This is a genomic window from Streptomyces sp. NPDC027185 (assembly GCF_055567035.1).
In genome coordinates this window covers 1-57,671 of the sequence record NZ_JBVHRF010000011.1, presented here as the reverse complement: position 1 = coordinate 57,671, position 57,671 = coordinate 1, and the positions used below count along the sequence as shown (strand labels likewise).

Annotated in this window: 44 protein-coding genes (1 of these 44 running past the window's edge); 34 read left to right on the top strand and 10 right to left on the bottom strand. The window is 73.0% G+C overall.

Translation table 11 applies throughout. The features are described from left to right. Window positions 1-6, bottom strand: partial view of a septation protein SepH gene (sepH, locus tag ACZ4M8_RS28510; protein ID WP_467612451.1) — the start only. The gene continues 1,065 nt to the left of window position 1, outside the view; 6 of the gene's 1,071 nt are visible here — the first part of the coding sequence; its start codon is at window positions 4-6; the stop codon falls past the left edge of the window. Window positions 7-504: 498 nt separating this feature from the next. On the opposite strand from sepH, the gene ACZ4M8_RS28505 reads away from it, so the two are divergent. After that, window positions 505-1,659 carry a hypothetical protein gene (locus ACZ4M8_RS28505; RefSeq protein ID WP_467612448.1) on the top strand — a complete coding sequence of 385 codons (1,155 nt, stop codon included), beginning with the start codon at window positions 505-507 and terminating at the stop codon, window positions 1,657-1,659. A 61-nt stretch (window positions 1,660-1,720) separates the two neighbouring features. On the opposite strand, the gene ACZ4M8_RS28500 is transcribed toward ACZ4M8_RS28505, so the two are convergent. Both ACZ4M8_RS28500 and ACZ4M8_RS28495 read right to left on the bottom strand, forming a co-directional pair. Continuing rightward, window positions 1,721-3,061, bottom strand: coding sequence for a D-arabinono-1,4-lactone oxidase (locus ACZ4M8_RS28500; RefSeq protein WP_467612445.1), 1,341 nt, complete (start codon window positions 3,059-3,061; stop codon window positions 1,721-1,723). A 625-nt stretch (window positions 3,062-3,686) separates the two neighbouring features. Continuing rightward, on the bottom strand, window positions 3,687-4,961 hold the full coding sequence (locus ACZ4M8_RS28495) for an MFS transporter (RefSeq protein WP_467612442.1): 1,275 nt from the start codon (window positions 4,959-4,961) through the stop codon (window positions 3,687-3,689). 303 nt (window positions 4,962-5,264) lie between these two features. Here ACZ4M8_RS28495 and ACZ4M8_RS28490 point away from each other — a divergent pair, with 303 nt between their 5' ends. Beyond that, on the top strand, window positions 5,265-6,404 hold the full coding sequence (locus ACZ4M8_RS28490) for a ferrochelatase (protein ID WP_467612439.1): 1,140 nt from the start codon (window positions 5,265-5,267) through the stop codon (window positions 6,402-6,404). Between the two features lie 117 nt (window positions 6,405-6,521). After that, the gene (locus ACZ4M8_RS28485) at window positions 6,522-7,322 is read left to right on the top strand and encodes an inositol monophosphatase family protein (protein ID WP_467612436.1); all 801 of its coding nucleotides are present in this window, start codon (window positions 6,522-6,524) and stop codon (window positions 7,320-7,322) included. A 64-nt stretch (window positions 7,323-7,386) separates the two neighbouring features. On the opposite strand, the gene ACZ4M8_RS28480 is transcribed toward ACZ4M8_RS28485, so the two are convergent. Continuing rightward, complete coding sequence (locus tag ACZ4M8_RS28480; protein WP_169750012.1) at window positions 7,387-7,560, bottom strand: hypothetical protein; 174 nt, start codon at window positions 7,558-7,560, stop codon at window positions 7,387-7,389. Window positions 7,561-7,859: 299 nt separating this feature from the next. On the opposite strand from ACZ4M8_RS28480, the gene ACZ4M8_RS28475 reads away from it, so the two are divergent. The 4 genes from ACZ4M8_RS28475 to ACZ4M8_RS28460 all read left to right on the top strand — a co-directional run bounded on the left by ACZ4M8_RS28475 (window position 7,860) and on the right by ACZ4M8_RS28460 (window position 11,478). Further along, a complete protein-coding gene (locus ACZ4M8_RS28475; protein WP_030285276.1) occupies window positions 7,860-8,513 on the top strand; it encodes a response regulator transcription factor in 654 nt (217 codons plus the stop codon). Window positions 8,514-8,515: 2 nt separating this feature from the next. Next, window positions 8,516-9,775 (top strand): sensor histidine kinase, encoded by a 1,260-nt coding sequence (locus ACZ4M8_RS28470; RefSeq protein WP_467612433.1) that lies wholly within the window; start codon window positions 8,516-8,518, stop codon window positions 9,773-9,775. 556 nt (window positions 9,776-10,331) lie between these two features. Then, window positions 10,332-10,634: a DUF4193 domain-containing protein gene (locus ACZ4M8_RS28465; RefSeq protein WP_016575747.1), complete on the top strand. Its 303-nt coding sequence runs from the start codon at window positions 10,332-10,334 to the stop codon at window positions 10,632-10,634. A 13-nt stretch (window positions 10,635-10,647) separates the two neighbouring features. Then, window positions 10,648-11,478: a hypothetical protein gene (locus ACZ4M8_RS28460; RefSeq protein ID WP_467612430.1), complete on the top strand. Its 831-nt coding sequence runs from the start codon at window positions 10,648-10,650 to the stop codon at window positions 11,476-11,478. A 27-nt stretch (window positions 11,479-11,505) separates the two neighbouring features. Here the strand turns inward: ACZ4M8_RS28460 and ACZ4M8_RS28455 are convergent, their stop codons facing one another. Further along, a complete protein-coding gene (locus ACZ4M8_RS28455; protein ID WP_467612428.1) occupies window positions 11,506-11,949 on the bottom strand; it encodes a DUF3093 domain-containing protein in 444 nt (147 codons plus the stop codon). Window positions 11,950-12,007: 58 nt separating this feature from the next. Between ACZ4M8_RS28455 and ACZ4M8_RS28450 the strand changes: the two genes are divergently transcribed. From ACZ4M8_RS28450 to ACZ4M8_RS28415, 8 genes are all read left to right on the top strand, one after another. Beyond that, window positions 12,008-12,601, top strand: coding sequence for a PaaI family thioesterase (locus tag ACZ4M8_RS28450; protein ID WP_467612425.1), 594 nt, complete (start codon window positions 12,008-12,010; stop codon window positions 12,599-12,601). Beyond that, window positions 12,598-13,119, top strand: coding sequence for a dUTP diphosphatase (dut, locus tag ACZ4M8_RS28445; protein ID WP_467612422.1), 522 nt, complete (start codon window positions 12,598-12,600; stop codon window positions 13,117-13,119). The genes ACZ4M8_RS28450 and dut overlap by 4 nt, the downstream gene beginning before the upstream one ends. A 1-nt stretch (window position 13,120) precedes the next feature. Continuing rightward, the gene (locus ACZ4M8_RS28440; protein ID WP_467612419.1) at window positions 13,121-13,882 is read left to right on the top strand and encodes a DUF3710 domain-containing protein; all 762 of its coding nucleotides are present in this window, start codon (window positions 13,121-13,123) and stop codon (window positions 13,880-13,882) included. Between the two features lie 701 nt (window positions 13,883-14,583). After that, a complete protein-coding gene (locus ACZ4M8_RS28435) occupies window positions 14,584-15,252 on the top strand; it encodes an ABC transporter ATP-binding protein (RefSeq protein ID WP_467612678.1) in 669 nt (222 codons plus the stop codon). A 434-nt stretch (window positions 15,253-15,686) separates the two neighbouring features. Next, window positions 15,687-18,248: a DUF4118 domain-containing protein gene (locus ACZ4M8_RS28430; RefSeq protein WP_467612416.1), complete on the top strand. Its 2,562-nt coding sequence runs from the start codon at window positions 15,687-15,689 to the stop codon at window positions 18,246-18,248. A gap of 154 nt (window positions 18,249-18,402) precedes the next feature. After that, window positions 18,403-19,086, top strand: coding sequence for a response regulator (locus ACZ4M8_RS28425; RefSeq protein WP_030285294.1), 684 nt, complete (start codon window positions 18,403-18,405; stop codon window positions 19,084-19,086). Window positions 19,087-19,179: 93 nt separating this feature from the next. Next, window positions 19,180-19,578 (top strand): OB-fold nucleic acid binding domain-containing protein, encoded by a 399-nt coding sequence (locus ACZ4M8_RS28420; protein WP_467612413.1) that lies wholly within the window; start codon window positions 19,180-19,182, stop codon window positions 19,576-19,578. Window positions 19,579-19,581: 3 nt separating this feature from the next. Further along, entirely contained in the window at window positions 19,582-20,403 is an 822-nt protein-coding gene (locus ACZ4M8_RS28415; protein ID WP_467612410.1) for a DUF3159 domain-containing protein, read from the top strand. Between the two features lie 82 nt (window positions 20,404-20,485). On the opposite strand, the gene ACZ4M8_RS28410 is transcribed toward ACZ4M8_RS28415, so the two are convergent. Together ACZ4M8_RS28410 and ACZ4M8_RS28405 are read right to left on the bottom strand one after the other, a co-directional pair. Next, a complete protein-coding gene (locus ACZ4M8_RS28410; protein WP_467612407.1) occupies window positions 20,486-21,157 on the bottom strand; it encodes a potassium channel family protein in 672 nt (223 codons plus the stop codon). After that, the gene (locus tag ACZ4M8_RS28405) at window positions 21,154-21,822 is read right to left on the bottom strand and encodes a potassium channel family protein (RefSeq protein WP_399096714.1); all 669 of its coding nucleotides are present in this window, start codon (window positions 21,820-21,822) and stop codon (window positions 21,154-21,156) included. Before ACZ4M8_RS28405 ends, ACZ4M8_RS28410 begins: the two co-directional genes overlap by 4 nt. Before the next feature lie 663 nt (window positions 21,823-22,485). On the opposite strand from ACZ4M8_RS28405, the gene ACZ4M8_RS28400 reads away from it, so the two are divergent. From ACZ4M8_RS28400 to ACZ4M8_RS28370, 7 genes are all read left to right on the top strand, one after another. Then, complete coding sequence (locus ACZ4M8_RS28400; RefSeq protein ID WP_467612674.1) at window positions 22,486-24,462, top strand: NAD-binding protein; 1,977 nt, start codon at window positions 22,486-22,488, stop codon at window positions 24,460-24,462. A gap of 146 nt (window positions 24,463-24,608) precedes the next feature. Beyond that, window positions 24,609-25,712, top strand: a complete 1,104-nt coding sequence (locus ACZ4M8_RS28395; protein ID WP_467612404.1) for a PucR family transcriptional regulator — start codon at window positions 24,609-24,611, stop codon at window positions 25,710-25,712. Window positions 25,713-25,917: 205 nt separating this feature from the next. Beyond that, window positions 25,918-26,517, top strand: coding sequence for a hypothetical protein (locus tag ACZ4M8_RS28390; protein WP_467612401.1), 600 nt, complete (start codon window positions 25,918-25,920; stop codon window positions 26,515-26,517). A gap of 110 nt (window positions 26,518-26,627) precedes the next feature. Continuing rightward, window positions 26,628-28,751, top strand: coding sequence for a flotillin family protein (locus ACZ4M8_RS28385; protein ID WP_467612398.1), 2,124 nt, complete (start codon window positions 26,628-26,630; stop codon window positions 28,749-28,751). Between the two features lie 122 nt (window positions 28,752-28,873). Next, window positions 28,874-33,784, top strand: coding sequence for a DNA repair ATPase (locus ACZ4M8_RS28380; protein WP_467612395.1), 4,911 nt, complete (start codon window positions 28,874-28,876; stop codon window positions 33,782-33,784). A 139-nt stretch (window positions 33,785-33,923) separates the two neighbouring features. Next, window positions 33,924-35,975 (top strand): APC family permease, encoded by a 2,052-nt coding sequence (locus ACZ4M8_RS28375; protein WP_450959233.1) that lies wholly within the window; start codon window positions 33,924-33,926, stop codon window positions 35,973-35,975. Window positions 35,976-36,111: 136 nt separating this feature from the next. Further along, window positions 36,112-37,449 carry a class I SAM-dependent RNA methyltransferase gene (locus tag ACZ4M8_RS28370; RefSeq protein WP_467612391.1) on the top strand — a complete coding sequence of 446 codons (1,338 nt, stop codon included), beginning with the start codon at window positions 36,112-36,114 and terminating at the stop codon, window positions 37,447-37,449. A 221-nt stretch (window positions 37,450-37,670) separates the two neighbouring features. Here the strand turns inward: ACZ4M8_RS28370 and ACZ4M8_RS28365 are convergent, their stop codons facing one another. Then, on the bottom strand, window positions 37,671-38,924 hold the full coding sequence (locus ACZ4M8_RS28365; protein WP_467612388.1) for a helix-turn-helix domain-containing protein: 1,254 nt from the start codon (window positions 38,922-38,924) through the stop codon (window positions 37,671-37,673). 470 nt (window positions 38,925-39,394) lie between these two features. Between ACZ4M8_RS28365 and ACZ4M8_RS28360 the strand changes: the two genes are divergently transcribed. Continuing rightward, the gene (locus tag ACZ4M8_RS28360) at window positions 39,395-40,315 is read left to right on the top strand and encodes a ParB/RepB/Spo0J family partition protein (protein ID WP_467612386.1); all 921 of its coding nucleotides are present in this window, start codon (window positions 39,395-39,397) and stop codon (window positions 40,313-40,315) included. 11 nt (window positions 40,316-40,326) lie between these two features. On the opposite strand, the gene ACZ4M8_RS28355 is transcribed toward ACZ4M8_RS28360, so the two are convergent. Then, the gene (locus ACZ4M8_RS28355; protein WP_467612383.1) at window positions 40,327-40,830 is read right to left on the bottom strand and encodes a MarR family winged helix-turn-helix transcriptional regulator; all 504 of its coding nucleotides are present in this window, start codon (window positions 40,828-40,830) and stop codon (window positions 40,327-40,329) included. A 69-nt stretch (window positions 40,831-40,899) separates the two neighbouring features. On the opposite strand from ACZ4M8_RS28355, the gene ACZ4M8_RS28350 reads away from it, so the two are divergent. The 10 genes from ACZ4M8_RS28350 to ACZ4M8_RS28305 all read left to right on the top strand — a co-directional run bounded on the left by ACZ4M8_RS28350 (window position 40,900) and on the right by ACZ4M8_RS28305 (window position 54,313). Beyond that, complete coding sequence (locus ACZ4M8_RS28350) at window positions 40,900-42,204, top strand: MFS transporter (RefSeq protein WP_467612380.1); 1,305 nt, start codon at window positions 40,900-40,902, stop codon at window positions 42,202-42,204. A gap of 550 nt (window positions 42,205-42,754) precedes the next feature. After that, window positions 42,755-43,030, top strand: a complete 276-nt coding sequence (locus ACZ4M8_RS28345; protein ID WP_467612377.1) for an acyl carrier protein — start codon at window positions 42,755-42,757, stop codon at window positions 43,028-43,030. A gap of 13 nt (window positions 43,031-43,043) precedes the next feature. After that, entirely contained in the window at window positions 43,044-44,939 is a 1,896-nt protein-coding gene (locus tag ACZ4M8_RS28340) for a beta-ketoacyl [acyl carrier protein] synthase domain-containing protein (protein ID WP_467612374.1), read from the top strand. Window positions 44,940-44,993: 54 nt separating this feature from the next. Next, window positions 44,994-46,559, top strand: a complete 1,566-nt coding sequence (locus ACZ4M8_RS28335) for an amino acid adenylation domain-containing protein (RefSeq protein WP_467612371.1) — start codon at window positions 44,994-44,996, stop codon at window positions 46,557-46,559. A gap of 2 nt (window positions 46,560-46,561) precedes the next feature. Next, window positions 46,562-47,623: a MupA/Atu3671 family FMN-dependent luciferase-like monooxygenase gene (locus ACZ4M8_RS28330; protein WP_467612368.1), complete on the top strand. Its 1,062-nt coding sequence runs from the start codon at window positions 46,562-46,564 to the stop codon at window positions 47,621-47,623. Beyond that, window positions 47,620-50,688 (top strand): amino acid adenylation domain-containing protein, encoded by a 3,069-nt coding sequence (locus tag ACZ4M8_RS28325; RefSeq protein ID WP_467612365.1) that lies wholly within the window; start codon window positions 47,620-47,622, stop codon window positions 50,686-50,688. The genes ACZ4M8_RS28330 and ACZ4M8_RS28325 overlap by 4 nt, the downstream gene beginning before the upstream one ends. Then, a complete protein-coding gene (locus ACZ4M8_RS28320; RefSeq protein WP_467612362.1) occupies window positions 50,685-51,488 on the top strand; it encodes a thioesterase II family protein in 804 nt (267 codons plus the stop codon). The genes ACZ4M8_RS28325 and ACZ4M8_RS28320 overlap by 4 nt, the downstream gene beginning before the upstream one ends. Continuing rightward, window positions 51,485-52,480, top strand: coding sequence for a 3-oxoacyl-ACP synthase III family protein (locus ACZ4M8_RS28315; protein ID WP_467612359.1), 996 nt, complete (start codon window positions 51,485-51,487; stop codon window positions 52,478-52,480). Before ACZ4M8_RS28320 ends, ACZ4M8_RS28315 begins: the two co-directional genes overlap by 4 nt. Beyond that, a complete protein-coding gene (locus ACZ4M8_RS28310; protein WP_467612356.1) occupies window positions 52,477-53,754 on the top strand; it encodes an ATP-grasp domain-containing protein in 1,278 nt (425 codons plus the stop codon). Before ACZ4M8_RS28315 ends, ACZ4M8_RS28310 begins: the two co-directional genes overlap by 4 nt. Before the next feature lie 43 nt (window positions 53,755-53,797). Next, on the top strand, window positions 53,798-54,313 hold the full coding sequence (locus ACZ4M8_RS28305) for a flavin reductase family protein (protein WP_467612353.1): 516 nt from the start codon (window positions 53,798-53,800) through the stop codon (window positions 54,311-54,313). Between the two features lie 15 nt (window positions 54,314-54,328). Here ACZ4M8_RS28305 and ACZ4M8_RS28300 read toward each other — a convergent pair whose 3' ends face one another. Beyond that, window positions 54,329-56,059 carry a CocE/NonD family hydrolase gene (locus tag ACZ4M8_RS28300; RefSeq protein WP_467612350.1) on the bottom strand — a complete coding sequence of 577 codons (1,731 nt, stop codon included), beginning with the start codon at window positions 56,057-56,059 and terminating at the stop codon, window positions 54,329-54,331. Window positions 56,060-56,321: 262 nt separating this feature from the next. Here ACZ4M8_RS28300 and ACZ4M8_RS28295 point away from each other — a divergent pair, with 262 nt between their 5' ends. Beyond that, window positions 56,322-57,341 carry a metallophosphoesterase family protein gene (locus ACZ4M8_RS28295; RefSeq protein ID WP_467612347.1) on the top strand — a complete coding sequence of 340 codons (1,020 nt, stop codon included), beginning with the start codon at window positions 56,322-56,324 and terminating at the stop codon, window positions 57,339-57,341. The last annotated feature ends 330 nt before the right edge of the window (window positions 57,342-57,671 follow it).

Genomic DNA, 57,671 nt, shown 5'->3' with positions numbered 1-57,671 from the left:
GGGCATGGGGACCTCCCGGGTGGTGCCTGCCGACGTCACGTGCGTCGCTGCTTCCGCTGGTCGAGTGTGGCCTGCCCGGGGTGCAGCCTGCCACAACATTGTCGAGTTGCCCGGCGGATCGGGCCGGAGCCCGTAAACGCCGAAGCGAGACGGTTACCTGTTCGCAACGCCGGTGTCCGAATCGCCTGCCCTGGGACCGATCACCCGTGTCGAGCGGCGGCGCTCCAGGGCGGGTGCCACCTGTAGGGCCCCTCCCCGTGAGTCCGGGCAGCCGGACGGGATCCCGGGGCCAGGGCTCGCCACAGTACTCCATTCGGGCCACTGAAGTGCACCGCCGCGCCGCCGAAGTTGGGGTGCGGCAACGGGGTTGAGTCGCCTTGTCGACCTCTCTACCACACCCGCAGGTGGCGAGGTTCACAGAATCGCCAGATCCGGAACCATTCACTTCGCACAAAAGTATCTTTGGTGTGCAAGACGGATCGAAATGCCGATCAAGGGCTGGAGATGGACGAAGAAAGCAAAACCGACCGGAAGGGTAAGGAGAAGCGGCTCGACCTGAGCGTGCCCCAGGTCGCCGGCAGCGCCCTCGCGGCGGCCTGCGCCGCTTTTCTCGCGGGCCAGCTCGGCGTCTACGGAACGATCATCGGCGCCGGTGTGGTCAGCATCGTGGCCACCACTGGGGGCTCGGTCTTCCAGCATCTGTTCCGGCGGACCGGTGAGCAGATCAAGGAAGCGACAGCCGCCACCCGCCCGCGACCCCGCGGCGCCACCCGCACGAGTGGCCCGCACGCCGCGGCCACCATGGTGCTGCCGTCGCTCGACCGCGACGAGGCCCCGCACGAGGCCACCGCGTTCGCCGCGGAGCCCACCGCCCCGGTGGACGCCACCCGCACCCAGCTGCTGCCCCGGGCGAACACCGTGTCCAGCGGAGACGACGCGGCGACCCGTCTGCTGCGCCACCCCGGAGCGGGCGCGCCGCCCGACGACGCCACCCGAGCCCTGCGCCCCGGGCGCCCGCCTCGCGCCACGGACCGTACACAGCTGGTGCCGCGCCTCGACGCGCACACCGTCGCCCTGGGAGCGGCCGCCGCGCCGGACAAGTCCGACCGGGGTGCGGAGACGGCGCCGTTCCCCGGTGACGAGACCGTCACCGCCACGTACGGAACCCGGCTGCGCGGCTGGCGTCGACCGGCACTCGGGGCGGTCGGCATCTTCGTCCTCGCCATGGGGGCGGTCACCGGCGTCGAGGTGCTCATGGGGGAGACGGCGAGCGGCGGCGCCGGCACCACCCTCGGCCGCCTCGCCCACACCGGTGGCAGCCAGCGCGACACGGCTCCTGACAACGCCCCGGCATCGCCCACTCCGGACCACTCCCACGGCACGGGGCGGGACCACACCGCCCCCACCGGTGCCCCGGACACCACCACGGAGCCTGACGGCGGGAGCACCCCGGGTGCGGGCGGTGACACGAACGGAGGTTCGTCCGCGACCACCCCCGCACCCACGCCCTCCGACGGTGCCACCCCGTCGTCCGAACCGACCATGCCCGAGCCCACAGGGCCGTCGGGGGACAAGACCGGCACCGGCGACACCGGCGCCGGGGGTCAGGACGCCGGAGGAAAGACCGCTGCCCAGGAGCCCGACCCGAGCTCGTCCTGACAGCGCCACCCATCATGGCTGTGGCCGGCGCCCCTCCCGGGTGCCGGCCACAGCCGTGCTGTCACTCGCCCAGTACCCGCCGTAGATACGAGTTGCCGAACGTCCGCTCCGGGTCGAGACGGTCCCGCACCGCGGTGAACTCACCGAACCGCGGATAGGCGCCGGACAGATATGCCGCGTCCTGGGTGTGCAGCTTGCCCCAGTGCGGGCGACCGCCGTGCGCCGTCATGATCCGCTCGGCGGCCGAGAAGTACGCACCGTACGGAGTGCCCCGGTACATGTGCACCGCCAGATAGACGGTGTCGCGCCCCGATGCTGTCGACAAAGCGATGTCATCAGCCGGCGCGCACCTCACCTCCACCGGGAACGACACCTTGAAGTCCGACCGGTCCACGAGCGCCTTCAGCTCACGCAGGGCGGCAACGGCGGCCGCGCGGGGCAGTGCGTACTCCATCTCCACGAACCGCACCCGGCGCGGCGAGGTGAACACCTTGTACGGGATGTCGGTGTACGTCCGTGCCGACAGGGCGCGGCTGGCGAGTTTCGCGACGGCCGGGACGGCCGCCGGGACGGCCCGGCCCAGAGTGCAGGCGGCTTGGAAGGCGCCGTTGGACAGCAACTCGTCCTCGATCCAGCCGCGGACCTTCCCCGGGGGAGCGACCGGTCCTGGGGTGCGGTTGTTGCGCTTCGTGCTGCAGTTCCCGGTGTGCGGGAACCAGTAGAACTCGAAGTGTTCGTTCTCGGTGGCCAACTCCTCGAACCGGTCGGTCACCTCGTCGAACGGCATCGGCGCCTCGCGAGCGGTCAGCAGGAATTGCGGTTCCACCGCGAACGTCAACTCGGTGATGACGCCGAGCGCGCCGAGGCCGAGCCGGGCCACGGCGAAGACGTCCGGGTGTTTTCCGGCCGAGCACCGCAGTACCGATCCGTCGGCAGTGACCAGTTCCAGGGCGGTGACCTGCGCGGCGAGGGATGCGGAGTCCCGACCGGTGCCGTGCGTACCGGTCGAGGTCGCACCGGAGACGGTCTGCTCCATGATGTCGCCCATGTTGGTCAGCGACAGCCCGTGAGCGGCCAGCGTGCGGTTCAGATGGTGCAGCGGCGTGCCGGCCGCCACTGTCACGGTCCCGGCCACCCGGTCGATATTGCGCACCCCGCAGAGGCGTTCCGGGCGTATCAGCAGCCCGTCGGTGGCGGCGACCGAGGTGAAGGAGTGGCCGGTGCCGACCGCCTTGACGGTCAGCCCGTCCTCGGTGGCGGACCGAACCGCGGCCGCCAACTCCTGAGTACTCGCCGGTGTCACGCTGCGAGCAGGACGGGCGGAGACGTTCCCCGCCCAGTTCCGCCACGCCCTTCCGCTGCCGCGCCCTCCTGAACCGCCGACGGCGTCGCTGACTGCCATGGTGACGTCCCCTCCCTGCGCGGGCAGCCCCGGACGGGACCACCGTCGGTCTGAGTTGAGCGCATGATGCCAGTCGTTACTGGCTAGTTCGAGTGGGGCGACGAGAATCATGCGAGCCGGAAGAGGGCGGAGTTGTCCCGGCCCGGACAACTCGTGCGTCATGTTGCGTTGCACTCGACGTGGTGTGCGGCCTGCGGGGGGGGGGCTGCGGAAGGACGTCAGCCTCTGACTGGTCTGCCTCGGGTGGTGTCGCTGCGGTCTGCTTCCCGAGGTGTGTCTCTGCCGCCGACTGTTCGTCAGGGGAATGTCGACAATGGCCGCCGACGGGCGTTGCTCGCTGTCGCTGTCGCTGTCGCTGTCGGCTCGGGAGGCGGGGAGGCGGCGGCTCGGGAGGTCGGTGGCCTGTCTGTTCGCCAGCAGTGAGCCACTGACATCCGTGTGACCTATAGGTGCGCGATGCGATGCCCTGATGTCGGCATGCCACCGGTGCGAGTACCAGCTCGTCGCTACGTAGACGTCGCATGCATGCCGGGCCACCGTGCGGCACTATCGACAAAGCTACTTACGTGAAGGTGACTGTCGCCTCGCGTGGAGGTGACAGTCACCCCTCACCCCCCACCGCCGACTACAACACCCGCTCCCCACCAGCCCGCTCCGCACTGTCCGTCGGGCCGCCCTGCTGCACAACCCCGGCGGCCCCGGCGCACCCATCTGCCGGAGTCTCAGGACGAAGCCGCCGGTATCCGAGCAGGGCCACCACGGTCCCGAGCAGACCAGCGGCGCACGGTACGAGATAGCCGCGTCCCGCGCCTGCGGCGTCCACCACCCAGCCGGCGGCGGATGAGCCGAGGGCGACACCCACGGCGAGGCCGGTGCTCGTCCACGTCATGCCTTCGGTCAGCTTCTCCCGGGGGACGTGTTCCTCGACCAGCGCCATCGTCGTCACCATCGTGGGTGCGACCGACAGCCCCGCGACGAACAGGGCGACAGCCAGCAACGGCAGCGTTCCCACCAGTTGCAGCGGCACCATGCTCACCGCCATGACGCACACACCCACCACCCACCGGCGGGACGGATGACCCTTGAGGTGCAGCAGCCCGAACACGGCGCCCGCCAGGCAGGAGCCCAGCGCGTAGACGGCCAGTACGAGGCTGGCCGCGCCCTTGTGGCCGTCCGCCTCGGCGAAGGCGACGGTCACCACGTCGATCGCGCCGAAGATCGCGCCCGTCGACACGAACGTCACCACCAGGACCTGCAGGCCGGGCGAGCGCAGGGCCGACCCCGAGGTGTGCTCGACGCGTGGATGCGGCGCCGGTTCCGTGGCGCGCTGTGCCGTCAGCCAGAACACACCGGCCACCAGGAAGACGGCCGCCAGCAGGGGGCCTGACTCCGGGAACCACGCCGTGCACAGCCCGATCGACAGGATCGGGCCGAAGATGAAGCAGCACTCGTCGACGATCGACTCCCACGAGTACGCGGTGTGCAGCTGGCGCGGTGAGCCGCGGTAGAGCGCCGCCCACCGCGCCCGCACCATCGAGCCGACGCTCGGCACGCACCCCGCGCACGCCGCGAACGCGAACAGTGTCCAGTCGGCCCAGCGCTGCTGCGCGCTCAGCAGCAGACCGGCGACGGCGGCCACCGACACCATTGTTGCCGGACGCAGCACCCGGCGTTGCCCGTAGCGGTCCACCAGCCGGGAGATCTGCGGTCCCAGCAGCGCCGCGGACAGCGCGAGCGTCGCCGACAGCGCTCCGGCGAGGCCGTAGCGGCCGGTCAGCTGCGACACCATGGTCACCACACCGATGCCCAGCATCGACAACGGCATCCGCCCCAGGAGTCCGGCGGCGGAGAAGGACTTGGTGCCGGGCGGGCCGAAGATGGCGCGGTAGGGACTGGGCAACGAGGGCGCTCCGCCGGGTGAGGACCGAAGATCGGTAAGGGATGTCTGTGGCCGATACAGCTTACGGGGACCCTGGGACGCCCGCCTCCGCATTTCGGCCCTTTCGCCCCGCCCCGTGCGGCCCGTTTCCCACCCGCCCCGGGCAAGCGACTGTCACCGCTCCCCGCCCCGGGCACACCTCCGTTACAGCCACTCCCGGGAAGGCGTGCACCCTTGTGGCCCCATGCGCGCCCCGCCCCGTGCCCCACACGGGTGGCCGGGGGCTGCCCGTCACGCGAGGGCGAGGAGTGGGAGGATCGAGACATGCCCGAACAGTGCGATCCCCGTCCCTACGACGCCCTGCTGCTGCTCTCCTTCGGCGGTCCCGAAGGCCCCGACGACGTCGTCCCGTTCCTGGAGAACGTCACCCGCGGCCGCGGCATCCCCCGCGAGCGCCTCAAGGAGGTCGGGCAGCACTACTTCCTGTTCGGCGGCGTCAGCCCCATCAACGCCCAGAACCGCCACCTGCTGGACGCGCTGCGCAAGGACTTTGCCGACCACGGCCTGGACCTGCCCGTCTACTGGGGCAACCGCAACTGGGCGCCCTATCTGACGGACACCCTGCGCGCCATGGTGCGCGACGGCCACCGCCGGATCGCCGTCCTCGCCACCAGCGCGTACGCGTCGTACTCGGGCTGCCGTCAGTACCGCGAGAACCTCGCCGACGCGCTGGCTACCCTGAAGGACGAAGGGCTGGCCGTCCCGCAGGTCGACAAGCTCCGGCACTATTTCAACCACCCCGGGTTCGTCCGCCCGATGGTCGACGGTGTGCTCGCCTCCCTCGCCGAGCTCCCCGAGGAGGTCCGCGACCGCGCGCACCTCGCGTTCACCACCCACTCCATCCCCACCGCCGCCGCCGACACCTCGGGCATCCCGGCCGATCACACCACCGACGGGGCGGGCGGCGCGTACGTCGCCCAGCACCTGGACGTGGCCCGGGTGATCGCCGACGCGGTGCGCGAGGAGACCGGTGTCGACCACCCCTGGCGCCTCGTCTACCAGTCCCGCAGCGGCGCCCCGCACATCCCGTGGCTGGAACCCGACATCTGCGACCACCTGGAGGAACAGCACCGGCAGGGCGTTCCGGCCGTGGTGATGGCCCCCATCGGCTTCGTCTCCGACCACATGGAGGTCAAGTACGACCTCGACACCGAGGCCACCGCCAAGGCCGCGGAGCTGGGCCTGCCCGTCGCCCGGTCGGCGACCGTCGGGGCCGACCCGCGCTTCGCCGCCGCCGTCCGTGACCTCCTCCTGGAGCGCGCCGCCACCGAACGCGGCCGCGCCCCCCGGCGCTGCGCCCTGGGCGCGCTGGGCGCCTCCCACGACTTGTGCCCCGTCGGCTGCTGCCCCGCCCGCGCCCCCCGCCCGGCGGCCGCCGGCGCCGACTGGACCGGCCCGGCCTGACAGCCGACCGGACCGGCCCGGAAACCGCACGTCCACGAGCGCCCCGGCCGCCCCGTAAGGGTGCACCGGCGCCGCGATCCGCCCTCCCGCCCACCGCTCGACCGAGCAAGGAGCCCCGTGTCCGACCCGCTGTACGACGAACTTCTCCAGCTGGCCCTGGAGGCGGCCGACCGGGCCGGCCGCCTCCTCCGCGACGGCCGACCCGCCGATCTCGGGGTGGCCGCCACGAAGACCAGCCCCATCGATGTCGTCACCGAGATGGACATCGCCTCCGAGAAGCTGATCACCGGCTTCCTCGCCGAGCACCGGCCGCACGACGGGTTCCTCGGCGAGGAGGGCGCCAGCGTCGCCGGTACCAGTGGGGTGCGCTGGGTCATCGACCCCGTGGACGGCACCGTCAACTACCTCTACGGGCTGCCGTCCTGGGCCGTGTCCATCGCCGCGGAGAAGGACGGCGAGGCCGTCGTCGGCGTGGTCGCCGCCCCGATGCGCGGGGAGACCTACCACGCGGTCCTGGGGGGCGGCGCGTTCCTCAACGGGGAGCGCGTACGCCACCGGCCCGCGCCCCCCTTCTCCCAGGCGCTCGTCGGCACCGGCTTCGGCTACCTCGCCGAGCGCCGCGCCGCGCAGGCCGAGGTGGTGCGTGTACTGGTGCCGCAGGTCCGGGACATCCGGCGCGGCGGATCGGCCGCCATCGACCTGTGCGATGTGGCGTGCGGACGCCTCGACGCCTACTACGAGCGTGGCCTGAACCCCTGGGACCTGGCCGCCGGGGCGCTCATCGCCCGCGAGGCCGGGGCGCTCACCGGCGGCCGCCCCGGCGAACCCGCCTCCCACGAGCTGACCGTCGCCGCGTCCCCGGAACTCTTCGGCACGCTGCAGCCGCTGCTGGAGGAACTGGGCGCCTGGCACGACTGACGGCGGACGCGACTGCGCCCCGGCACCTGTGCGGTGACCGGGGCGCGGCGGTGTGCGGCGGACGTCAGGCGCGGACCGCGCCGACCTCCACTCCGTACTCGCTGGCCAGGCGCTGCAGGTCCTCGAGCTCTGCCTGCTCGACGTCGACGAGGTAGTCGTCGCCCGACGCGCGAGCCCGGTCCAGAACGGCTTCGGTGTTCCGTATGCGCTGCAGAATGCCTGCGGTGAACGCGTCCATGGTGCGCCCCCTCGTCGTGGGTCCGGGTTGGCACTGATGTGCCGACGGGTGGGTCGATCACGACAAGATCCCTGTGGAGGGTCGTCAAGAGACGCCCGGCAGGGCGTGATCGAGGGTGTGCAGTCGTCCTCCCCGCCCGCAATCTCAGGGAAACCTCAACCCGCCCGCGAATCCGGCTGATCGAGGCCCGCGCGCCCCGCGAACCCCCTTACCGCCGGTTTATGGCTCTTCGGGGCAGGATGGAAGGGCTCTGTGACATTGATGTGCCCTGCTCGGGGCTTTGCGGAAGGATTTGCGACGTGCGTGTTCTCGTCGTCGAGGACGAGCAACTGCTCGCCGATGCGGTGGCCACCGGACTGCGCCGGGAGGCCATGGCCGTCGACGTGGTCTACGACGGCGCGGCAGCCCTGGAGCGGATCGAGCTGAACGACTACGACGTCGTGGTCCTCGACCGTGACCTGCCGCTCGTGCACGGTGACGACGTCTGCCGCCGCGTCGTGGAGCTGGGCATCGCCACCCGCGTCCTGATGCTCACCGCCTCCGGGGACGTCAGCGACCGGGTGGAAGGGCTGGAGATCGGCGCGGACGACTACCTCCCCAAGCCGTTCGCCTTCACCGAGCTGACCGCCCGGGTGCGCGCCTTGGGGCGCCGTACGACGGTCGCGCTGCCACCCGTCCTGGAGCGGGCCGGTATCAAGCTGGACCCCAACCGCCGGGAGGTCTTCCGGGACGGCCGGGAGGTGCAGCTCGCGCCCAAGGAGTTCGCGGTCCTGGAGGTGCTGATGCGCAGCGAGGGGACGGTGGTCTCGGCCGAGCAACTGCTGGAGAAGGCGTGGGACGAGAACACCGATCCGTTCACCAACGTCGTCCGTGTCACGGTCATGACGCTGCGCCGCAAGCTGGGTGAGCCCGCGGTGATCGTCACGGTCCCCGGTTCGGGATACCGGATCTGAAGATGCCTCCCTTCTCCAAGGCGTCCCCCACGCCGCCCCCCGCCCCGCCCAAGCCGACCTGGGACCCGAAACCGGTCAACGTCCGGCCCTTCCCGTGGCTGCGCCCGACCATCCGGATACGGCTCACGCTGCTGTACGGCGGCATGTTCCTGATGGCCGGGATCGTGCTGCTGATCATCATCTACATCCTGGCGGCCGATGCGCTGGGTGCCGGGAACCAACCGCCGTTCAAGATCATCGACGCGCAGAGTCTGCGGATCTCCAGCAGTACCTGCAGCGGCCTGTCGTCCGTCGCCGACGTCGATCAGCTCAACCGCGCGGTGGGCGAGTGCATCCAGCACCAGCGTGCCTTCGCTCTCAACACGCTCCTCAACCGCTCGCTGCTGGCGCTGCTGGGCCTGACGGTCGTCGCGTTCGCCTTCGGGTACGCGATGGCGGGGCGGGTGCTGTCGCCCCTGGGGCGGATCACCCGGACCGCGCAGCGGGTGGCCGGCTCGGACCTGCACCGCCGGATCGAGCTGGGGGGTCCCGACGACGAGCTGAAGGAGCTGTCGGACACCTTCGACGAGATGCTGGACCGCCTCGACCGGGCCTTCGAGTCGCAAAGGCGCTTTGTCGCCAATGCCTCGCACGAACTGCGCACCCCTCTGGCGATCAACCGCACCCTTCTGGAGGTGCAGCTCGCCGACCCGGGCGCGTCACCGGAGCTGACCCAGCTCGGCAAGACGCTGCTGGCCACCAACGAGCGCAGTGAGCAACTCGTCGAAGGACTGCTGCTGCTCGCCCGCAGTGAGAACAAGATTGTCGACAAGAAGCCCGTCGACCTCGCCGAGGTCGCCTCCCAGGCCGTCGATCAGGCCCGCGGTGAGGCGCAGGAGCGCGGTATCGAGTTCCGCGGGGTACGCCGGCAGGTGTTCGTCCAGGGCAACGGCGTTCTTCTGGAGCGGATCGCGCTCAACCTCGTGCAGAACGCCGTGCGCTACAACGTTCCCGAGGGCGGCTGGGTGGAGGTCACCACCGAACCGCAGCCGGGCTGTGCGGTGCTGATCGTCTCCAACACGGGTCCGGTGGTCCCCGCCTACGAGGTGGAGAACCTCTTCGAGCCGTTCCGGCGGCTGCGCACGGAGCGGACCGGCAGCGACAAGGGCGTCGGTCTGGGGCTGTCCATCGTGCGCTCGGTGGCCCGCGCCCACGACGGCACCATCACCGCGGAGCCGCGCGAGGGCGGCGGCCTCACGATGCGCGTGGTCCTCCCGCTGTGAGGCGACCGCCGCCCCGGCGGCTCGGAGGGGCCGCGAGGCGGCACTGTACGGCCCGCTGCGGCGCGAACGGCGGGTTTCGTACGTCATCGGGCGTATACGTGTACGAACGCCCGCTGGGCGGCTGTACAGCGCCATGAGGGGGACATGCGGTTTGACGGGACGGGGGCCGGGCGGTCATCCTTCGCCGAGTTCGCTTTGCGCGGAATTCGGACGGGTCGCCCGCCGCCCTTTCCATGTGTGATCGCTCACAGCGGTCGCATTCCGCCCCTCCACCCTCCGTGATCGAAATGCCCGGCGAAAAGCCGGGAAAATCCGGGTTTCCCGGGGCCCTGATCACGGGAAGTACACGGGTTGGCATCTGCGCGATGCGACATTCGGACCGTGTACGGTCCAGTTCGCCATCCAAACCGATCACCCCTTCCGGGTGCGGTTGGGTGTCGATTGAGTAACAGACCTTGATGTGAGGCAAAATCTCCGCCTCAGGTCGGGCACAAGTCCGGCCTCTCACGCGTTACGAGCGCTGAGACACCGCAGACACCCAGAGGGGGAGAGCGACATGGCTACGGATTACGACACCCCACGCAAGACCGATGACGACCTCAACGAGGACAGCATCGAGGAACTGAAGTCGCGGCGGAACGACAAGTCCGCCTCGGCCGTCGACGTCGACGAGTTCGAGCAGGCCGAGGGCCTGGAACTGCCCGGCGCCGACCTGTCCAACGAGGAGCTCGCCGTACGGGTCCTGCCCAAGCAGCAGGACGAGTTCACGTGCATGAGCTGCTTCCTGGTCCACCACCGCAGCCAGCTCGCGGCGGAGGACAAGAACGGGAACCCGATCTGCCGCGACTGCGCGGCCTGAGACCGGTCGCGCCGTGACAGGCGTGAACCCGTTCCGTAAGGGCCCCAAGGGCGGGAAAGGACCGGCGGCCGGCGCACGATCACGCGGAGAACACGCGCCCGTGCCCGCCGACCCCACCGCCCTCCCCACGGAGCGGACACCCGGCTCACCGCAGGAGCGGGGCCGCGTGGCCTCGCTCGCCGCCACGCTCGGCAAAGGCGCCGTACGCGGCGGCGGCAGTGTGCGCACCCAGCTCGCGGCACTCGCCGACCGGCTCATCGCCGTCGCCCCGCGGATCCCGGTCCGCGATCTCGCGGCCCTGCGCACCCAGTTCCCCGGCCTGACCCCCGAGGAACTCGCCGACAAGCTCGTCGCGGGCGCCACGCGGGCCACCGCGGCCGTCGGCGCCGGTGTCGGGGCGGCCGCCATGCTGCCCGTACCGCCGGCCATGCCGACCGAGCTGGCCGCCGAAGTCGTCGCAGTGGCCTCGATCGAGATCAAACTCATCGCCGAACTCCACGAGGTCTACGGCCTGCGCCCCCAGGGCACCACCCGGCAGCGCGCCTTCGCGTACCTGACCTCCTGGACCGAGGAACGCGGTATCGATGTCGCCCGGCCCGCCACACTCAACCTCGCGCTCGGCGGACAGATGAAACGCGAGCTGCGCCAGCAGATCATGAAGCGCACCCTGCGCAATCTGCCCAACCTCGCGCCGTTCATGATCGGCGCCGCCGTCGGCGCGTTCCTCAACCGCCGCGAGACGGGCCGACTCGCCGACACCCTCCGCAAGGACCTGCGCGCCCGCCAGGTGTCCTGGGAGGCGCTCGCCGGACCCGCGGTCCCCGGGCCGCAGGGAAACGCCTAGCTCCCGGGCCCGGCCACCCGCGCCGGCTCAGACGCGCGCGGCTGCCAACGCCGCCACCAGGCGCTCCGGGTCCCGTGTCGACAGATACGCGTACGGCGTCGGGTCCTCGGGGTCGGTGATCTCCACCCGCACCGCGGTCCGGATGTAGCTGCGCAGCAGCATGAACGCCCGCGCATCGGCCTTGTGCATCCGCCAGGCCAGCGCCTCCTCGGCGTCCAGCACCCGCGCCTCACCCAGCGCCGCCACCGGGATCTTCGCGTCCCCGGCGATCAGCGCGTCCCCGACCACTCGGATCCGCACCGATCCGTAGGCGCTCACGACCACGGACGACAGCGCGACCCCGCCGATCAGCCCGCCGAGCATCGGCAGCGTCCCCACGGGGAGCAGCATCAAGCCACAGGCCACACCGACCAGCACGGCGATGAGCCACCAGGAACGGGGCGCCGTGAGACGTTCTTCGTACGACTGCATGGCACAAGCTTGGCACGGCGGCGCAGGCCCTCGGCGCGCGCGGGTAGGGTCTGCACTCGTGAGTGGAACTGACGAACCCAGGACGCGGCTGACGCCCCCCGAGGGCGCCGCCGCCCCGGTCCGGCACCCCGACGCGCCGGCCCCCGGCGAACTCCTCGGCGCCCATTACGGCCAGTGTTTCGGCTGCGGCGAAGCGCAGCAGCACGGCCTCCACCTGCAGGCCCGCGCCGGTGACGGCGTGAGCGTACGCGCCGAGTTCACCGTCAAGGACGCCCATCAGGGCGCTCCCGGTCTGGCCCACGGCGGCGTGCTGGCCACCGCGCTCGACGAGACCCTGGGCTCGCTGAACTGGCTGCTGCGCGTGATCGCGGTGACCGGCCGCCTGGAGACCGACTTCCTGCGCCCCGTCCCCCTGGGCACCGTCCTGCACCTGGACGCCCGCGTCACCGCCGTACACGGCCGGAAGATCTACTCCACCGCCGTCGGCCGGATAGGCAGCCCCGACGGGCCCGTCGCCGTACGGGCCGACGCCGTTTTCATCGAGGTCAAGGTCGACCACTTCATCGACAACGGCCGCAGTGACGAGATCCGGGCCGTCATGGAGGACCCGGACCAGATCAGGCGCGCCCGCGCCTTCGAGGTGAACCCGTGAGTGACCGACGCAACCCGGTGGATGTGCTGCTGCGCCGTCTCGACCCGGAGGTGCCCGTCCCCTCGTACGGGCACCCCGGTGACGCGGGGCTCGACCTGGTGACCACCGAGGCGGCCGATCTCGCCCCGGGGGAGCGGGCCGTCCTGCCCACCGGTATCTCCCTCGCGCTGCCCGACGGGTACGCCGCCTTCGTGCACCCCCGGTCCGGCCTCGCCGCCCGGTGCGGGCTGGCGCTGGTGAATGCCCCTGGGACGGTCGATGCCGGGTACCGTGGAGAGATCAAGGTGATCGTGGTCAATCTGGACCCGCGCGAGAACGTGCGGTTCGAGAGGTTCGACCGGATCGCCCAATTGGTCGTCCAGCAGGTCGAGAAGGTGCGCTTCCACGAGGTGGCGGAACTTCCCGGCTCGGCGCGGGCCGAGGGGGGATTCGGGTCCACCGGCGGTCACGCGGCGGTGGGCGGCTCCACGGGCGGGAATGAATACGCATCGGTCGGTGCCGACCGGGAAGGACAGTGACGTGTTCGGACGTCGCAAGAAGAACGAGAGCGCGCACGAGCCGGCGGAGGACACGGAACTCGCCGACGAGACCGCGGTGAGCGAAACCGACGCGGACGCGGAGGGGAAGGTCGCCCTTCCGCCCGCGCCCCGTCCCGACGGACCCTGGGACGTGTCGGAGGTCAAGGACCCCGGTGAGGGCCGCGTCGACCTGGGCGGACTCTTCGTCCCCGGTGTCGACGGCATGGAGCTGCGGGTGGAGGTCGCGGGTGACGCGATCGTCGCCGCGACCGTCGTCCTCCAGGACAGCGCCGTGCAGGTGCAGGCGTTCGCCGCACCGAAGAACGAGGGCATCTGGGGCGAGGTCCGCGAGGAGATCGCCTCCGGCATCACCCAGCAGGGCGGTGTCATCGACGAGGTCGAGGGCCCCCTCGGCTGGGAACTCCGTGCCCAGGTCCCCGTGCAGCTGCCCGACGGCACCAACGGTGTGCAGGTCGTGCGGTTCGTCGGTGTCGACGGCCCGCGGTGGTTCCTGCGCGGTGTCATCTCCGGTCAGGGCGCCGTGCAGCCGGAGGCCGCCAGCGTGCTGGAGCACATCTTCCAGGACACCGTCGTCATCCGCGGTGACGCCCCCATGGCGCCCCGTGACCCGATCGTCCTGAAGCTGCCGGACGACGCCCAGATGGTGCCCGACGGCGTACAGCAGGAGCCGGCCGAAGGGTCCCGCTTCGGCGGCGGTGTGGAGCGCCTGGAGCGCGGACCGGAGATCACCGAAATCCGCTGACCTGCGGGGCTCGCGAGTTGACCGGACGCTGTGGGGCGGGGGCCCGGAAGGCGGTCGGCGCGGCTGGGCGCTGAGAGAAGGATGCCTGTGGCCGCACCTGAGGGTGCGGCCACAGGCATGTGCGTGTTCGGGGTGAGCGGGGACGGGGATCGCGGCGTGTACCCGTACTGACTCTCCGGCTTTGAGGACCGCTTCGTCGTACGCGATCGACGGGTCGGACGGTGCCACGCCCGCACGGTGTCAGGGGCAAGGACGGAAGGGGGCGGGCACGGGGTGGTGTGGGACTTGCTCCTGCCCTCGGGGCAAGGGGGTGCGCTGTTCCGGTCGGGCTCTCCGGTACCTGATGCGGGTCGGCACGTGAGTTGTCCACAGGCGTTGCCCGGTTGATCGGGCCCTACGCATACTGACGCCGTCGGCCTGACGCGACCGGGCTGCGTGAGCCGCGTCGGGCTGCCGGGTGGTGTGAGCCGACGCCAGGAGGCCGGTGAGCAGGCCGTGTTGGTGCGGGGCTGATCGCGTACGGGCGGGAAGTGCGTGGCGGGGACGGGGGAGCGGGCATGGTGTTCGGGAGCGGTGGCGGGGAGCAGCGCGGCGGAGGGAAGTTCCGCAAGGGCTTCGCGCGACGTGGCGGTGCGGAGCGGGACCACGGGGTGGTGACGGCCGGCGAAGCGGGTCCCGCGGTCGGGAGGTCGGAGCGGCCCATGGTCGTCGTGCGGGACCTGCACCGGAGTTACGGTCGGGGTGCGGGGGCGGTGCATGCGCTGCGTGGGGTGTCCTGCGAGGTGCCGCGGGGCGAACTCGTCGCGCTGCGCGGCCGGTCCGGCTCGGGGAAGACCACGCTCCTCAACCTTGTCGGCGGGCTCGACACCCCGGACGCGGGGCATGTCACCGTGGACGGGACGGCCTTGGCCGACCTGGACGAGAGTGGACTGCTGGAGATGCGGCGCGACCGGATCGGCTTCGTCTTCCAGACGTTCGGGCTGATACCGATCCTCAGCGCGGCGGAGAATGTCGGGGTTCCGCTGCGCCTGCGTCGTATGCCGTCGCGGGAGCGGGAAGCACGGGTGGAGTTGCTGTTGTCCCTCGTCGGGCTCGCCGATCACATGCGGCAGCGCCCCGGCGAACTCTCCGGTGGTCAGCAGCAGCGCGTCGCCATCGCGCGGGCGCTCGCCAACCGGCCGTCGCTCCTCATCGCGGACGAACCCACCGGACAGCTGGACGCCGAGACCGGGCGAGAGGTCATGGAACTGCTGCGCGCCGTGGTGCGCAGCGAAGGTGTCACGGCGCTGGTCGCCACCCATGACCCGCACCTGGTCGGCCTGGCGGACCGGGTGCTTGAGCTGAGCGATGGGGTGGTGGAGGGAAGTTAGGGAGAGGGGAGGCGGGCCGGTCACGGGAGGGGGCGCGGGGCTCTCCGGAGGGCGGGACTTCGTCGCCCGGCTGCTGCTCGGTCGCCCGGAGGCCGAGGTGCGGCCGTTCCACGGCTCGCGGGGTGCCGCGGCGTAGGGGCGCGGAGGCGTGGAAGGTCCGCCGGTCCTGGCCCTGCTCCGGGTCGGGCCCGGTTTCCGGTCCCGGCCGAGTTCCGGTCGGCCCGCGCAGAGACGGTCCTTGTACCAGGATCGTCCGCGTGCCCCGGGATCCGCCTCGGGTGGTTGTCACACCCGACACACCTGTCTCACCCATCAGGGTCGCGTCAAAACCGGTGCTCCGGTCCGTTCCCGGGGGCCGCCGGGTGGGGGCGGTGGGTACTGTCGGGAGCAGGCTCAGCCCGGTGGGGGCGGCCTTCACGTAAGACAATGGGGCCATGGCACGCGGCAAGCTACGGATATATCTCGGTGCGGCGCCGGGCGTCGGCAAGACCTACGCGATGTTGTCCGAGGCGCACCGGCGTGTGGAGCGCGGGACGGATGTCGTCGTGGCGTTCGTCGAGGCGCACGGGCGGCCGCGTACCGAAGTGATGCTGCACGGTCTGGAGCAGGTGCCGCGACGCGAGATGGAGTACCGCGGCGCCACGTTCACCGAGATGGATGTCGACGCGGTGCTGGCGCGGCGCCCGGCGGTGGCGCTGGTCGACGAGATGGCCCACACCAACGTGCCCGGTTCGCGCAACGAGAAGCGCTGGCAGGACATCGAGGAACTGCTGGAGGCGGGCATCGAGGTGATCTCGACCGTCAACATCCAGCATCTGGAGTCGCTCGGTGATGTCGTCGAGTCGATAACCGGCGTCCGGCAGCAGGAGACCGTCCCGGACGAGGTGGTGCGGCGCGCCGGACAGCTGGAGCTTGTCGACATGTCGCCACAGGCGCTGCGTCGCCGCATGGCGCACGGCAACATCTACCAGCCGGACAAGGTCGATGCCGCACTGTCGAACTACTTCCGCCCCGGCAACCTGACGGCGCTGCGCGAACTGGCGCTGCTGTGGGTCGCCGACCGGGTGGACGAGTACCTGCAGCAGTACCGCGCCGAGCACTCCATCCGCAGTACCTGGCAGGCGCGGGAGCGCATCGTCGTCGGTCTCACCGGCGGACCCGAGGGCCGTACGCTGATCCGCCGCGCCGCGCGGATGGCGGCCAAGGGGTCGGGCAGCGAGGTGCTCGCCGTCTACATCGCGCGCAGTGACGGGTTGACGTCCGCGTCCCCGAAGGAGCTGGCCGTGCAGCGCACGCTGGTGGAGGACCTCGGCGGGACGTTCCACCACGTCATCGGGGACGACATTCCGGCGGCGCTGCTGGAGTTCGCACGAGGGGTGAACGCCACGCAGATCGTGTTGGGCTCCAGCCGCCGCAAGACCTGGCAGTACATGTTCGGACCGGGTGTGGGGGCGACGGTCGCCCGGGAGTCGGGTCCGGACCTCGACGTCCACATCGTCACGCACGACGAGGTCGCGAAGGGCCGCGGACTGCCGGTTGCGCGCGGGGCGCGGCTGGGGCGGGCGCGGATCGTGGCCGGGTGGTTGGTCGGTGTGGTGGCGCCGGCGCTGCTGTCGCTGCTGCTGTACCGGGTGGACGACGGGCCGGGGCTCGCCAACGATGTGCTGCTGTTCCTCTTCCTGACCGTGCTGGCGGCGCTGCTGGGCGGACTGCTGCCGGCGCTGGCGTCGGCGGCGGTCGGGTCGCTGCTGCTGAATTTCTACTTCACGCCACCGACGCACACCCTGACGGTCAGCGATCCGCAGAACATCGTCGCCATCGTGATCTTCTTCGCGGTGGCTGTGTCGGTGGCGTCGGTGGTGGACCTGGCGGCGCGCCGTACCCAGCAGGCGGCGCGGCTGCGGGCCGAGTCGGAGATCCTGTCGTTCCTCGCGGGCAGCGTGCTGCGCGGGGAGACCAGCCTGGACGCGCTGCTGGAGCGGGTGCGGGAGACGTTCGCGATGGACGCGGTGGCGTTGCTGGAACGGGACAGCGATGTCGATCCGTGGACGTGCGCGGGACGGGTGGGCGAACCGGCGAAGGGTGCGCCGCTGCGCCGTCCGGAGGACGCGGATGTCGACATGCCGGTCGGTGACCACATGGCACTGGCGCTGAGCGGCCGGGTGCTGCCGGCCGAGGACCGCCGGGTGCTGGCGGCGTTCGCCGCGCAGGCGGCCGTCGTCCTGGACCGGCAGCGGCTGATGGGGGAGGCGGCGCGGGCCCGGGAGCTGGCGGAGGGCAACCGCATCCGGACGGCGCTGCTGGCGGCGGTCAGCCACGATCTGCGGACCCCGCTGGCCGGGATCAAGGCGTCGGTGACCTCGCTGCGCTCCGACGACGTCGCGTGGTCCCCGGAGGACGAGGCGGAGCTGCTGGCGGGTATCGAGGCGGGCGCGGACCGGCTGGATCACCTGGTGGGCAATCTGCTGGACATGTCGCGGCTGCAGACCGGCACCGTCACCCCGCTGATCCGGGGCGTCGATCTGGACGAGGTGGTGCCGATGGCGCTGGGCGGGGTGCCGGACGGCAGCGTGACGCTGGACATCCCGGAGGCGGTGCCGATCGTCGCGGTCGATCCGGGGCTGTTGGAGCGGGCGGTCGCCAATCTGGTGGAGAACGCCGTGAAGTACAGCCCGGAGGGCGCGCAGGCGCTGGTGGCGGCGAGTGCGCTGGGTGACCGGGTGGAGCTGCGCATCGTCGACCGGGGGCCGGGCGTGCCGGACGAGGCGAAGGGCCGGATCTTCGAGCCGTTCCAGCGGTACGGGGACGCGCCGCGGGGCGCGGGTGTGGGCCTGGGGCTGGCCGTGGCGCGTGGTTTCACCGAGGCGATGGGCGGCACGCTCGCCGCGGAGGACACCCCGGGCGGCGGGATGACGATGGTGCTCACCCTGCGGGCGGCGGAGGACCGGCCGCTCTCCGCCGGGCCGCGGTCGTCCACCGCCGGGGCCGTCACATGAGCGGGCCGGGCGCCGGGCCCGCGGACCGCGGTGGCGACGCGGTGCCCGGGGGCGGCCCCGCCCCGTACGGTCCGGTCGGCGCGGTCGCCGGCCGTCCCCCTTTCCGTTCCCCGGGCCGGGTGCCCGGGGTCCCGACTTCGCGAGGAGAACGTCAGTGAACCGGGTGCTCGTGGTCGATGACGAGCCGCAGATCGTGCGGGCCCTCGTGATCAACCTGAAGGCGCGCAAGTACGAGGTGGACGCGGCCCCCGACGGGGCCACGGCCCTGAAGCTGGCCGCCGCCCGCCATCCCGATGTCGTGGTGCTGGACCTGGGCCTGCCGGACATGGACGGCGTCGAGGTGATCAAGGGGCTGCGGGGGTGGACGCGGGTGCCGATCCTGGTGCTGTCGGCCCGGCAGACATCCGACGAGAAGGTCGAGGCGCTGGACGCGGGCGCCGACGACTACGTCACCAAGCCGTTCGGGATGGACGAACTGCTGGCGCGGCTGCGGGCCGCGGTGCGGCGGGCGGAGCCGACCGGGCCCGCGGAGGCGGACGTGGTCGTCGAGACGCCGGGCTTCACCGTCGATCTCGCGGCGAAGAAGGTCAACCGCGGGGGCCGGGACATCCGGCTGACGCCCACGGAGTGGCATCTGCTGGAGGTGCTGGTACGCAACGCCGGCCGGCTGGTCAGCCAGAAGCAGCTGCTCCAGGAGGTCTGGGGGCCGTCGTACGGCAAGGAGACCAACTACCTGCGGGTCTACATGGCGCAGCTGCGCCGCAAGCTGGAGGCGGATCCGTCGCACCCGCGGCACTTCGTGACGGAGCCGGGGATGGGGTACCGCTTCGAGCCGTAGCGGCGGTGCGCGCCCGGTGGCGGTCGCGCCGTGCGCCCGCCCCGCTGTGCGCACGCCGTGGGTGGTGTCGGTGGGCACAGGTACGCTGGGTTCATGAGTGCTGGGACCCGATCCGAGAAGCCGGCCGGCCGTTTCCGCCGGATGCTCGACAGGCTGTCGTCCTCCGAGGAGGAGCTGCAGTCCGCCGAGTTGCGCCAGGACACGCAGGCGACGGGCTGCACCCGGATATCCGACTGCGACGACCGGCAGATCGTGAAGGTCACCGGCACGTTGCGCCATGTGACGCTGCGGCCGCGCGCCGGGGTGCCCGCGCTGGAGGCGGAGCTGTTCGACGGCTCGGCCGCCCTCGACGTGGTCTGGCTCGGCCGCCGTTCCATCGTCGGCATCGAGCCGGGCCGCAAGCTCATCGCCTCGGGCCGTGTCTCGATGAGCCACGGACGCCGGGTGCTCTTCAATCCGAAGTACGAACTCCGACCGCTCGGACAGGAGTGACCGGTGACGTCGACCGACCGACCGACCACTGACGCATCCCCGCATCCGCCGCCCGCCGCCGGGGCGCCCGGCCCGGGGGGCGAGGGCCCGGACGGGGACGGCAGGGCCGTCACCGAGGCGGCGCTGTTCGAGGCGTTCGGCGGGGTGCGGGGCATGGTGGAGACCGTGCTCCCGGGCCTGCTGTTCGTCACGGTCTTCACGGTCAACAAGGACCTGAAGTCCTCGGCGATCGCGGCGCTGGCGGTGTCGCTGGTGCTGGCCGCGGTGCGGCTGGTCCGGAAGGGCACCCTCAAGCACGCGCTCAGCGGTGTCTTCGGCGTCGCCTTCGGTGTCGTCTTCGCGATGATGACCGGCAACGCCAAGGACTTCTACCTGCCGGGCATGCTCTACACCCTCGGCCTGGCGCTGGCGTACATGGTGACGACGGTGGCGGGGGTGCCGCTGATCGGCCTGATCCTGGGCCCGGTGTTCAAGGAGAACCTCTCCTGGCGCACCCGTAACCCCGGCCGGAAGGCCGCGTACGCCAAGGCCAGCTGGGCGTGGGGGCTGATCCTCTTCGCCAAGTGCGCGATCCTCTTCCCGCTGTACTGGTGGGCGGACACCACCCAGCTCGGCTGGGTGCTGATCGCGCTGAAGATCCCGCCGTTCCTGTTGGCGGTCTACCTGACCTGGGTCTTCCTGGCGAAGGCGCCGCCGCCCATCGATGTGTTCGCGGAGATGGAGGCGGCCGAGGAAGCGGAGAAGGCCGAGAAGGCGCAGCGGGCCGAGCGGGCGGCGGCCGCCGGGCGGCCGGTGCCGTCGGACGGTCCGCGCCACCGCCGCTGACCTGGGCGGCGCGCCGCCTCCGGACGGCCGAAGGGCCCGGGAACCACCACGGTTCCCGGGCCCTTCGCCGTACGCGTGGCGCTCAGGTGTCCTTGCGGCGGACCGACAGCAGGTCCTCCAGCTGCTCCTCGCGCGACTGCGCCGCGACGAACAGCAGCTCGTCGCCGGCCTCCAGCGCGTCCTCCTTGTTGGGCGTCAGGACGCGGGTGCCGCGGATGATGGTGACCAGCGAGGTGTCCTCGGGCCAGTCGACGTCCCCGACCCGGGTGCCGGCCAGCGCCGCCTCCGGGGGCAGCGTCAGCTCGACGAGGTTGGCGTCACCGTGACTGAAGCGCAGCAGCCGTACGAGGTCGCCGACGCTCACCGCCTCCTCGACGAGGGCGGACATCAGGCGCGGGGTGGAGACGGCGACGTCCACGCCCCATGCCTCGTTGAACAGCCACTCGTTCTTCGGGTTGTTGACCCGGGCGACGACCCGCGGCACGCCGTACTCCGTCTTGGCGAGCAGCGACACGACGAGGTTGACCTTGTCGTCGCCGGTCGCCGCGATGACGACGTTGCAGCGTTGCAGTGCCGCCTCGTCGAGCGAGGTGATCTCGCAGGCGTCGGCCAGCAGCCATTCGGCGAGCGGGACCCGCTCGACGGAGATGGCGGTCGGCGCCTTGTCGATGAGCAGGATCTCGTGACCGTTCTCCAGCAGCTCGCCCGCGATGGAACGGCCCACCGCGCCGGCTCCGGCAATCGCGACCCTCATGCGTGGGCCTCCTCGGGACCTTCGGCGAATGCCGCCTCGACGGTTTCGACGTCGTCGGTGCGCATCATCACGTGCACCAGATCGCCTTCCTGCAGCACGGTCTGGGAGGTCGGCAGCATCGCCTCGCCCAGCCGGGTGAGGAAGGCGACGCGGACGCCGGTCTCCTCCTGAAGTTTGCTGATCTTGTGGCCGACCCAGGACGGGGCGGTGTGCACCTCGGCGAGCTGGACGCCGCCGCTCGGATCGCGCCACAGCGGCTCGGCGCCGGACGGCAGCAGCCGCCGCAGCATCTGGTCGGCGGTCCAGCGGACCGTGGCGACGGTGGGGATGCCCAGCCGCTGGTAGACCTCGGCGCGGCGCGGGTCGTAGATCCGGGCCGCGACGTTCTCGACGCCGAACATCTCGCGGGCCACCCGGGCGGCGATGATGTTGGAGTTGTCGCCGCTGGAGACCGCGGCGAACGCGCCCGCCTCCTCGATACCGGCCTCGCGCAGCGTGTCCTGGTCGAAGCCGACGCCGGTCACCCGGCGGCCGCCGAACGACGAGCCGAGACGGCGGAACGCGGTCGGGTCCTGGTCGACGACGGCGATGGTGTGGCCCTGGCTCTCCAGGGTCTGCGCGAGTGCGGAGCCGACCCGCCCGCATCCCATGATGACGATGTGCACGTCCACCTACCCCGCAGTCCTGGTCACTCCGCCGACCCGCACGAACACCCTGCTCACTCTTCTCTCTCCACCGACCGGGCAACAACGGGCCGCGCCGGATACGGCGCCGCCCGGGGACGAGCTTAAGCGGCATCCCCCGCGCCGTTCGCATCCGCGGGGGCTCGGGGGCGCCCCGGAAGGGTGGTGTACGCGGTCGGTGAGGCGACAGCCACCGAGCGAAGCGGGAAAGGGGATTCCGGATACCGGGCGGGTGGGCGCGAACGGGCGGTGGCGTGTGGGGGACGGGCTCGGGCGCCGTCCCCGCGCGGGCCCGTCCCCGCAGAGCCCTCGCGTCCGGTCGTCCCGCGCGCTCGTGCCCCGTTCCGCGGGCCCCGGCCGAGGCCCCGTCCCGCCGCCCCGTGCGACCGTCGGTGCTCCGCCCCGTGCGACCTCCGCCCCGGTCGGCCTCGTACCGGCCGGGCATCCGCCCCGTCCGCCGCGCTCCGTACGGACCCCGCGTCCGGCCGCAGCACGCCGCTCGTGCCCCGCTCCCGGCGCCCCGTGCGGTGGTCGGTGCGGAGCCCGTAGGACCGGGTGCGCCGTTCGGTGATCATGAGGCACGCTACGCGGGTGTCCCTGCCTCACCCGAGTCCGTCCGTCCCGCCGTCGCTGTCGTCGCCCTCGATGGTGGTCTGCGGGGACGACGCCCTCGCCCACCGCATCGCGGCCGAGCTCCGCGACGTCTACCGCGAACGCGTCACCCTCGTCATGCCGTCCGCCCGGGAGCCGCACCGGCCCCGTATCCCGCCGTCGCTGCGCGGTCTGGGACGGGCCTCCGCGCTGATCGGGCGGGTCACCGCGGCGGTGGCCCGCACCTCCCTGCTGCCGTCCGACGGGCCGGACGCGGGCGAGGGCGCGCCGCCCGAGGAGACCGTCCGCATCCTGGAGTCGGCCGAGGCGGACGACGCGACGCTGATCGAGGCGGGCGTGCCCGGGGCCGAGGCGCTGGCGCTCGTCTACGACGACGACGAGACCAACATCCACGCCGCGCTGCGCGCCCGCCGCCTCAACCCCCGGTTGCGGCTGGTCATCCGGCTCTACAACCGCAAGCTCGGCCAGCACGTGGAGGCGCTGCTCGACCAGGCGGCGGCGGTGGCGGCGGACACCGGCCCGGCGGACCCCGGGCGGATCGACGCGTCGACGACGGTGCTCTCCGACGCGGACACCGTCGCGCCCGCCCTCGCGGCCACCGCCGTCGCCGGCACCAGCAAGGTCATCGAGGCGGATGGGCTGCTGCTGCGCGCCGTGGAACGCGGCCCCGGTGCGCCGGTCCGGGGCGCCGGCACCCCGCTGTGCACTCTCGCGTTGCTGTCGCCCGCCGCCGACGACCCGGGGGAGGGCCACCGGGCGGGCCGCCACCGGGGCGCGTCGCGCGGTGCCGACGACGACGGGCCGGTGATGCTGCCCGACGCGGCGGCCACCGCCGCGGCACGGGAGGCGGGCGGTAACGCCGTCGTCCTGGAGAACGTCGCCTACGGGGGGTGGCAGTCGCGGCCCCGTGCGCTGCGCGGGCGTGGCGCGCCGCTCGGGTCGCTGTTCTCGCGCCGGTTGCGCTGGTCGATCGCCGGGATCGTCGGCGCGGTGCTGGCGCTGGCCGTCGCCGCGACCCTCACCACCGGTGAGCCGCCGCTGCGCGCCGCGTACCTCTCGCTGCTCGACCTGTTCGCCATCAACGATCCGGCCGTCGACGAACCGCTCGCCCGCAAGATTCTCCAACTGCTGTCCGGGCTGACCGGGTTGCTACTGCTGCCGGTGCTGATCGCCGCGGTGCTGGAGGCGCTGGGAACGTTCCGCAGCGCCGCCGCGCTGCGCCGTCCGCCACGCGGGCTGTCCGGCCATGTCGTCCTGCTGGGCCTGGGCAAGGTCGGCACCCGGGTGCTGACCCGTCTGCACGAGATGGGCATCCCGGTGGTGTGCGTCGAGGCCGATCCGGAGGCGCGGGGCATCCCGGTCGCCCGCCGCCTGCGGGTGCCCGTCGTCCTGGGCGACGTCACCGACGAGGGCGTCCTGGAGGCCGCCAAGATCGGGCGGGCCCGTACGCTGCTCGCTCTGACCAGCGTGGACTCCACCAACCTGGAGGCGGCGCTCTACGCGAGGTCGCTCACCCCGCGGCTGCGGGTGACGCTGCGGCTGTTCGACGACCGGTTCGCCACGGCCGTCTACCGCACACTGCGCGCCGCGCATCCGCGGGCCCTGACCCGCAGCCGCAGCGTCACCTTCCTCGCGGCGCCCGCCTTCGCCGGCGCGCTGATGGGCCGTCAGATCATCGGCGCGATCCCGGTGGAGCGCCGCGTCCTGCTGGTGGCCCGGGTCGAGGCGCGCGCCCATCCGGAGCTGGTCGGCCGCACCGTCGCCGAGGTGCTCCGCCCCGGTCTGCTGCGGGTGCTGGCCGTGGACACCTCCGCGCCCGACGGCGCCGGAGGGGAGGCCCCGCCCGCCGAACCGGACGGCACGGAACGGGAGCCCGCCCGCCTCGTCCACGAACTCGGCGACGACTACGTACTGCGCCCGCAGGACCGGGTGTTGCTGGCCGCCACCCGCGAGGGGCTCGGCGATCTGCTGGGCCGGCGTCCGGCCGCTTCCGGGATCCGGCAGGATTGACGGCATCGAGATGTCCGGGATCCGGCAAGGAAGGTGCGGGGAGTGCACGACGTGGTGGAGCGGTACGGGGGAGAGCGGCCTGCGGGCCGGTGCGGACGGGGCGGCGCCACCGGCGCGCGGTGCGGCGGCGCCCGGTGAACCGCCGTATGCCCGCCGCGATATCCGATACCTTCCTCGACGGGTACGCCACGCTGCTCGGCGAGGTCTCGGCCACCGGCCGGACGCTCGACCGCCCCGAGCGGGAGGCCCTGCGTGATCTGGGGGAGCGGGCCGCCGAGGCGGGCCACGGCCTGCGGGAACTGGTCGGCCTCTACCTCGGTGAGACCCGCCGCGTCTGGGGCACCCTGCCCGGCGTCGCCCGCGCCGCCGGGGTCAGCGAGTGCGCCCGGACCGGCGACGCGCTGCTCGGCGCGGTGGAGGCGGCCGTCGCCGCGCTCGGCGAGGGCCATGAGCGGGCGACGCGGCTGGCGCTGCGTGAGGAGGAGGCCGCCCGCCGGGAGTTCGTCGACGATCTGCTCTACGGACGCAGCGATCTGGGGCGGCTGGCCGAGCGCGCGGAGCGGTTCGGGCTGCGGCTGGCCCGCGCGCACGCCGTCGCGGTCGCCGAGGGCAGCGGCCCGTACGACGACGTCCATCCCGTCGCCGGACGCGTGGAGCGTGAGCTGATCGGCCGTTTCGGCGACCGGGACGCGCTGATCACCACCAAGGGCGGGCGGCTGGTCTGCATCGCGGCCAGCGCCGAACCGGCCCTCCTGGAAACCTTCGCGACCAGCGCCCGCGCCACGGTAGGCGGCCGGGAAGGCGCCCGGCGGGTCGCCATCGGCCGCCCGCACACCGGCCCCCAGGGAGTGGTGCGCTCCTACGAGGAGGCGCTCGGAACGCTGGAGCTGGGCGAGCAGCTGGAGCTGTCCGGACCGGTGCTGCGCGCCGCCGACCTGCTGGTCTTCCCGGTGCTGCTGCGCGACCGGGCCGCCATGGCCGACCTGGTCCGCAGCGTGCTGGGCCCGCTGACCGAGGCGCGCGGCGGCGCCGCACCGCTGCTGGAGACGCTGTCGGCGTGCGCCGCCGCCGGATACGTCAACGCCGAGGCGGCCCGCCGCCTGTCGGTGAGCGTGCGCACCCTCTCCTACCGGCTGGAGCGTATCAAGGCCCTCACCGGCTACGACCCCGCCGACGGGTTGCAGCGCTTCACCCTGGAGACCGCGGCGCTCGGCGCCCGCGCCCTGGGCTGGCCGGGCACCCCGCTGTGACCGGGGGCCGGGGCCGGGCGGCGCGCCGTACGTCCGGCTCCCGGCCCCGGCGCCCCGGCCCGCCCGGTACGGCAGATGGCGATAACAGGCCATCAAGAACGCATAAAGATTGCCGGGAACCGGCAATGTGTTCTCCCCGGTGCCGTTGCCAGGATGCGTGCATCGACAGCGGTACCGCCATCGGCGGCACGACGGGGGAACGATCATGGCTGAATTTCTGCGAGCAGCGCTGACCTTTCCGGCGGCGCTCTTCAGTTTCGCCCTGGTCGTCGTCGCCGCGTACTGGCTGCTGGTGCTGCTCGGCGGCGCCGGCGTGCACATCCTCGACGGGGGTGAGGGTGGCCACGCCGGCACCGATGACGCGGCCGGCGCCGGACTCCCGGTGACGGTCTCGCTGTCGCTCGGCCTGCTGCCGGCCTGGCTGGTCTGTCTGGCCGGTACGGTGCTGCTGCCCGCGGGAGCGCCGCGCGTCGCAGCCCTGCTCGCCGCCCTCGTGGTGGCCTGGGCCGGAGTACGCCTCGCCGGACGCCTCGCCCGCCGCGTGCTGCCGCCCGAGAAGGTCGCCTCCCGCGACGATTTCATCGGCCGCGTCTGCACCGTACGCACCGGCCGCGTCGCCGCCGACTTCGGTCAGGCGGAGGTCCGCGCCGATGACGGCTCCACCGCCGTCGTCCAGGTCCGCACCGACGACAGCGGACTGACCGCGGGCAGCAGCGCACTCATCTACGCCTACGACGCCGACGGCGAGTTCTTCCGCGTCGCGCCCTTCGACGGCGCGCTGGATCCGCACAAACCCGTCGTCTGAGTGACTGCCGCACACCCGCGGCAGTCACCCGCCCTCAGGTACGCCGCTGTTTGCCGCGTGCCGGGCCCCGTTGCGTCGTCACCCTCCCGAATCGACACAGGGATTTATCGATGGATGCCCTCACCATAGGAATCGGCGTAGCCGTCGCCGTAGCCGTCCTCATCGTGCTGGTCGCGGTCTTCGCCGTCACCCGCCTCTACCGCAAGGTCCACCAGGGTCAGGCGCTGATCGTCTCCAAGTACCGCAAGGTGGAGGTGACGTTCACCGGCGCGGTGGTGCTGCCGGTGCTGCACAAGGCCGAGGTGATGGACATCTCGGTGAAGACCATCGAGATCGGCCGCACCGGGCACGAGGGCCTGATCTGCAAGGACAACATCCGCGCCGACATCCGCATCGCCTTCTTCGTCCGCGTCAACAAGACGAAGGAGGACGTCGTCAAGGTCGCGCAGGCCATCGGCACCGAGCGGGCCAGCCACGACAGCACCCTCCAGGCGCTGTTCGCCGCGAAGTTCTCCGAGGCGCTCAAGACCGTCGGCAAGCAGCTGGACTTCCAGGACCTGTACACGATGCGGGACGAGTTCCGGGACCGGATCATCGCGGTCATCGGCACCGACCTCAACGGCTACAGCCTGGAGGACGCGGCGATCGACTACCTGGAGCAGACGCCGCTGTCGCAGCTGGACTCCGCCAACATCCTCGACGCGCAGGGCATCCGCAAGATCACCGAACTCACCGCGATCGAGCACGTTCGCACCAACGAGTTCCAGCGCAACGAGGAGAAGGAGATCACCCGGCAGAACGTCGACGCCCGCGAGGCCGTCCTCGAACTCCAGCGGCGCCAGGCCGACGCGGAGATCAAGCAGCAGCGGGAGATCGAGATCGTCCGGGCGCGGGAGGAGGCCGAGACGGCGCGGGTGCAGGCCGAGGAGCGGCTGCGGGCCCAGTCCGCGCACCTCAAGACGGAGGAGGCGCTCGGCGTCCAGAACGAGAACCGCGAACGGGAGATCGTGGTGGCGGTCAAGAACCGGGAGCGGATCGTCGCCATCGAGAACGAGCGCATCGAGAAGGACCGGCTGCTGGAGGTCATCGCCCGGGAGCGGGAGACGCAGCTGACCCGGATCGCCGCGGACAAGGAGGTCGAGGCGGAGAAGCGGGAGATCGCCGACGTCATCCGCGAGCGCATCGCCGTCGAGAAGACCGTCGCCGCGCAGGAGGAGGAGATCAAGAAGCTGCGCACCGTCGAGGAGGCGGAGCGCGAGCGGCAGTCGCTGATCATCCGCGCCGAGGCGGAGGCGCAGGAGCGGCTGGTCAAGGACATCAAGGCGGCCGAGGCGGCGGAGGCGGCGGCCACCCACCGCGCCGCCGAGGAGATCACCCTCGCCGAGACCCGGCACAAGACCGCCGAACTGGACGCCCAGGCCAAGATCCGGCTGGCCGAGGGCGCGCAGGCCGAGGCGGCGGCCGCCGGGCTCGCCGAGGTCCAGGTCCGCGAGCGGAACGCCGAGGTCATCGAGCGGTCCGGGCGGGCCGAGGCCGAGGCCGCCGCGGCGCTGCTGCGGGCCGAGGCGGACGGCGCCCGCGCCAAGGCGCTCGCCGAGGCCGAGGGGACGACCGCGCAGGCGCACGCCGACGCCGTCGCCATCGGCGAGAAGCTGAAGGCCGAGGCCGCCGGGCTCACCGAGAAGGCCCAGGCGATGGCCGCGCTGGACGCCGCGAGCCGGGAGCACGAGGAGTACCGGCTGCGGCTCGCCGCCGAGAAGGACATCCGACTCGCCGACATCGAGGTGCGGCGGCAGGTCGCCGAGGCGCAGGCGACGGTGCTCGCCACCGGACTGGAGAACGCCCGGATCGACATCGTCGGCGGCGAGAGCGCCTTCTTCGACAAGGTCGTGGGCTCCATCGGCACCGCCAAGGGCCTGGACGCCCTCGTCGACCGCTCCGAGACGGTCCGCACCGTCGCGGCGCCCTGGCTGGACAAGGAGCACTCGACGTTCACCGGGGACCTCGGCGCGATGCTCGGCGGACTCGGCGCCGCCGGACTGCGCGACCTCACCCTCGCCGCGGCGCTCGGCCGGCTGATCGCCGGCGGCGGCCCGCAGACCGCACCGCTCCAGGGCCTGCTGGACGCGGTCCGCGCCAACGGACTGGACGGTCTGCGCCTCGGCGACCTGGGCGGCCTCGCCGCCGCCCCGGACGCGGCCGCCGTGAGCGGCGCCGCGGCACCGGTCGCGTAGTCCGCACGGGGCAGGCGGACGGGGCGCGCACGGCGCCCGCCCCGTCCGCCCGTACGACGTCAGCAGCCCGGTGGCCCGGCAACGGTGCCGGGCCACCGGGGGAGAACCGGGGAGAGCCGAGAGTGAACACCGACAGCGCGCAGCACACACCGGACACCGCGCCGGACGTCCCGGCGGACCGCGGGCCCAACGCCTCACCCGGCGACGGCACGTACGAGGTGCTGCGCGACCGGCTGCTGGCCGCCGCGGGGGAGCTGGCCGAGCGGGCCCGCGCCCTCAACGCCCGCCGCACCGAGGAGTTCGGCGGAGCGGGCCTGGAACTGCGCGCCACCGGGCAACTGGAGAGCGCCGCGCCCTGCCTGCCCGGCGACGTCGTCGAGGTCGGCGGCCATCTGCTGTTCGGACACCACCCGCCGGCCACCACCGCCGAGCCCGGACCCGACGACATCTTCGCGCTCCACCGCCGCGACGGCGACACCCTCACCCCGGCCGCGCCCGGCGCGCTGCCCGGCCTGCTCGACGACCCGCGCTTCCGCCGCGACCTCGCCGAACTGCACCGCTACTACCGCCAGGCCCGGCTGTGCGAACTGCGCCGCACCGACGCCCTGCTGCTCGCCGTCTTCCGTACCGGCCGGCGCCCCGGCGACCTGCGGGCGCTGCGCTGGCGGATCGCCGCCGACGGCACCCCCGCCTACCTCGACGACAAGGGCGAACGCGACCTGTCCGACCCGCCCGCCCACGACGTGACGTGGACCGCCGCCACCCGCGAGGACCACGTCACCGGACGCCATCCGCACCTCGCCGTCCAGGGCGCCGTGTACGTCTCCGTCTCCGGCGGCCGGCTCACCCTCAAGGCGGAGAACGACACCACCACGCCCGACGGCATCCACTCCGAGCCCGTCGACGAACCGCTCCAGTCGCTCGCCGACGCCGAGGTGGAGCACGCCAGCACCGGCCCGCTGATCCTGCTGCGCATCCGCCCGTACAACGAGGAGACCGTCCGCTGCCTCGTGTACAACACCCGCACCCGCACCGCGCGGCGCCTCGACGCCGTGGGCCGGGCCTGCCGCGCCCTCCCCGACGGGCAGGGCCTCGTCTTCCCCGGCGGCTACCACCTCGCCACCGGCACCACCAAACTCTTCGGCACCGCCGCCGACGGCCTGGAGTTCGCCCGCGCGGTCCGCTCACCCAACGGCGAGGACGTCCTCTACGTCTTCCGCCGCCCCGCCGACGGCCTCACCCTGCTGCTGCCGTACAACGTCATCCGCGAGGAGGCCGCCGCCCCGCTCACCGGCCGCGGCCACGCCCTCTTCGACGACGGCACCCTCGCCGTGCTGCGGGACACCGGCACCGAGGCGGCCCGCGTCCACCCGCTCCAGGTCTGGCAGACCCCCTTCACCTCCGACGCGCACGCCACCGCCCGCCCGCGGGGCGACGGCCCGCTCGCCCGCGTCGGCAACGCCGAACTGGTCTCCGGGATCGCCGATCTGCTCGGCGTGGCCCGGATGGCCGCCGAGATGGAGCCGTCCGCCGCCGTCTTCGACGCCCTCGCCGCGGCCGCCACCCGCGCCGCCGACACCCACCACTGGTTGGCCGACCCCGACCTCGGCGCGCCCGCCGGGCCCCTCGCCGACGTCCGCGAGACCGCCACCCGGGTCGTCGAGGAGTTCGCCCGGGTCACGGCACTCCGCGAGAGCGCCGCCGAACAGCTGGCGCGCGCCACCGCCGAGACCACCGCGCTGGTCCGCCGGATCCGCGGCGAGCAGCCCGAGGACGCCGCCGCCTGGGCCGGGCACCTCACCGCACTGCGCCGCGCCCAGGGCCGCCTGGAGTCCCTGCGTGAGGTCCGCCACACCGACCTCACCGCGCTGGACGCGCTCGCCGCCGGCCTCACCGACGACCTCGCCGCCACCGCCCGCCGCGCCGTCACCTTCCTCGCCGCCGACGACGCCTTCGCCACCACGCACCGCACCGTCGCCGCGCTCACCGACGCGGCGTCCGCCCTCGCCACCACCGCCGACGCCGCCGACCTGACCGCCCGGATCGACGAGGTCGCCGAGGGCCTGCGCACCGTCACCGACATCGTCGCCACCCTCGACCTCGACGACACCACCGTCCGTACCGCCGTCCTCGGCCGCATCGGCGACGCCCTCGGCGCCGTCAACCGTGCCCGCGCCACGCTCGACGCCCGCCGCCGCACCCTCGCCGAGGCCGAGGGCAAGGAGGAGTTCGCCGCCCGCCTCGCCCTCCTCGGCCAGTCGGTCTCCGGGTCTCTCGCCGACGCCGCCACCCCCGAGGAGTGCGATACGCGACTCGCCGCACTGCTCCTCCAGGTCGAGGACCTCGAAGCCCGTTTCGGCGGGCCCGACGGCGGCGCCGACGACGTCCAGGAGGCCCGCCTCGCCCGGATCGCGGAGCGGCGCGACGAGATCCACGAGGCGTTCGCCGCCCGCAAACAGGCCCAGCTCGACGCCCGCGCCCGCCACACCGACCGGCTCGCCGAATCCGCCGACCGCGTCCTTGCGACCGTCACCCGCCGCGCCCGCGCGCTGACCGCCGCCGCCGACATCCACGCCTACTTCGCCACCGACCCGCTCGTCGCGAAGGTCCGCGCCACCGCCGCCGAACTGCGCACCCTCGCCGACCCGGTGCGCGCCGGTGAGCTGGAGGGCCGCCTCGCCGCCGCCCGCCAGGAAGCCGTCCGCGCGCTGCGCGACCGCGCCGACCTCTACGACCCCGAGGGCACCCTGCGGCTGGGCCGCCACCGCTTCGCCGTCAACACCCAGCCCCTCGACCTCACCCTCGTCCCGCACGGCGACGGCCTCGCCTTCGCCGTCACCGGCACCGACTACCGCGCCCCGGTCGACGACCCCCGCCTCACCGGCGACCGCGCCTTCCAAGAGTTCCGCGACCAGCCCCTCGCCTCCGAGTCCCCGTCCGTCTACCGCGCCGAACACCTCGCCGCCCTCCTCCTCGACCACGCCGAACGCGGCCACGACGGCCTGACCCTGGACACCCTGTACGCGGCGCGCGCCGACGGCACCCTGCCCGACCTGGTCCGCGCCGCCGCCCAGGCCCGGTACGACGAGGGGTACGACCGCGGCGTCCACGACCGGGACGCCACCGCCGTCCTCGACACCCTGCTGCGGCTGCGCGCCGACGCCGGGCCGCTCCGCTTCACCCCGCGCGTCCGCGCCGCCGCCCAGCTCTTCTGGCAGCACGGCGCCGACCCCGCGGCCCGCGCCGCCTGGGCCACCCGCGCCCACTCGCTGGCCCGCGCCCGCGCCCGCTTCGGCCGCGCCGACGCCGCCGACGACCTCGCCGCCGAGCTGACCGGCGCCGCCACCGCCTTCCTCACCGCGTCCGGCCTGCCCGACCCGGCGCCCCCCGTGCCCGGCGGAGCCCCGCTCGGCGACGCGCCGGACCCCGCCCCCCTCGGCACGTACCTCGTCGAGGAGCTGGCCGACCCCAGCCCCCGTTTCGCCACCGGCGCCGCCGCCCGCACCCTGCTGACCGGCTTCCACCAGGCCCTCGGCGGCCCCGGCTCCGCCGCCGTCAAGGAGTACGCCGACGACCTGACCGCCCTCGGCGACGACCTCGCCGCCCGCCACCAGCTCGTCACCGCCTGGCTCGGCGGCTACGCCGGCGCCGCGCACGACGACCTCCCCGAGGCCGCCGCCATCGAACTCTGCGGCCCCGACCTGCCCCGCCGCCCCGTCGACGCCCCCGTGACCGCCACCGTCGGCGGCCTCCTCGGCAGCCACCCGGTCCTCACCGACGGCACCCTTCCGCTCCGCCTCGACGAACTCCTCGACCGCACCCGCGCCTTCCGCACCCACCGCGTGCCCGCGCACCGCGCCTACACCCGCCACCGCACCGCGCTCCTCGACGCCGAACGCCGCCGCCTGCGCCTGGACTCCTACCGCCCGCAGGTCATGCCCGCCTTCGTCCGCAACCGCCTGATCGACGAGGTCTACCTGCCGCTCCTCGGCGACAACCTCGCCACCCAGCTCGGCACCGCGGGCGCGGACCGCCGCACCGACAGCCAGGGCCTGCTGCTCCTGCTCTCCCCGCCCGGCTACGGCAAGACGACCCTGCTGGAGTACGTCGCCGCGCGCCTCGGGCTCGTCCTCGTCAAGGTCGACGGGCCCGCCCTCGGGCAGCACACCACCTCCCTCGACCCGGCCGCCGCCCCTGACGCCGCCGCCCGCCGCGAGGTCGAGAAGATCTCCTTCGCCCTGGAGATGGGCAGCAACGTCCTCCTCCACCTCGACGACATCCAGCACACCTCGCCCGAACTCCTCCAGAAGTTCATCCCGCTCTGCGACGCCCAGCGCCGGATGGAAGGGGTGTACAACGGCGAGGCCCGCAGCTACGACCTGCGCGGCAAGCGGTTCGCCGTCTGCATGGCCGGCAACCCCTACACCGAGTCCGGCCGCCGCTTCCGGCTGCCCGACATGCTCGCCAACCGCGCCGACGTCCACAACCTCGGCGACGTCCTCGCGGGCAAGGAGGAGCTGTTCGCCCTCTCCCACATCGAGAACGCGCTGACCGCCAACCCGCACCTCGCCCCGCTCGCCACCCGTGACCGCGCCGACACCGACCTGCTCGTCCGCCTCGCCCGCCGCGACCCCACCGCCCACGCCGACCGTCTCGTTCACCCCTACGCCCCCGCCGAGCTGGAGCAGGTCCTCGCCGTGCTGCGCACCCTGCTGCGGGTGACGGAGACCGTCCTCGCCGTCAACCGCGCCTACATCGACTCCGCCGCGCAGACCGACGCCACCCGCACCGAACCGCCGTTCCTGCTCCAGGGCTCGTACCGCAACACCAACAAGCTCGCCGCCCGGCTGGTGCCCGTGATGAACGCCACGGAGACCGAGGCGCTGCTCGACGACCACTACCGCGCCGAGGCCCGGACGCTGACCGGCGGCGCCGAGGCCAACCTCCTCAAACTCGCCGAGCTGCGCGGCCGCCTCACCCCCGGGCAGGCCCGCCGTTGGGCCGAGATCAAGCGGGCGTGGCGCTCCGGCTGACCCCGTACGGGTTGCCGTGGGGGAGATGTGCGCGTCCGGTGAACGCTCTGGGACGGGGCGAGGCCGCGGGCCACCCGCCGCTTCCGTGAGGCGGGTGGCGGGTGGGCCGCGCCCGCGGCGAAGGCTTAGCATCCTCTCCGTGTCCAAACTGACCGACGTGCCCAAACGCATTCTCATCGGGCGCGCACTGCGCAGCGACAAGCTCGGCGAGACCCTTCTCCCCAAGCGCATCGCCCTTCCCGTCTTCGCCTCCGACCCGCTCTCGTCCGTGGCCTACGCCCCGGGCGAGGTGCTGCTGGTGCTCTCCGTGGCGGGCGTGTCGGCGTACCACTTCAGCCCGTGGATCGCGGTCGCCGTCGTGGTGCTGATGTTCACCGTCGTCGCGTCGTATCGGCAGAACGTGCACGCCTACCCGAGCGGCGGCGGCGACTACGAGGTCGCCACCACCAACCTCGGGCCCAAGGCGGGGCTGACCGTCGCCAGCGCGCTGCTGGTCGACTACGTCCTGACCGTCGCCGTCTCCATCTCCTCCGGCATCGAGAACCTCGGCTCGGCGATCCCCTTCGTCGTGGAGCACAAGACGCTCTGCGCGATCGCCGTCATCGTGCTGCTGACGCTGATGAACCTGCGCGGCGTCAAGGAGTCGGGCAAGCTCTTCGCCATCCCGACGTACGTCTTCGTCGCCGGCGTCTTCCTCATGATCCTCTGGGGCGTCTTCCGCGGGGTGATCCTGGGCCACGACATGAAGGCACCCACCGCCGACTACACCATCCACGCCGAGAACGGCGGACTGGCCGGCTTCGCGCTGATCTTCCTGCTGCTGCGCGCCTTCTCCTCCGGCTGTGCGGCGCTCACCGGCGTCGAGGCGATCTCCAACGGCGTCCCGGCGTTCCGCAAGCCCAAGTCGAAGAACGCCGCCGCCACCCTCGCCCTCATGGGCGGTCTGGCCGTCACGATGTTCTGCGGCATCATCGCGCTGGCCATGACCACCGGCGTGAAGATGGCGGAGAAGCCCGCCACCGACCTGCTGGACCACGGCCACCCGCTCGGCTCCGGATACACCCAGAACCCGGTCATCTCGCAGGTCGCCGAGGCGGTCTTCGGCAAGGGCTCGTTCCTCTTCGTGATCCTCGCGGCGGCGACCGCACTGGTCCTCTTCCTCGCCGCGAACACCGCCTACAACGGCTTCCCGCTCCTCGGCTCGATCCTCGCCCAGGACCGCTACCTCCCCCGCCAGCTGCACACCCGCGGTGACCGCCTCGCGTTCTCCAACGGCATCGTGCTGCTCGCCGGCGCCGCCGCCGTCCTCGTCTACCTCTACGGCGCGGACTCCACCCGGCTGATCCAGCTGTACATCGTCGGCGTCTTCGTCTCCTTCACGCTCAGCCAGATCGGCATGGTCCGGCACTGGAACCGCCATCTGCGCACCGAGAAGTCCCCGGCGGCCCGCAACCGCATGCACCGCTCCCGCGCGATCAACGCCTTCGGCGCCACGCTGACCGGTCTGGTCCTCGTCGTCGTGCTGCTGACGAAATTCACCCACGGCGCGTGGGTGGCCCTCCTCGGCATGGTCATCTTCTTCGTCACGATGACCGCGATCCGCCGCCACTACGACCGGGTCTCCGAGGAGATCGCCGCCGCGGACGCCCCCGACGACGACGTGGTCCGTCCCTCCCGGGTGCACTCCCTCGTCCTCGTCTCCAAGGTCCACAAGCCGACCCTGCGGGCCCTGAACTACGCCAAGCTGATGCGCTCCGACACCCTGGAGGCGGTCAGCGTCGACGTCGACCAGGCGGACACCAAGGCGCTGCGCGCCGAATGGGAACGCCGTGGCATCGAGGTCCCCCTCAAGGTCCTCGCCTCGCCCTACCGCGAGATCACCCGCCCCGTCGTCGACTACGTCAAGACGCTGCGCAACGAATCCCCCCGCGACGTCGTCTCGATCTACATCCCGGAGTACGTCGTCGGCCACTGGTACGAGCACCTGCTCCACAACCAGTCCGCGCTGCGCCTCAAGGGGCGGCTGCTGTTCACCCCCGGTGTGATGGTCACCTCCGTCCCCTGGCAGCTCGACTCCTCCGAGGCGGCCAAGAAGCGGGCCCGCCGCCGCGCCGAGTGGAACGCGCCGGGCGCCGTCCGCCGCGGCCCGGTCAGCCCGCCGAAGAAGGACAAGGCCGCACCCCGCAGGTGAGCCGAGCCGTGCCGGGCGCGCGCGATGCGCCCGGCACGGGGCACGGCACGGCGGCACGTAGACTCGAAGGCTGTCGTCCGCCGTACCCGGCCGCGGCCCCGCCGCGCCGGTCCCACCCTTTGGAGCTTCGCCCGCCATGCAGACAGAACCCGAGAAGTCGCTGGTCGGCGAGGAGTACGAGGTCGAGGTCGGCCCCGTCGCCCACGGCGGCCACTGCATCGCCCGCACCGACGAGGGCCAGGTCCTCTTCGTCCGCCACGCCCTGCCCGGCGAGCGCGTCACCGCCCGCGTCACGGAGGGCGCCGAGGGCGCCCGCTTCCTGCGCGCCGACGCCGTGGAGATCCACACCCCGTCCAAGGACCGCGTCGAGGCGCCGTGCCCGTTCTCCGGCCCCGGCAAGTGCGGCGGCTGCGACTGGCAGCACGCCGCCCCCGGCGCGCAGCGCCGCCTCAAGGGCGCCGTCCTCACCGAACAGCTCGCCCGGCTCGCCGGCCTCACCCCCGAGGAGGCCCGCTGGGACGGCACCGTCGCCCCCGCCCCCGGTGACAAGGTCGCCAAGGGCGAGGTCCCGGCGTGGCGCACCCGCGTCCAGTACGCCATCGACGCCGACGGCCACGCCGGTCTGCGCAAGCACCGCTCCCACGACGTGCAGCCGGTCGACCGCTGCCTGATCGCCGCCCCCGGCGTCACCGAACTCGGTATCGAGAAGCGCGACTGGCCGCAGATCGCCACCGTCGAGGCGATCGCCGCCACCGGCTCCAGCGACCGGCAGGTCGTCCTCACCCCGCGCCCCGGCGGCCGGCTGCCCCTCGTCGAACTGGACAAGCCGGTCTCCGTCCTGCGGATCAACGAGAAGGACGGCGGCGTCCACCGCGTCCACGGCCGCCCCTTCGTCCGCGAACGCGCCGCCGACCGCACCTGGCGCGTCGGCAACGGCGGCTTCTGGCAGGTCCACCCCATGGCCGCCGACGTTCTCGTCGAGGCCGTGATGCGGGGCCTGATGCCGAAGAAGGGCGACACCGCCCTCGACCTCTACTGCGGCGTCGGCCTCTTCGCCGGTGCGCTCGCCGAACGCGTCGGCGACAAGGGCGCCGTCCTCGGCATCGAATCCGGCAAGCGCGCCGCCGAGGACGCCCGGCACAACCTCGCCGACCTCGACCGCGTCCGCATCGAACACGGCAAGGTCGAGCAGGTCCTGCCCCGCACCGGCATCACCTCCGCCGACCTCATCGTCCTCGACCCGCCCCGCGCCGGCGCCGGCCGCAAAACCGTCACCCACCTCGCCTCCCTCACCCCCCGCCGCCTCGCCTACGTCGCCTGCGACCCCGCCGCCCTCGCCCGCGACCTGGCCTACTTCCGCGAAGCCGGCTACGTCCCCCGCCGCCTCCAGGCGTTCGACCTCTTCCCGATGACGCATCACCTGGAGTGCGTGGCGATCCTGGAGAAGGCGGGCAAGGGGGACAAGAGCGCCTGAGCTGAGGCTTTCGGGGGCGCTGGGCGCGCCGTGGGGCCGTTGCCGCCGTTCGCCCGGCCGACGGGGGAGTGGCGCGGGGGCAGGGGGGTCCTTCCGGGGCCGTGGCCCGGTGCGTCCGTCCGTGGCCCGGTGCGTCCGTCCGTGGCCCGGTGTGTCCGTCCGTGGGCCTCGCGACCGGTGGCCGGTTCCGTCGGGGCCGCACCCCGGCCCCCCGTCCCGCGTCAGTCGGACGGGCTGATCTCGTAGGTCAAGGTTTCCGCGAGGGCGCGCCAGACCTCGGCGGAGAGGTCGATGTTGGCGGCTTCCTGGGCCTGGCGTGCCAGCCGCTGGAGGTCGGCGACGGCGGTGGCCTGCTCGCCCTTGAGGATGCGTAGCTGGGCGACGAGTGTGCGGTGGCGGATGCGGTCCTGGTACGTGAGGTGTTCCGGGTTCTCGCCGAGTCCTTCGCACAGCTCCCAGGCGGTGGCGTACTCCTGGCGGTGGAAGGCCAGCCGGGCCCGGAGGCACTGGAATTCCTGCTGGTGGACCGGGACGTCGAGGAGCGCCACGGCGGGAGCGGCGGTGTCCAGATGGCAGGCGGCCTCGTCGGTGCGGGGCGGGTCCATCCGCAGGTACAGGGCGGCGGCCGCCAGTCGCAGCCGTAGCCACAGCGGCAGGTCCTCGCCGCTGGGGAGCAGGGCCATCGCCTCTTCCAGCAGTTCCGCCGCGGCGGTGTGCTGTCCTTGGCGGCCGCGGATGCTGCTGGCCGTCCACAGGGTCTCGCAGCGCAGGGAGCGGGGGAGGCTGTCGAGGAGTTCGAGCGCCTGGACGGTGTGGGCGACGGCTTCGGCGAGTCTGCCGGTCTCCGCCTCGGCGGAGATGAGTGCCAGCAGGACGCGGGTGCGGTCGGAGGGGGGGAGGTCGTGCTCGTCCACCAGGGCGAGCGCTTCGTCGCAGGTGCGGTGGGTGCCTTCGGGGTCGCCTGATGACCTTTGACATCGTGCCAGTTGGACGCGGGCGCGGACGCGCAGCAGCGGGTGGTCGATCTCGTCGCTCAGGGCGGTGAGTTCGGTGAGGGTCGCCAACTGTGCCGGGCGCGCACCGGACTTGTGCTGCTGCTGGGAGAGGACCCACAGTGACTGCCAGCGGATCAGCGGATGGGCGGCGGCCTCGGCCCGCATGGCGTCGAGGATCAGCTGGGTGCCGCCCTCCTGTTCGGTCTGGGAGAGCACCAGGGCGAGCGCCTCCGTGGTGCTGTCCACCAGACCGGCGTGGAAGAACGACAGCGGGAGGCCGAGCTTCTCGCACAGGTAGTTGACGGCGCGGGGCGTCGCGGGACGGTCGCCCGACTCCAGGCGGGAGAGGTAGGTCGTGGACATCCCGTGACCGGCCAGCTGGGCCTGGGATATTCCGCGGGACTGGCGCACCGCCTTGAGCCGCAGGCCGAACTGTGGTTGGGGCAGGATGTTGCGGCCACGGGCAGACGTACCGGTCATGACCGCAACACTCCCATCGAGTGGTATGTGATTGTCAACTCACCCCGGAAAAGAGTGTCGAACTGTCAGCAGTTCTTCACTGTCGGTGTCGGCGCGTCACGGCCACTCGATGCCCGGGGCCCCGGCGGGCACCGGTGCGGCAGTCGAACGGAACCCCTCGTCACCGGCGGATGTCACCTGGCCGATTCCGGCTGCCGGGGTGACGGTCCGAAGGGCGGGAGCAGGGACAACACGGGGCTTGCGCACGGAACTTCCTTCTCGTTTCAAGGGGAACGACGTACTTCCCGGATGTGGTGGGACTGTCGATGTTCTGTCGCGGCGAGGTGAAAGTAGCCAGAGCTCGGCTGAATTGACAACTGTCCGCAGTCGATTGACAAAGTTGGCAACCCTCATGAGGATGGCGCCCGTCCAGTGAGCAACAGGGGGTAATTGTGACTGCGACGGCGGTAACGCCCGTACACCGTGCCCGGATGGCGGTCGACGAGATCGGCGTGGCCGGTTCACCGCGGCTGGCGGGTGAGGATCTCGGCCACGTGGAGGCTCTCGCGCGCAGCGGGGAGGACTTCGAACCCGTCCTGGTGCACCGGGGAACCGGGTTATTGGTGGACGGCAGGCACCGCCTGCTCGCCGCGCGCCTGCGCGGGGACCGCGACATCGCGGTGCGCTTCTGGGACGGACCCGAGTCGGAGCTGTTCGCGCACGCGGTCGAGGTCAACGTCAAACACGGTCTGCCGCTCACCACGGCCGACCGGCGGGCCGCCGCGCTGCGGCTGCTCCGCGAGCACCCCTCCTGGTCCGACCGCCGGATCACCCAGATCACCGGGATCTCCCCGAAGACCGTCGCCCGCCTGCGCCGGGATTCGACTGAGGAAGTGCCGCAGTCGAACACACGGGTGGGGCGCGACGGCCGGCGCAGGCCGGTGGACGGCGCGGAGGGACGGCGTGCGGCGCTGGCCTTCCTGGCCCAGCGGCCGGACGCCTCGCTGCGGGAGGTCGCCCGCGCCGCCGGCATCGCGACCAGTACGGCCCATCAGATCCGGCGCCGGCTACGGGCCGACGCGGAGCCCCCGGCTCCCGTGGGGCCGGTGGCGCCCGCGGCGTCCACCCCGGAGCGGGCGCCGCGGGAGACGCGCTCCCGCGTCGACGACCGTGACGCCCGCGCCATTCTGCGGACCCTCATGCGCGATCCCTCGCTGCGCTTCAGCGAGTCCGGCCGCGATCTGCTGCGCTGGCTGACGACGCGCGCCGTGGACGCGCGGACGGGAAGCCAACTGGCCGCCGCGGTGCCGCCGCACTGTGTGCCGGCCGTCGCCGACCTCGCGGTCCGCTACGCGAAGGAGTGGTCCCGGCTGGCCGAGCGGCTCTCCGCCGGGGAGCGCCCCGAGCTCTGAGCCGCGCCGCCTCACGCGTGTGCCCCTCGCTCCTCGGCCTCGATCAGGACCCGGCGGAGCAGATCCGTCAGCTGCTGCCGCTCCTGCGGACTCAACGTGCTCATGATGCGGCGTTCCTCCGCCCCCTGGCTCTCCAGCGCCCCTTGCCAGGCCGCCTGGCCCTCGCCGGTCAGTACGGCGTCCAGCCGGCGCCGGTCGGTGCTGCTGGGCTGGCGGCGGAGGAACCCCCGCTGCTCCAGATGGTCGAGCCGGCTGGTCATCGCGGAGGGGGACAGCTTCAGGTCGGCGGCCAGCTGGGAGGGGGAGGCGGTCCCGTTCCGCCCCGCGAGGGCGTGCAGGGTGAGGTATTCGAGGGTCTGCAGGCCGTGGTCGGCCAGGGTGCCTTCCTTGACCGAGCCGAGGTGCTTGACCAGAACCCACATGCGCTTCACGGCTCCCTCGACCAGAGGATCCAGGGAGGGGAGGATCTTCATCCAGCGGTCGAGGTGGTCGTCGACGGAGTCGCGGGCTGTCATGAGGTTGAAGTTACTCCACCATCGCAAAGTGCGCTGTCGAATATTGCGACATCAAAATAGCATGACGGGGTGACACATCCTCTGCGACTCCCCACTTTTCGGCTGCTCTTCGTCAGTCGCACCATGTCCACCCTCAGCGACTCGCTCGTCCCCACCGCACTGAGCCTCGCCGTCGTCCAGATCACCGGATCGGCGGCGGCTCTGGCCCTGGTGCTCGGTTGTGCGCTCGGCAGCCGGCTGCTCCTGCTCCCCGTGGCGGGTGTGGTCGCCGACCGGTACAACACCCGCTGGGTCGCCTTCGGCGCCGACGCGACCCGCGTCGTGACCCAGGCGGCCGTGGCCGTGGAACTCGGTCTCGGCCATCCCTCGCTCGCGGTGATATGCGTCGCCCAGGTCGTGGCGGGAGCGGCATCGGCCGTCAGCCTCTCCAACCTCACGCCGCTCGTGACCCGGGTCGTGACGCAGCCCGGCCGGCAGCGGCAGCAGGCCAACTCCCTGATGGGCGTGGCGAAGAGCATCTCGCTGCTGGCCGGCCCCGCCCTCGCCGGGCTGCTGATCTGGGCCGTGGGGATCAACTGGGTGTTCGCCCTCGACTCGGCCGCCTTCGGGGTCAGCGCGTTCCTGATGCTGATCATCCGTCTGGACCGGGAGGTGAAGCCCGCCAGCGCCCGCCGCGCCATCCGCGCCGGGCTCGTCGAGGGATGGGTCGAGGTACGGGCCAGGGACTGGTACTGGACCAGCCTGATCGCCCACGCGACCTGGAACTTCGTCGCCAATGTGCTGCTGACGCTGGGTCCGCTCATCGCCGTCACACGGCTGGGCGGCCAGGACTCCTGGGTGGCCATCACCCAGGCGGGCGGCATCGGTCTGCTGGCCGGGTCGCTGGTGGCCGGACGGGCCCGCCCGCGCCGCCCCGTCCTGGCCGGCAACCTCGTGCTGGCGACGTACGCGGTGCCGCTGGTGTTCTTCGCCGTGGGCGCTCCGGTGCCCGTCCTGGTGGCCGGGTACGGCCTGGCCATGGCCGGCCTCGGCTTCCTGAACCCCACCTGGCAGACCACGATCCAGTCGGCCATCCCGAAGGACGTGCTCGCCCGGGTCAGCTCCTACGACTGGCTGGTCTCCCTCGCCGCCCAGCCGCTCGGCGTGATCGTCGCCCCGGTCGCCCTGCACCTGTGGGGGGAAAAGCTGCCCTTCGCCGCGTCCGCGGTGCTCGTCGCGGTGGTGTGCGCCGGTACGGCCCTGGTGCCCGGCGTCCGCAACCTGCGCGCGGAGCAGCCCGCCGAGCCGGAGCCGCGGGCGGCCGAGCCGGGGCCGGAGGCCGTCGGCGCGCCGCCGGAGGCCGGGCGGCCCGCCGAGTCGGCGCGTACCGCCTGACGGGAGCGCGGCGGCGGGCCGGGCGCCACGGCCTCGGCGGCCGTGCCCGCCGATGTGCGCGGCGGGCACGGCCCGACCGCGCGGGGCGTCGCGACGCCAGGACGGGGAGCGCCCGGTCGCGACGCGGGGCGGGGGAGCGCGGGTCGGCCGCCCTCCCCGCCGCGGGCGTGTGCCGTTCGCGGCAACGGGTGCGCCGGGGGAGCCGCGCACACCGGGCGGTCCGCCGGGCCGCGCGGAGACATCCGGAGCCGTACCACCGGGCCGGTCCGCCGCAGGGCGGGCCGGCCTCTGCCGTTCCCGGGGCGGTGCGCGGCGGCCGGAGCGGCCCGTGCCGTCCGGTGGCGGCGCCGAACGCCGGTCCGCCGCCCCGCACTTGATCGCTTGACGCCCGCGGGGGCCGCCGAGACGATGAAGTCACCTCAGTTCGAGGTCAGTTGATCAGGCCGCGAGGGAGTTCCCCGGCCGATATTCCGCCTGTCCCGTCGTGCCCGGCAGCCGTGTGCCGCCGTGGTCCACGGCGTGGTCCGGCCTGCCCGAAAGGTGACCGACGATGAGCGATTTCGCTCTTCTGATGCAGGTGCGACAGATCTGGGCCGAGGTCCTCGACCAGGACCAGGAGGAGGTGCCGGTCGACGTCAACTTCTTCGAGGCGGGCGGCGACTCGCTGCTCTTCATCGTGCTGCTGGAGCGCCTGAACAGGCTGGCCGGCAGCGAACTGGAAGCGGCCGAACTCTTCGACTACGCGACCGTCCAGGCGCAGGCCGAGCACCTGGCCGCCTCGGGCGGGCCGGCGACGCCGGCCGGCGCGGTCCCCGCCGCGAACTGACGGGGGGCCGACCATGACGCGGGACACCGATATCGCGGTGACCGGCGCGGGCTGCCGGTTCCCGGACGCCGGCGGGCCGGAGGAGTTCTGGCGCAACATCGAGGGCGGTCTGGTCTCCGTACGGGACATCCCCGAGGCGGAGCTGTACGCGGCGGGTCTCACGTCCGAGCAGTTCACCGCGGCGGACTTCGTCCCGCGGGCCGCCCGTGTCCGGGGCGCGGCCGACTTCGCGGCCGGCTTCTTCGGGTACTCCCGGGACGAGGCGGAGACCATCGATCCGCAGCAGCGGCTCTTCCTGGAGGTGTGCTGGGAGGCCCTGGAGTCGGCGGGGCACCCGCCCCGCACCCCCGCCCCGAGAACCGGGGTCTTCGCGGGCAGCCACGCCGGCCCCTACTCGGCACGGCTGCTCGCGGCCAAGGCGGACCGGGACGGCTGGCCCGCCGCCCTCGGCGACCTCCACCACCACCTCGGCGGGGTGGGCGACTTCACGGCGGCCCGGGTCAGCTACAAGCTGGGGCTGCACGGACCCGCGACCGGTGTGCAGGCCGCGTGCGCCTCGGCGCTGTACGCGGTGCACCACGCGGTACGGGCCCTGCTGGCCGGTGACTGCGCGATGGCGCTGGCGGGCGGGGCGACGGTCCTGGAACCCGTCATCGGCTACCGCAGGCGCCCCGACGGCTCCCTCTCGGCCGACGGACTGACCCGCTCCTACGACGCCGCCTCGACCGGCACCGCCTACTCCTCGGGCGTCGGCGTCGTCGTGCTGCGCCGCCTGGCGGACGCCCTGGCCGACGGGGACCCCGTCCTCGCGGTGATCCGGGGCACCGCCGTCGGCAACCACGGCGACCGGCGCCCCGGCTTCACCGCGCCCAGCGCCGCCGGAGTGGCGGCCGTCGTGGGAGACGCCCTGCGCGCGGCGGACGTCACCGCCGACCGGCTCGGCTACGTCGAGGGGCACGGCATCGCCACGCCGATCGGCGACCGGATCGAGATCCGCGGCCTCACCGCGGGGCTCGGCGGCGACCCGGCTTCGGAGCCCGGCCGCATCGCCCTCGGTTCGGTGAAGGCCAACATCGGCCACGCCGGAGCCGCTTCGGGCATCGCCGCCCTGCTGAACGCCGTGAACATCGTCCGCACCGGTACGGTCCCGCCGCACCCCCTCTTCTCGTCGCCGCGCGAGCCCGAGTCCTTCGCGCGCAGCCCCTTCACCGTCACCACGAGCGGGCGGCGGACCGGCGGCGCCCCGTTCGTCCTCGTCAACGCGATGGGGTTCGGCGGGATGAACGCCGCCGCCGTGCTGGCGCCGCCGCCCGCTCCGGTCCGGCCGCCGGCCGCGACGCCCGCGCTGGTCCGGCTGCCGCTGTCGGCGCGGACGCGGGAGGAGCTGGACGCCCTCGCGCTGCGGCTGGCGGACGCGGTCGAGCACCGGTCGGCCCCGGCCGGCGACCTCGCGCACACCCTGCGGGTGGGGCGCACCGCCTTCGCCGAGCGCCGCGTGGTCACCGCGCCCGCCGAGGACCTCGCCGCGGCCCTGCGCACACCCGAGGGGCCCGCCGTACGCACCGTGCGGGTCACCATGCCCCGCGAAGCCGCCCTGGTCGTCCCGCCGGAGCGGCCGGTCGCCCCGGAAGTGGTGGACCGGATCCGCGCCGCGCTGAAGGGCCGGCTGACGGTGGTGCCGAGCGACGCCGAGGCGCCCGCCGGTGCGATCCCGGTGCGGCTGCCCGAGGCGGCGGCGGACGCTGGCGACCTGGTCGACGACGTGGTCCACACCGCGTGGCTGCACGGCGTCGCGGTGGACTGGCCCGCCCTCTCCCCGGGCCGCGGCCGTCGCGTCGCCCTTCCCACCTACCCCTTCCGGCGCGAGCGCTACTGGGCGCTCGGCCCCGCCCCCGCCCTCGCGGACTGAGACCACCGGTCTCCCGCGACCCTCCGCTGTTCCCCCGATCCGTAGGAGTTGTCCGTGCGCGCTCGCACGCTGTACCAGTGGTTCGCCGCGTCGGTGGCGGACCATCCCGACCGAGTCGCCCTGGAAGTGGGCGACGCCGTCCTGACCTACCGCGAACTCGACCGCCGGGCCGAGGCGCTGGCCGGCCGCATCCTGCGCGAGCACGGCGAGGCGCCCCGCCGGGTCGCCCTGCTGGCCCTGCGCAGCCAGGTGGCGTTCGTCGGCTACCTCGCGGCCCTGCGGCTGGGCGCCTCCGTCGTCCCCCTCAACCCCCGCTTCCCGGCCACCCGCAACCGCACGACCTGCCGGATCGCCGGGATCGACCTGTTGCTGGCGGACGAGAACGGCGCGCCGCAGACGGCCGACCCCGCGCAGTGGGACGGCCTGCGGGTGCTCACCCTGGACGGCCCGGAACTGGACCGGCCGACCGACCCCGGCGAACTGCCGGAGTACCGGACCGACCCCGAGGAGGTGGCCTACCTCCTCTTCACCTCCGGCTCGACCGGCCGGCCCAAGGGCGTGCCGATCAGCCACCGGAACGCCGCCGCCTACATCGCCCACTCCCTGGAGCGCTACCAGGTCCGGCCCGGCGACCGGGTCTCGCACACCTTCGACCTCACCTTCGACCCGTCGGTCTTCGACCTCTTCGTCACCTGGGCCGCCGGCGCCACCCTCGTCGTACCGCAGCGCACCGAACTGCTGACACCCGTGACGTATCTGACCGAGCGCCGGATCACGCACTGGTTCTCCGTGCCCTCGGTCGTCTCGGTGAGCCAGAGCCTGGGCAAGCTGACCGGCCACGCCGGAACGCTCCGCTACAGCCTCTTCATCGGCGAGCAGCTCACCCTCGAACAGGCCAGGGCATGGCGCCGCATCGCCCCCCAAGCCCTCCTGGGCAACGTCTACGGCCCCACCGAACTCACCGTGGCCTGCGCCGGGTACGAGCTGCCCGCCGACGAGGAGCGGTGGCCGGACACCTCCAACGACTCCGTGCCGATCGGTGAGGTCTACGACTTCCTGGAGTGGCTCGTCCTGGACGACGACGGACGCCCCGCGACCGACGGGGAACTGGTGGTCCGCGGCGCCCAGCGCTTCGCCGGCTACCACGACCCCGAGGACAACGCGGGCCGCTTCCTGGCGATGCGCGACGGCCGGGCACAGCCGTACGACGGCACGGAGCCGCTCACCGAGGAGCACTACTACCGCACCGGCGACCGCGTCCGGCTGGAGGGCGGCACCTGGGTCCACCTGGGGCGCCTCGACAACCAGGTCAAGATCCGCGGCTACCGGGTGGAGCTGGGCGAGATCGAGACGGTGCTGCGCCGCCACCCCGGCATCGCGGAGGCGGTCGTCGTCCCGGAGGCGCACGGCGGCAGCCTCGGCCTGGCGGGCTTCTACACCGCCGACGCCGACCTCGACCGCAAGGAACTCCTGCGCTGGCTGCGCGAGCGGCTCCCGCTCCACATGGTGCCGCAGCGCTGCGAGCGCCTGGCGGCGCTGCCGCTCAACGCCAGCGGCAAGACGGATCGCGTTGCCATCAAGCAGATGCTGGCGGACCGCCGCCCGGCCACGACGGGATGACCATGGACTTCAGCCTCTTCTACTTCGCCAACGACAGCGGAACCGACGGATCCGGGTACGAACTGCTCCTGGAGGGCGCCAAGTTCGCCGACCGCAACGGCTTCACCGCGGTCTGGACCCCCGAACGCCACTTCCACCCCTTCGGCGGCACCTACCCGAACCCCTCGGTCACCGGCGCCGCCGTCGCCGCCGTCACCGAACGGATCGGCATCCGCGCGGGCAGCGTCGTCGCCGGACTGCACCACCCGCTGCGGATCGCCGAGGAGTGGGCGGTCGTGGACAACCTCTCCGGCGGCCGGGCGGGCATCTCACTCGCCTCCGGCTGGCACGCCGCCGACTTCTGCTTCAACCCCTCGGCCTACGAGAGCCGCAAGACCGGCCTCTTCGACCAGGCCGACACCGTCCGCCGGCTCTGGCGCGGCGAGGAGTTGCAGGTGACGGACGGGACCGGCGGCCCGGCCACGGTCCGTTCCTACCCGCGGCCCGTCCAGCCCGACCTGCCCGTGTGGATCACCAGCGGCGGCGACCCGCGCACCGTCGAGGAGACCGGCCGGCGCGGCCACGGCCTCCTGACCCACCTGCTGGGCCAGGACCTCGACCAGCTGGCCGCGAAGATCACCGCCTACCGCAAGGCCGTGGCCGACCGCCCCGACGCCGACGGCCGGCCGGGACACGTGGCCGTGATGGTCCACGCGTTCCTGGGCGAGGACGACGACGCGATCAAGGAGACCGTCCGCCGGCCGCTCTCCACCTATCTGCGCAGCTCGCTCGGCCTGCTGCTCGGCTCCGGCCTGGGCAACGCCCGCAAGATCGACCCCTCCCAACTGCGCGAACGGGACATCGACTTCCTGGTCGCCAGGGCCTTCGACCGCTACTACGACGACGGCGGGCTGCTGGGCGACGTCGACAAGGCGCTGCGCGTCGTCCGCCGGCTCAAGGACATCGGAGTGGACGAGATCGCCTGCCTCATCGACTTCGGCGTGCCGACCGACCAGGTCCTGGCAAGCCTCACCCACCTCGACCGGCTCCGCCGCCTCAGCCAGCACGACGGGGAGAACTCGTGACCACGCTCCATCAGCTCTTCGCGGAGACCGCCGCCCGCCACCCCGATCGCACCGCGGTCTCGGACGGCACCCGCGCCCTGACCTACGCCGAACTCGACCGGGCCGCCAACCGCCTGGCCCACACCCTCGTCCGGTCCGGCGTCCGCCCCGGACAGCTCGTCGCGCTCTGCGCCGAGCGCGACACCGACCTCGTCGTCAGCGTCCTCGGCATCCTCAAGGCCGGCGCCGGCTACCTCCCGCTCGACCCCCGCTACCCGCTGGCCCGGCTGCGCGACACCGTCGCGGACGCCGGCGCCCGCCTCCTGGTCGGCACCCCGGTCGCCGGACTCGACCTGGAGACGGTTGACCCCGCCGGCCCGCACCCGGCGGACGGAGCCGGGACGGCACCGGACACCGCCGCCGGACCGGACGACACCGCCTACGTCATCTACACCTCCGGCTCGACCGGCCGCCCCAAGGGCGTGGTGGTCAGCCACCACAACGTCGTCCGGCTCTTCACCGCCACCCGGCCGGAGTTCGGCTTCGGCCCGGACGACGTCTGGACGATGTTCCACTCCATCGCCTTCGACTTCTCCGTCTGGGAACTGTGGGGCGCCCTGCTCCACGGCGGTCAGGTCGTCGTCGTCCCCTACGACGTCAGCCGGGACCCCGAGGCGTTCTGGCGGCTGGTCGTCGACCGCGGCGTCACCCTGCTCAGCCAGACCCCCTCGGCCTTCCGCCAGCTCTCCCGCACCGCCGAGGACGCGGGCTTCCCCGACACCTCGCTGCGCGCCGTCGTCTTCGGCGGGGAGAAGCTCGAACTCGCCACGCTGCGCCCCTGGATCGGCCACTACGGCGACCGGGCACCGGAGCTGGTGAACATGTACGGCATCACCGAGACGACCGTGCACGTCACCCTCCGCCGCATCCGGCGCGCCGACCTCGACGACCGCCGCAGCCCCATCGGCCGCCCCCTGGCCGACCTCACCCTGCACGTCCTCGACGAGGAGATGCGCCCCGTCCCCGCCGGACGGACCGGAGAGCTGTACGTCGGCGGCGCCGGCGTCAGCCAGGGCTACCTCAACCGCCCCGAGCTGACCCGGGAGAGGTTCCTGCCCGACCCCTTCACCGACGACGGCACCCTCCTCTACCGCACCGGCGACCTCGCCGAGCACGACGGCGCCGGTGAGGTCTACTTCCACGGCCGCTCCGACGGCCAGGTCCAGCTGCGCGGCTTCCGCATCGAACTGGGCGAGATCGAGGCGGCGCTGCTGCGCGAGCCCGCCGTCCGCGAGACCGTCGTCCTGGTCCGCGAGGACCGGCCCGGTGAACAGCGGCTCGTCGCCTACTGGGTGGGCGACGACAGCGCGGGCACGGCCGCCGCGCTGCGCACCGCACTGACCGCCGCGCTCCCGGCCCACATGGTGCCCGGCGACTTCGTACCGCTGCCCGCACTGCCGATGACGGTCAACGGCAAGCTCGACCGCGCCGCGCTCCCCGCCCCCGCGGGCCCCGCACGCGCCGCGGACGGGGAGCGCGCCGCCCCCGCCGACCACGTCGAGCAGGTCCTCGCCGAGATCTGGGCCGAGCAGCTGGGCGTGGCCGACATCGGCCGCCGGGAGAACTTCTTCGCCCTCGGCGGCGACTCCATCCGCGCCATCCCCCTGGTCGCCCGCGCCAGGGAGGCCGGCCTCCCGCTCACCGTCGTCGCCCTCTACGGCAACCCGACGATCGCCCAACTGGCCGCCTGGTGCCGTACGCAGGCGGAGGAGGCGGGCGAGGGCCCCGGCGCCGGCGGCTCGGGTGAGGAGTTCCCCGCCCCCGAAGGGGTCGAGGCGGTCTACCCGGCCTCCGCCCTTCAGCAGGGCATCCTCTTCCACACGAAGATCAGCGGCGACCCGACGCTCTACCACGACCTGGAGTCCGTCCGGATCACCGGCCCGCTCGACCTGCCGGCCCTGGACAGCGCGCTGGCCGCCCTCGTCGCACGCCACGAGATCCTGCGCACCTCCTTCGACCTGGGCACCCACCGCCAGGTCGTCCAGCAGGTCCACCGCACGGCCGAACTGACCGCGACCCTGGTACCCGCGCCCGCCGGCTCCGACCCGGCCGAGGCGGTGCGCTCCTGGTGGCAGAGGCAGGTCCGCGACGGCTTCGACGTCACCCGCGCCCCGCTGGTGCGCTGCCATGTCATCCAGCACGCCGAGGAGGACTTCCACCTCGCGGTCTCCGCCCACCACTCCGTCCTGGACGGCTGGAGCTTCGCCCAGCTGATGACCGACCTGCTGACCGGCTACGACCGCGAACTGTCCGGACTGCCCGCGCTGCCGCCCGGTGAGCACACCTTCCGCTACCGCGACTTCGTCGCCCTGGAGCGCACCGAGGCGGACTCCGACCGGGCCCGCGAGTTCTTCGCCGCCCAACTGGAGGGCGCGGCCCCCACCCGGCTCCCGGCTCCCGGACCGGACGGCCCGGCCACCGCACCCGAGACCCGCGTCCTCATCCCGGGCCCGCTGGTGGAGCAGGTGGAGAGCCTCGCGGCCCGCCTGGGCACCCCGGCCAAGAGCGTCTACCTGACGGCCCACCTCGCGGCGCTCGGCCACCTCACGGGTGAGAAGGACATCGTCACCGGCATGGTGGTCAACGGCCGCCCGGAGGTGGCCGGGGCCGAGACGGCCCTGGGCCTCTTCCTCAACACCGTCCCCGTACGGCTGGACCTCGCCGGACGGCCGTGGCCCGAACTCATCAGGGCCGCCTTCGCCGCCGAACAGGAACTGCTCGCACATCGCCGCTTCCCCCTCGCCCGCATCCAGCGCGAGGTGGGCGCCGCCCCCTTCACCGCGCTGTTCAACTTCACCAGCTTCACGGTCGCCGACACCCTGACCGGCCTCGACCACCTGCGGACAGGCGAGTGGTGGCTGAGCGACCGCAACAGCTTCCCGGTGTCGGTCGAGATCGGCCGTCTGACCGGCAGCGACCGCTGGAAGGCCGACGTCACGGTCGACCCCGCCCGGGTCGCCCCCGAAGCCGGCCGCCAACTCGCCGAAGCCGTCCTGGAACAGCTCCGGACGATCACCGCCTCATGACCGGCCGCTGGATCAGGCGGTTCACGGCGGATCCCGCGGGCACGCCCCGGCTGCTCTGCCTCCCGCACGCCGGCGGGACCGCCACCTTCTTCCGGGACCTGGCCCGGTACCTGGACGGCACGGCGGACGTCCTGACGGTCGCGTACCCGGGCCGTCAGGACCGCCACCGGGAACCGGCGATCGACACGGTCGACGGCCTGGTGGACGCGATCGCCGCGGCCCTCGACGCGGAGGTGCCCGGACACTCCGAGCGCCCACTCGTCCTGCTCGGCCACAGCATGGGGGCGATCCTCGCCTTCGAACTCTGCCGCAGGCTCACCCCGGCGCGGCTGATCCTGTCCGGCCGCCGGGCGCCGTCCCGGCTGCGCGAGGAGCGGTGGCCGGGCTCCGACGCCGAACTCCTCGACGCGATGCGCCGGATGTCCGGCACCGACCCGCGGGTCCTCGCCCACGAGGACCTGCTGCGGCTGAGCCTGCCGGCGTTCCGCGCCGACGTCGCCGCGGTACGGGACCACCGGCCCGATCCGGCCGCCGTGGTATCCGTCCCGATCACGGTCCTGATCAGCGACAACGACCCCACGACCGGCGTCGACGACGCCGCCGCGTGGGCCGACCACACCACCGGGGGGACCGACCTCAAGGTCTTCCCCGGAGACCACTTCCACCTGCGCGGCTGGCCCGCACCCCAGGCCGCCGCGGTGGCCGGTGCCCTGGCCGCCGCCCGCGCGAGCGACCCGATGGAGAACTCCGTGACCACACGTTCCGGCGTCCCCGCAGCCCAGCGGGCGGGTGCCCGATGACCCACCAGCCCCCCGCCGGCCCGGTCGGCGTCCTCGACCTCGACGTCCGCTTCCCCGCGGGCCGGATCACCGTGCAGCAGATGCACGAGGCGTCCGGCCTCCCGCTGCCCGACATCCTCAACATCACCTCGGGCACCGAAACCATCCCCGTCCTGGGCCCCGACGAGACCGCGTGGGAGATCACCCGGGACGCCGCGGCGGCGGTCCTGGCCCGCAGCCAGGTCCCCCGCTCGCGGATCACCCACGTCATCTACGCCGGCTCCGGCGTCTGGGACCGCCCCGCGTGGTCCCCCGCCGCCAAGATCGCCCACGAACTGGGCATCGACCGCGCCCACTGCTTCGAACTCGGCAACTTCTGCAACGCCGGCATGGCGGCCCTGCAGATAGCCGCCGAGAAGAGCGCCCTGTACGGCGGCCACGTCCTGCTGCTCCTCGGCGACCGGCTGGGCCGGCTCGTCGACTACCGGGACGCCGCGACCCGCCCGCTGTTCAACGCGGGGGACGCCGGCGCCGCCCTCCTGGTGGGCCCCGGCGACATCCGCTACCGGCATCTGACGTCCGCCATGCGCACCGACGCGAGCTGGGCGGACTTCTGGGCGGGCGAGGACGGCCCCGACGGCCCGTCCTTCCGCCGCGCGGGCACCCGGGAGGGACTCGGCCAGGTCTACCTCGACAATTTCGTCGCCCTGACCGACGAGGTCCTGGACACCCTCAGCCGCAAACGCGGCGACATCAGCCACCTCGTCATCAACCAGGGCGACCGCAACATCCAGAAACGGCTGCTCGACGCGTTGGACGTGCCCGAGGAGAACAGCGTCTTCACCTACGGCCGGCTCGGCCACATGGCCAGCGCCGACACGGTGATCTGCCTGACCGAACTGGCACAGCGCCGCACGCTGCGCCACCACGACCTGATCCTGGTCGCCTCCAGCGGCATGGGCTTCACCTTCGGGATCACCGCCCTCGAATACCAGGAGGCGGCGGCCGTATGACCACCCCTGCCAAGATCGCCGTCGTCTACGACCGGGGCGCCGTCGCGGCCGGTGAGATCGCCGCCGGCCTGACCGGCCTCGGCACCCCGGTCTTCCTCACCCCCGACTCCCCGCACACCCGCCGGATGCGGCACGTCCTGGAGGGGATCGGCACCGTCCTGCCCCTGACCGGCGACCTCGCGGCCGACACCGCGGCGGTCCGCGACCTCGCCCCGGCGGCCGTGCTGACGTTCAGCGAATCCAGGCTGCGCACCACCGCGGCCCTCACCGACGCGCTCGGCCTCCCCGGACACGACCCGGACACCGCGCTGCTCCTCACCGACAAGACCCGCCAACGGACCCGGCTGCGCGAGGCCGGCGTCGACGACGTCCGCAGCCACCCGCTCCACACCGCCGAGGACGGACCGCGCGCCTTCGCCGTCACCGGCCTGCCCGCCATCATCAAACCGGTACGCGGCGAAGGCAGCCGCGCCACCTACGTGGTGCACACCGAGGAGGAGGCCGCCCGCGTGGTGGCGGAGGCGTTCGCCGCCGTCCCCGCGGCGGGCCCCGGCCCCGTCCTCGTCGCCGAGGAATTCCTCCAGGGCCGCCAGGACCTGCCCTTCGGCGACTACGTGGCCGTCGAGTCCCTCTGCTCACCCCACGGCATCACCCACCTCGCGGTCTCCGGGAAGTACGCCCTGGTACCCCCCTTCCGCGAGGCCGGGGTGTACTGGCCGTCCGCCCTGGGAGCGGACGAGGAATCGGCCGTCGAGGAACTCGCCGGACGGGCCCTGACCGCCCTCGGCGTGACCAGCGGCCTGGCCCACACGGAGATCAAGCTGACCCCGGACGGACCACGGATCATCGAGGTCAACGGCCGGATCGGCGGACACGTCAACCACCTGGCCCAGTTCGCCTGCGGGGTGGACCTGGTCCGGATGGCCGCGCTCCTCGCCCTGGGCAGGCGCGTCCGGCCACCGCGGCTGCGGCCCGAGGGAGTCCACTTCCTCCGCTACGGCCTGGCCCCCGTCGAGCCCGCCACGCTGACCGCCGTCCACGGCGACCAGGAGGTCCGCGAACTCCCGGGTATCGCCGGTTACCGCACCTACCGCCGGATCGGCGACCGCCTCGACGGCGGCGTCATGACCCAGCCGATGGACCTGCTGTGGGGCGTCGCCCCCGACCACGCCGCGATGGGCGCCCTCGTCGACAAGGCGCTGTCGATCCTCGGCTACGACTTCGAGTTCGCCGAAGGGACGCGGCGGCTCGCCGCCCGCGACCTGCTGTGCTGAGCCGGCTTCCCCTCTTACGACACGACCCCGCGAGGAGCGCGAAGTGACCACGCCCACCAGGACCGCCCCCGAACCGATCAGCGCCGCGAGCTTCCGCGACACCATGGCCCTGCTGGCCGCACCGGTCACGGTGATCACCACCATCGACGCCACCGGCCGCCGCTGGGGCTTCACCGCGAGCGCGGTGACCTCCGTGTCCATGGAACCGCCGCTGCTGCTCGTCGGCATCGGCCGGGAGTCGAGCTGCCACGCGGCGCTGACCACCGCCGACGAGTTCGTCGTCAACCTTCTCGGTGAGGAACAGCGGGACGTCTCACGGGCCTTCGCGGCCCGCGGCACCGACCGGTTCGCCGCGGCCGGCGGCTTCGAGTCCTGGCCCGGTTCGGGCACCCCCTACCTGCCCGGTGCGAACGCCGCCATCCGCTGCACCCGCACGGAGGTGCTGTCCGCCGGCGACCACGACCTCGTCCTCGGCGAACTGAGCGGTGTCCGCACCGGCGGGCAGGCGGCCCCTCTGGTCTGGTACCGCCGCGACTTCCACGCCCCGCGCCGGCTCTGAGGCCGCCCGGCCCCGCTATTCCCGGCGCCCGCCGAGCGGCAGGCTCAGGAACGAGGACCGGGCGGGGCCCTGGTGGAGGCGGACCACCCCGGCGACCGCGTCCTTCGCCGTCTCGTCCGCGGTGACCCCGCCCGCCTGCTGATTGGGCTGCCACCGCCGGTGCGGCGCCCGCAGGACGAGGGCGACGCGGTCCCCCTCGTCGATCCGCAGGGAGGTGAACGAGAAGTCCCGCACCACGACCTCCACGGCGCGCCCGGCGGGCCAGGGGTCGGCGCGGTACAGGCTCGCGCGGTAGCGGGCGCGCAGCGCGGCCTCGGACAGCAGCCGGAGCGGGGCGCCGGGATCCCCGGGCAGCAGATAGACGCCCAGCAGCAGGTCGAAGTCGGGTAGCTCACTGGAGAGGACGAGGGTGGCGCTCGGCCGTCCGGACACATCCACCGGCCCGCCGAACGGGGCGCTGATGTGGACGGCCGCGTCCCGCTCCGCCCCGCCGGCGCCCCCGGCGGTGAACGGCCGGTCGTCCGTGAACGTACGGTCCGCGGCCGGCTCGGACCGCTCCGGACTCCCGGCCGTACCGGGATCGAGCAGGAACGTCACCACCTGCTCCGCCGCGCCCGGCGCCGTACCGAGCCCGTACGCGGGCACACCCCGGGGGCCGGCTTCCGCCGTGGCCACCGGATACAGCCGCAGGGAGTCCGCACTCCCCGGCAGCCGGGGAGCACTGCGCCAGCGGTCCTCGCCGACGTGGAAATACGTCACCCGGTCGCCGAGGAATCCGGGCCGCTCGCCCCGGCCCAGCACCCAGCGGTACCAGGCCAGTTGCAGCGCCTGCAGATCGATCGCACTGCTCTCGGCGAAGGTCAGCCCGCCGAAGCTGCGGGCGGCCGACCGGGTCGCGGCGTGATCCCACGGGCCGATCACCATCAGGTGCCGGGCGACGGTCTCCGGCGGCGCCGCCCGGACGTGCCGCTCGTAATAGGTCAGCGCCCCGAGCTGGTCGTCGTCGTACTGACCGGTGATCGTCAGCACCGGCAGGGTGATCCGCTCGTACTGGCTCCGGGTGGGGGCGAGGCCCGCCCAGTACGCGTCGAGCGTCGGATGGTCCAGCCACTCCTGGAACGCGGGCAGCCGCCGGCCGACCGCGGCCAGATCCAGATCCCGGTACGGCCGCCCGGCGCTGAGCAGAGTGCTGCCCGCGTCCTCCCGCGGCGGACCGTCGTGGGGCGCGCGCCGCAGCGCCCGCCACCGGGCGGAGAACGCCTTCGAGATGTTGTGGGCCATCGGGAAGTCGACGCCCGGGTACACCGAGGCTACCGGCGCGATGGCCCGCAGCCCCGGCGGCCGCGTCGCCGCCGTCGCCCACTGCGTGAAGCCGCTGTACGAACCGCCGTACAGCACCACCTCCCCGCTGCACCACTCCTGCCCGGTCAGCCACCGCACCGCGTCGTGCCCGTCGTCGCCGTCATGGACGAACGGCCGGAAAACCCCGTCCGAGGCGCCCCGCCCCCGCACATCCAGAGCGACGAAGTGCAACCCGCCCCCGGCGAACGTGCTCCCGTCGGCGCCGTAACCCTCGGCACCGTACGGAGTCATCAGCAGCACGACCGGCGCCGCGACCGGCCGCCCCGTACCACCGCTCCCGCTGGGACCACCGCTCCCGCCTTCCGCGGCCCAGCGCCATCCCCGCAGAACCGTCCCGTCCCGCAGCGGAACCTCCAGTCCGACCGCACCCGCCCGACGCAGCATCCCGCCCGCCCTCCCTGCCGAACACCGACCCGCCCCGCACTCCACGACACCACCGCGCCGCCGCCCCCGCCCTGTTCACCGGCGGGACGTCACCTCGGCTGGAGCTGCCCTACCCAGAGTCCCGGCGAGCAGAACGCGCAGCCTCGATGTCAGGACACGTTCACCCGTCCGCCCCCTTGATCGCTTACTGGTAACGGGTCTGGTCCAAAGCGCGGCGGCCGGGACGGCCCGTCCCCCGCGCGCCCTCCGGAAGGAACGACCCGTGGAACGCAGATCCCTGCTGAGTGCGACGGCCGGAGCCCTGGCCCTGGGAGGTCTCGCCCAGGCGCCCGCCGCGGCGGCCCCGGCCCGCGGCGGCGGTGGCGGCCGGCCGGTCACCACGTTCAACGTCATCAGCGACATCCAGGGCGACCTCGGCGACTTCACCCAGGCGCTCCAGGACATCAGGACCGTCAACCCGCACTCCGCGGGCTTGGCCGTCGCCGGGGACATCACCCCGCGCGGCTACGACTTCGAATACGCCGAGGTGCGCAAGGCACTCGACCAGGGCCCGAAACCCCGAAAGCTCGCCTGGGCCATCGGCAACCACGAGTTCTACGTCCCGAAGTGGTCCGACCCGGACACTCTCGCCCAGGACACCTGGCCCAACGGCACCACCGAGGACTCCCTCTTCCGCAGCTTCTACCGCTTCGCCGGGCGGTCCCGGACCTTCGCCGAGACGACGTTCGGCGGCATCCCCGTCCTCACCCTCGGCACCGAGCGGTACATGAAGTACCACGACCACTCCCTGTGGGACGAGGTGTGGCTGAGCGAGGCCCAGTTCCAATGGCTGGAGGACCGCCTGCGGCACTGGTCACGGCGGCGCAAGCCGGTCATGGTGATCAGCCACCACCCGCTGCCCGACACCGTCTCCGGCACCCGCAACAAGCTCTACATGAGCGACTACCTCCAGGCCGACCGCCTCCTCGGTCTCCTCGGACGCCACCGCGACGTCTTCCTCTTCACCGGCCACACCCACTGGGACCTGACCCTGTCCGACTGGTACGTACGGCGTACGGTGCCCGGCACCGCCAACCTCGACGGTTTCTCGGTGATCAACACCGGCGCGGTGCAGACCGGCTTCACCGACAACGGCCAGGGTGGCGAGGCCACCGTCCCCGGCCGCTTCAACCAGGGACTCCAGGTCGACGTCCACCGCGACCGCGTCGTCATCAAGGCCCGCGACTTCGCGTCCGGCACCTGGCTGAAGCAGATCTCCGTCCCCCTGGCCACCCACCTCTGACCCCCGCTTCGTGCACCACCCGCGCGTCATGTAAGTTGTACGGGTTGCCAAGGAGCCGACAGGTTCCCTGGCAGCCATCCGCCGCATCGCGGCACACCACTACCGCACGACTCCTCACCGGGAAGAATTTCGGCATGCCCGAAATTCACACCGCGACGTGATTATGCGTCACCGAGGAATTCCGCTAAAGTAGTGACCCGCCAAGGCCCGCAAACGAAAGTACGCAGGCCGAAGCAACCCCTCCGACGGGTAATCGGAAACGAATTCGGGCCGGAAACGGCGAGAATCGGATCTGCTAGAGTCGGAAAGGCCGGAAAGCGAAAGCCGAAG

Bases quoted from the DNA above. Each gene is read 5' to 3' on its own strand.
- ACZ4M8_RS28505 (WP_467612448.1), top strand. From the start codon at position 505: ATGGACGAAGAAAGCAAAACCGACCGGAAGGGTAAGGAGAAGCGGCTC.
- ACZ4M8_RS28500 (WP_467612445.1), bottom strand. From the start codon at position 3,061: ATGGCAGTCAGCGACGCCGTCGGCGGTTCAGGAGGGCGCGGCAGCGGA.
- ACZ4M8_RS28490 (WP_467612439.1), top strand. From the start codon at position 5,265: ATGCCCGAACAGTGCGATCCCCGTCCCTACGACGCCCTGCTGCTGCTC.
- ACZ4M8_RS28480 (WP_169750012.1), bottom strand. From the start codon at position 7,560: ATGGACGCGTTCACCGCAGGCATTCTGCAGCGCATACGGAACACCGAA.
- ACZ4M8_RS28470 (WP_467612433.1), top strand. From the start codon at position 8,516: ATGCCTCCCTTCTCCAAGGCGTCCCCCACGCCGCCCCCCGCCCCGCCC.
- ACZ4M8_RS28465 (WP_016575747.1), top strand. From the start codon at position 10,332: ATGGCTACGGATTACGACACCCCACGCAAGACCGATGACGACCTCAAC.
- ACZ4M8_RS28455 (WP_467612428.1), bottom strand. From the start codon at position 11,949: ATGCAGTCGTACGAAGAACGTCTCACGGCGCCCCGTTCCTGGTGGCTC.
- ACZ4M8_RS28435 (WP_467612678.1), top strand. From the start codon at position 14,584: ATGGTCGTCGTGCGGGACCTGCACCGGAGTTACGGTCGGGGTGCGGGG.
- ACZ4M8_RS28430 (WP_467612416.1), top strand. From the start codon at position 15,687: ATGGCACGCGGCAAGCTACGGATATATCTCGGTGCGGCGCCGGGCGTC.
- ACZ4M8_RS28420 (WP_467612413.1), top strand. From the start codon at position 19,180: ATGAGTGCTGGGACCCGATCCGAGAAGCCGGCCGGCCGTTTCCGCCGG.
- ACZ4M8_RS28410 (WP_467612407.1), bottom strand. From the start codon at position 21,157: ATGAGGGTCGCGATTGCCGGAGCCGGCGCGGTGGGCCGTTCCATCGCG.
- ACZ4M8_RS28400 (WP_467612674.1), top strand. From the start codon at position 22,486: ATGGTGGTCTGCGGGGACGACGCCCTCGCCCACCGCATCGCGGCCGAG.
- ACZ4M8_RS28395 (WP_467612404.1), top strand. From the start codon at position 24,609: ATGCCCGCCGCGATATCCGATACCTTCCTCGACGGGTACGCCACGCTG.
- ACZ4M8_RS28390 (WP_467612401.1), top strand. From the start codon at position 25,918: ATGGCTGAATTTCTGCGAGCAGCGCTGACCTTTCCGGCGGCGCTCTTC.
- ACZ4M8_RS28385 (WP_467612398.1), top strand. From the start codon at position 26,628: ATGGATGCCCTCACCATAGGAATCGGCGTAGCCGTCGCCGTAGCCGTC.
- ACZ4M8_RS28370 (WP_467612391.1), top strand. From the start codon at position 36,112: ATGCAGACAGAACCCGAGAAGTCGCTGGTCGGCGAGGAGTACGAGGTC.
- ACZ4M8_RS28365 (WP_467612388.1), bottom strand. From the start codon at position 38,924: ATGACCGGTACGTCTGCCCGTGGCCGCAACATCCTGCCCCAACCACAG.
- ACZ4M8_RS28360 (WP_467612386.1), top strand. From the start codon at position 39,395: ATGGCGGTCGACGAGATCGGCGTGGCCGGTTCACCGCGGCTGGCGGGT.
- ACZ4M8_RS28355 (WP_467612383.1), bottom strand. From the start codon at position 40,830: ATGACAGCCCGCGACTCCGTCGACGACCACCTCGACCGCTGGATGAAG.
- ACZ4M8_RS28345 (WP_467612377.1), top strand. From the start codon at position 42,755: ATGAGCGATTTCGCTCTTCTGATGCAGGTGCGACAGATCTGGGCCGAG.
- ACZ4M8_RS28340 (WP_467612374.1), top strand. From the start codon at position 43,044: ATGACGCGGGACACCGATATCGCGGTGACCGGCGCGGGCTGCCGGTTC.
- ACZ4M8_RS28330 (WP_467612368.1), top strand. From the start codon at position 46,562: ATGGACTTCAGCCTCTTCTACTTCGCCAACGACAGCGGAACCGACGGA.
- ACZ4M8_RS28320 (WP_467612362.1), top strand. From the start codon at position 50,685: ATGACCGGCCGCTGGATCAGGCGGTTCACGGCGGATCCCGCGGGCACG.
- ACZ4M8_RS28315 (WP_467612359.1), top strand. From the start codon at position 51,485: ATGACCCACCAGCCCCCCGCCGGCCCGGTCGGCGTCCTCGACCTCGAC.
- ACZ4M8_RS28310 (WP_467612356.1), top strand. From the start codon at position 52,477: ATGACCACCCCTGCCAAGATCGCCGTCGTCTACGACCGGGGCGCCGTC.
- ACZ4M8_RS28300 (WP_467612350.1), bottom strand. From the start codon at position 56,059: ATGCTGCGTCGGGCGGGTGCGGTCGGACTGGAGGTTCCGCTGCGGGAC.